Consider the following 57671-nt stretch of genomic DNA (forward strand, 5'->3'; position numbering starts at 1 on the left):
TTTCTGATACGCCCGCAATAAAGGGCGCAAAGGTACGGAAAATTGGCAAGAAGCGCGCCAAGATAATGGTCTTGCCACCATGCTTTTCATAAAATTCGTGAGTCTTCAATAAGGCTCGCTGATCAATCCAGCGTGACTGACTGCTAAACACTCTTTTACCAATCCAGCGACCAATAAAGTAATTGACGGTATTGCCTGCCACTGCAGCAATAAATAATCCAATGCATAAGGTCCAGATATTGAAATGCTCAGTAGCGCAATAAGCCCCGGCAATAAATAGGAGGGAGTCACCTGGTAAGAAAGGAGCAATCACTAAACCTGTTTCAGCAAATACGATTGCAAATAGCAGGCCATAAGCCCAAGGGCCATATTGCGCAATGACTACATCTAAATGACGGTCAATATGCAGAAATAAATCACTGAGTTGTAAAAGGGCATCCATCGACTGGTACTCCAAATATTGGCTTGATGCGGATATTAACAGGCTCTTATAATCAGGCATGCAAACTGAACCCTACATTCAGCACATGCATGTTCCAGGGACTATGCCGATACTTTGTATTGTTGGCCCCACTGGTGCAGGCAAAACTCATCTCGCCATGCTGCTTGCCGAGCATGCTAAATCCATTGGCTTGACCATCGAACTCATCAGCATGGATTCAGCCTTGGTTTATCGCGGTTTAGATATTGGCAGTGCAAAACCTACAAAAACGGAGCGGGCGTCTGTCACCCATCACCTCATTGATATCTTGGAGCCTGCCGAGGTCTACTCGGCTGCACGCTTTGCGAAAGATGCAAAACGCCTCTGTGAAGAGATTCGCAGCAGAGGAAATATTCCTATCGTTGTTGGGGGCACGATGCTGTATTGGCGCGCTTGGGCTTATGGGCTCTCCTCATTGCCGCCAGCCAATCCAGAAATTCGTGCGAGGCTGGATCAGGAAGGTAAGGTAATTGGCTGGCCAGCGATGCACTCCAAACTTGAAGAAGTCGATCCAGAAACGGCAGCGCGCCTAAAGCCCAACGATTCACAACGGGTGCAACGTGCTTTAGAAGTATTTGAGATGACTGGTAAGCCCATGTCTACATTACTGGCTGACTCACCTAGCGAGGACGGCAGAGAGGGTTCAAGCATTCCAGCCTGGATCAATTTAGTCTCTCTTGAGCCTAGTGATCGCGCAAGACTTCATGCCAATCTAGAAAAACGTTTTGATGAAATGCTGACTGCTGGATTTATGGATGAAGTCAAAACCTTGCGAACCAATCCTCACTTGCATGTAGACTTACCAGCAATTCGTTCAGTAGGCTATCGACAAGCATGGGAGTTTTTAGACAATCAAATTGACTTTGATCAGATGCGCTACAAAGCTTTGGCGGCTACTAGGCAGTTGGGTAAACGACAACTCACTTGGTTACGCGCAATCGCAGGCAGAAAAACCTTTGACCCCTTCAAACCAGAAGAACTCAAGGCAGCATTGGATTACTGCAAAAGTACTTTAAAGAAATAAAGCGCTGATCGTTTTAGATCACGATGGTTTGGGGCGCATCTTTAGGACGCTCGACTACTTCACCAACTGTCCACGCTTTTAAGCCTTGTGTACTCAATGATTTGATTGCAGTTTCTACTTGAGCTGGGGAAACAATCACCACCATCCCAATGCCGCAATTAAATACACGAACCATTTCTGCATCGGCAACGCCACCCTTCATTTGCAACCAACGGAAAAGTTCTGGCATCTGCCAGCTATCGCGATGTAATACCGCTTGGGTATTTTCTGGAAGAACACGAGGTACGTTGTCGACTAGACCGCCACCAGTAATATGAGCCATACCCTTGACGTCAATTTCAGAAATCAGTTTTAAGAGGGGCTTTACATAAATCTCGGTTGGAGCCATCACCACATCACCAAGAGGTCGACCGCCTAAATCATCACTGGGTTTTGCGCCTACGCGCTCAATAATTTTGCGTACTAAAGAGTAGCCATTGGAATGGGCACCACTCGAGGCAATAGCCAATACAACATCGCCAGGGACAATCGTGTTGCCAGTAATGATTTTGGATTTTTCCACCGCGCCAACTGCAAACCCAGCCAAGTCATACTCACCTGGTGGATACATACCAGGCATCTCGGCAGTTTCACCACCGATTAGAGCGCAGCCAGATAATTCGCAACCCTTAGCAATGCCGCCAACAACAGTCGCTGCAGTATCGACAGTGAGCTTGCCGCAAGCAAAGTAATCTAAGAAAAAGAGGGGTTCTGCGCCTTGAACCAAAATATCGTTCACGCTCATCGCAACTAAATCTTGACCAATAGTGTCATGGCGATTCCATTCAAAAGCTAAGCGAAGTTTGGTACCCACACCATCCGTGCCGGCCACTAAAACAGGCTCCTTGTAGCGCTTAGGTACCTCAAAAAGAGCGCCGAATCCACCAATTCCTGCCAAAACACCTTCGCGCATGGTTTTCTTAGCCAGCGGCTTAATGCGGTCGACCAAGTCATCCCCAGCGTCAATATCGACACCAGCATCGCGATAAGAAAGGCCTTTTGATGGGGAATTGGTAGATGAAGTCATGTCAGAGTCGGTATATTGGTGAAAAATGTCACTTGGTCAGTAGAATCATTGAATTCTAGAGGATTACTTGTAATGGCTGAAATTTTTACCCCTTTTCTGACTGCCTTTATTCTGGCCTACATCCTAAGGCCTGCTTTTCTATGGCTGGGAAGGCGTCGCCTGCCAAGCTCATTAGCAGCCCTACTGACAGTAGTCTTAGGCTTGGGTGTCCTGATTGCAATTTTGGGCCTCTTTATCGGCCTCCTCAAAACTGAGCTGCCTTTAATTAAGGCGCAATTGCCTGGGTGGATTCAAAACACGCAAGCATGGCTCGGGCCCAAATTGGCTGAATTTCATATTGACCTAGATTGGGGGGCCTTAAAAAAAGCCGCCTCTCAAAAAATTACAACGCATATTAGCGATAACGCCGATGCCCTCATGACCAGTACTTTTGAAACTGTACTCATGTCAGGCAGCTCAGTCATTGCAGGCTTTGTTAATTCTGTTTTGATTATTTTTGTGATGTTCTATTTGCTCATCGACTGGGATCACTTTTTTGGGATTATCAAAAAAATGTTTCCTTTGCGCGCTCAAGAAACTATTCATCACCTTGCAATGCATACAGATGGCTTACTCTCGCAATATTTAAACGGAATGGTAATTGTGATTTCTATCATGTCTGTTTTCTATAGTATTGGTTTAAGCCTGATTGGCATTCAAGGAGCAGTTGCTTTAGGTATCTTCACTGCACTTATGATTGTGATTCCCTATATTGGTATCGCCCTAGGATTTTCTCTCGCCATTTTGTCAGCACTACTGCAATTCGGTCCTCAATACGAAATGATTGCCGTGCTTGCTTTATATGGTCTTGGCCAATTCCTAGAAGGCTTCGTGCTCACGCCCCGTCTGGTAGGTGAGCGCATTGGTCTTCACCCAGTTGCCGTGTTATTTGCCTTACTACTATTTGGAAAACTGTTTGGCTTTTTCGGAGTGCTACTTGCATTACCAATTAGTGCCGTGAGTTTAGTATTGGTTCAGTACCTTTGGTCTGTGTATACACAAAGCTCTTGGTATCGAAAATAATTTCGTAGTAATGAATACGCCCCCACTTCCAAGACAGTTTGCTTTAGATCTCAGTCATACACCCAAAGCCAGTCTCGATAATTACTTGCCTAGCAAAGATCTGGCGCTGCTATCTGCCTTGCAAACTCTTTGCAAAGGCTGGCAAGGGAATAGCATCAATCAAATCAGCAATCCACTGAATCATCGCTGGATTTATTGGTGGGGTCCAGAAGGATCTGGACGCACCCATTTGCTTGAGGCAATGACAAATGCCGCTGAAAATGTCGGTATTGAATCTTTTTTTCTTAATCCTAAAGAGCCTATCTCCTGGGTTCGTCTTGAAGAAAAAATAGGTGCCCTAGCGCAAAGTGATATGCCCTCGGTCATTGCTGTCGATGATGTAGATGCTTTAGATGAGCGCTTAGTGGGCGCCCTGTTTCGCATCCTCAACGGCGTTCAAGCAGGCAAAAATATCCATATCTTCATGGCTGGCAAGGCTGCGCCAGCCAGTTTGGAGTTGCGCGAAGACCTACGGACCCGCCTAGGATGGGGTTTGGTCTTTCAAACACAACTTTTGGATGATGGTGAGAAAATACAAGCCTTAGAGCAAGCCGCTAAGGCGCGTGGATTGGTTTTATCCCCAGACGTATTGCCTTGGTTGTTAAATCGTTTTTATCGCGATATGCCCAATTTAATGGCCTTGATTGATGCTTTGGATGCTTATTCATTAGAAACAAAACGTGCTGTAACCTTGCCGCTCGTGCGCGAGCTTTTACAGCCAAAATAATTTACTTGATATTTAATTTGTGACCCAATTAGCCCTTTTCGACTTAGATAGCACCCTACTCCCTTGCGATAGCGACTATGAGTGGGGACAATTTTTAGCACGCATCGGCGTAGTAGATGGTGATGATTACGCCAAAAAAAATGAGCGCTTTTATCAAGACTATAAAGAAGGCAAGCTCGATATTCATGCATTTCTCCGCTTTTCCTTAAAGCCGCTTTCGGAACATTCCCGCGCTCAACTCAAGGAATGGCATGACGCTTTCATGAAGGAAGTGATCAATGGCCAACTCCGTCAATCAGCAATTGACTTGGTAAAAAGACATCAAGATGCTGGAGATCTATGCTGCGTAATCACCGCTACCAATAGCTTTGTTACCCATCCAATCGTGGCAAGCTTTGGTATCGAACACCTGATTGCGACTGAGCCCGCTACCGTTGGCAATAGTCCTTTGGGGAACTTCACTGGAGAAGTAAAAGGTATACCGAATTTTCGTGAAGGCAAGATTCAAAACCTACATGAATGGCTGGTAGCTCAGGAGCTATCTTTCGACAAAATGCCACGAAGCTATTTCTACTCTGATTCGATCAATGATTTACCCCTATTAGAAGAGGTTAGCAATCCCGTTGCTACCAATCCAGATGAACGTCTGCGTAATGAGGCCAATAAACGCAACTGGCCCATTCTTGAGTTGTTTACATGATCACTAAATTCATCAAACGTATCTTGCGGCGCGATCCTATGGTCAAGCATACGCAAGCGAATCACACTGGAGCGCCAAAACGTATTCCCAAAAAAGCTCATCGTATTGATCCGCATTTACTCTCAAAGAATGCCGTAAAAGTAACGCACACGCTTCAACAAGCTGGGTTTGAGGCTTTCATTGTGGGTGGCGCAGTCCGTGATCTGGCCTTAGGAATTGGCCCAAAAGATTTTGATGTAGCAACCAATGCAACGCCAGATCAAGTGCAAAGACTGTTCCGTAAGGCGCGCCTGATTGGCCGGCGCTTTCAGATTGTGCACGTGACTTTCTTTGGTAAAGGTCATCCTGAGATTATTGAAGTCTCTACCTTTAGAGCTTTACTAGATAACGCCGGCGATCATGTGGCTGAAAGTGGTCGGATATTGCGCGATAACGTCTGGGGCTCACAAGGTGAAGATGCTGCCAGAAGGGATTTCACGATCAACGCAATGTATTACGACCCCTCTAGCGAGACAGTTCTCGACTATCACGGCGGTATGGCAGATATGCAAAAGAAAACTTTGCGCATGATTGGTGATCCCGCAAAACGGTATCGCGAAGACCCAATACGAATGCTCAGAGCCATTCGCTTTGCCGCTAAAACTGGCTTTACCTTAGATACTGCAACGCGTGCGCCAATTGCAGAACTCGGTGATCTTTTACAAGATGTGCCATCAGCCAGACTCTTTGATGAAATTCTCAAATTACTCATGTCGGGATATTCCTGGGCTGCAATTCAGGGCTTAAGAGATGCGGGACTTCATCATGGTTTGCTGCCCCTGCTGGATCATATTTTGGATAGTGGGGAGGGATCTAGGGATGCAAATGATTTTGTGAAGCTCGCATTAGCCAATACTGACCAACGAATTCAATCGGGCAAAAGTGTTTCTGCTGGATTTTTATTTGCCACTTTGCTTTGGCCTGATCTGCTTAAAAACTGGAAAGCCAATATTGCTAAAGGGGTCTCCAATATTGCTGCACTAAATAGCGCCATGGACGATACGATCGCGACACAAAGTAGTGGCATGACGATTCAACGGCGTTTTGAGACTGATATGTGTGAGATTTGGTCCATGCAACCGCGCTTTGAAAAACGGGTGGGGCGCTACCCCTTCCGCCTCATCGAATCTCCTCGCTTTAGGGCTGGGTACGACTTTATGCTTCTACGCTGCGCTACCGGTGAGCAAAACCCCAGTATTGGTCAATGGTGGACGGATTTCATTGCCGCCGATCCGGCCGGACAAGAAGCCCTTATGACTGCTGCTAAGACAGAACTAGGCAGTAGCGCAGGCTCTCCTACTAAGCGACGCCGCCGCAGAAAACCTAAATCTGACTCGCCCCCCGAACCTGAAGCAGCTTAAGCAAACTTAGAGAAATTTCAGTAAAGTAGTTCCATCTCTAGTTTGGAGTCGTATGGCACGAGCTTTTATCGGATTTGGTGGGAATATCGGCGACACACGTCAGCTCATTACTGATGCGATTGTTTGTCTAGCGTTGCGCTCTGAATTACAGATTCTGGCCAAAAGCTGCTTTTATCAAAGCGCACCGTTAGAAGCTAGTGGTGACGACTATATCAATGCAGTGATTGAAATCGAAACGGAACTCACCCCTTACGGCCTACTCCATGTCTGCCAAGTGATTGAAAAAGAGTTTGGCAGAGAGCGCCCCTACTCAAATGCGCCCCGCACACTTGATCTAGATATCTTATCTTTTGAGGGTGTTACTCAAAATGAAACTGAGTTGATATTGCCTCACCCCAGAATGATTGAACGCTCTTTTGTGCTTCTCCCGCTATTGGAAATAGCCCCTGACTTCTTTTTACCAAATCTAGGTGAGCTCAAGAGCTATTTACCCAAAGTAGCTGACCAAAAAATTGAAAAACTACCCTGCAGGAACTGTAATTGTGGGGAAAAAGACGTTTATAGCCCAGCGTCGCATTAATTCATTAAACTCTCGCCATGGGTTACTTACAAGGCGATAAGCCAATCACCATTACCAATCTACTCGCTATGCATGCTGAGCGAGAGAAAATTACTATGCTCACCGCATATGACTCGACCATGTCAGCATTACTCAATCGCTGCGGGGTTGAGACTATCCTGATTGGTGATTCATTAGGCAATGTGATTCAAGGCCACTCCAGCACAACGCCCGTTACCGTTGAGCAAATGGTTTATCACACTGAATGTGTAGCTCGAGCTAATACGCATGCATTTTTGATAGCCGATCTTCCCTTTGCAAGTTATGGCGATCCAGTGCAAGCACTAGATTCAGCAGCAGAACTCATGCGTGCCGGCGCTGATATGGTCAAGCTAGAGGGCGGAGATTGGCAAGTAGATATTATTCAATATCTAGTCGAGCGTAGCGTTCCTGTTTGCGCGCACCTAGGTTTGCTTCCACAATCAGTTCATCTTTTGGGTGGCTACAAAGTGCAAGGTAAGTCTAAGGATGCCGCAAGTCATATGCTTCAACAAGCGCTTGCTTGCGAAGCAGCTGGGGCGCAAATGCTGGTACTTGAAGCCACTCCTTCTTCGCTTGGGGAAAAAATTACCGAAGAACTCCATATTCCGACCATCGGAATTGGTGCAGGGCCAGATTGCTCTGGTCAGGTATTAGTTTTACAAGATATGTTGGGTATCAGCCCAGGCAAACCACCCAAGTTTGTTAAAAACTTTATGGATGGTCACAGCTCGGTCGAAGCTGCTATTAAAGCCTACGTTCGCGAAGTTAAGTCCGGAAAGTTTCCCGGACTAGAGCATGGTTTTGCGGGTTAGTAAGCTTTTAACTAAAGAAGCTCTTTACGCCATCAAACCAGCCCTTTTGCTGTGGGCTGTGTTTATCGCCACCTGATTTCAGACTCTCATCAAACTGTGTCAGCAATTTTTTCTGGTCATCAGTCAATTTCACTGGCGTCTCAACTAAAACGTGTACAAAAAGATCGCCCACTAAAGTGGAGCGCAATCCTTTAATACCTTTGTTACGCAAGCGGAATGTTTTGCCGGTCTGCGTGCCCTCTGGAATTGGAAACTCAACTCGACCCGATAAGGTTGGAACCTCAATCTCACCGCCAATGGTTGCCGTTGCAAATGAAATCGGCATTTGCACATGTAAGTCGCTTCCATCACGCTCAAATACTGGATGCGGCTTAACCCGAACTTCTACGTAGAGATCGCCTGAAGGTCCACCGTTAATACCAGGCTCGCCATTGCCAACGGAGCGCACGCGCATGCCATCATCAATACCCGCTGGAATTTTAATTTCGAGAGTTTTTTGTTCTTTATGCTTACCGCTGCCATGGCAAGTTTTGCAAGGCTTCGGAATGTACTCGCCTGTGCCGCGGCATTTAGGGCAAGTCTGCTGCATGGAGAAGAAACCTTGTTGCACACGCACTTGACCATGGCCATCACAGGTAGAGCATTTTTCTGCTTTTGTGCCAGGCTCAGCACCAGTACCATGACAAGGCTTACAGTTGCTCCAACTTGGCACACGAATTTGTGTTGTGTAACCCTCAGCAGCTTGCTCAAGGGTGATATCCATGTTGTAACGAAGATCGGCACCCTTATAGACCTGCGGACCAGAGTGACGTCCACCACCTTGCCCAAAAATATCCCCAAAGATATCTCCAAAGGCATCGGCAAATCCGCCGCCGCCAAAGCCGCCACCCATTGAAGGGTCAACACCTGCATGACCATACTGGTCATAGGCAGCGCGCTTATTGGGATCGGTGAGTGTTTCGTAGGCCTCTTTGGCTTCTTTAAATTGGGCTTCAGCCGTTTTACTATCAGGGTTGCGATCAGGGTGATACTTCATTGCCATTTTGCGATAGGCTTTTTTAAGCTCTTCATCGCTGGCACCTTTTGCTACGCCCAGTACTTCATAAAAATCGCGTTTACTTTTAGACACAGCCAATTCCTCTCAACAACCTGAATGACACAAGTCGGCTCGAGGCCGACTTGTTATTTAAGTACTTCAAAATTACGTTAATCAATACGTCTTTTTAACATTAAATGACTGGGTTACTTCTTGTCATTAACCTCTTTAAAGTCAGCATCGACGACATCTGCATCTGGCGCTGCACCAGGGGCTCCGCCAGGGGCTGCACCCGCAGAACCGCCGCCAGCTTTTGCTTGTTCAGCAGCCATCACCTTCTCGCCCAGCTTCTGACTTGCTTTACCCAAAGCTTCAGTCTTCGCCTCAATAGCAGCCTTATCGCTGCCCTTAATGGCTTCATCCAACTCTTTAAGGGCTGCTTCAATCGCCTCTTTCTCGGCAGCTTCTAAGCTAGCACCATGCTCTTCTAAGGCCTTCTTAGTCGAGTGAGCCAAGGCATCAGCTGTATTACGAGCTGTTACTAACTCAAGCACTTTCTTATCTTCAGCAGCATTGGCTTCAGCATCTTTCACCATACGTTGAATTTCTTCTTCAGTTAAGCCAGAGTTCGCCTTGATGGTGATCTTGTTCTCTTTGCCAGTAGTTTTGTCTTTTGCAGTGACATGCAAAATTCCGTTGGCATCAATATCAAAAGTCACTTCAATTTGCGGCATACCGCGTTGCGCTGGTGCAATACCTTCAAGATTAAATTCACCGAGCAACTTATTTGCAGCAGCCATTTCACGCTCGCCCTGGAAACACTTAATGGTTACGGCAGGCTGGTTATCTTCCGCAGTGGAATAAACCTGCGAATGCTTAGTAGGAATCGTCGTGTTCTTCGGAATCATCTTAGTCATCACGCCACCCAAGGTTTCGATGCCTAAAGATAATGGGGTCACGTCTAAGAGCAATACGTCTTTACGATCACCAGACAATACCGATCCCTGAATTGCAGCACCAACAGCAACCGCTTCATCAGGGTTAACGTCTTTGCGTGGCTCTTTACCGAAAATTTCTTTTACTTTGTCCTGAACTGCAGGCATACGGGTTTGACCACCAACCAAAATGACATCATCAATATCGGCAGTGCTCACACCAGCATCTTTAATCGCAGTTAAGCAAGGGCCAGCCGTACGGGTGATCAACTCCTCTACCAAGGACTCTAATTTAGCGCGGGTGAGCTTCAAATTTAAATGCTTAGGACCGCTAGCATCAGCTGTCACATAAGGTAAATTGATTTCAGTTTGCTGTGCAGATGACAACTCGATCTTGGCTTTTTCAGCAGCATCTTTTAAGCGCTGTAATGCCAACACGTCTTTACTTAAATCTACACCCTGTTCTTTTTTGAACTCAGCAATGATCCAATCAATGATGCGCTGGTCAAAGTCCTCACCGCCCAAGAAAGTATCACCGTTGGTAGAAAGCACCTCAAATTGCTTCTCACCATCCACGTTCGCAATTTCAATAATGGATACATCAAAGGTACCGCCGCCTAGGTCATATACGGCGATCTTGCGGTCTACCTTGTCTTGCTTGTCTAAACCAAATGCCAATGCAGCAGCAGTAGGCTCATTGATGATGCGCTTGACATCTAAACCGGCAATACGACCAGCATCTTTAGTTGCTTGACGTTGGCTGTCATTAAAGTAAGCTGGAACAGTAATAACAGCTTCAGTCACTTCTTCACCAAGATAGTCCTCAGCAGTCTTTTTCATCTTGCGCAAAATTTCAGCAGACACTTGTTGTGGCGCCATTTTCTTATCGCGTGCCTGTACCCAAGCATCGCCGTTTTCGGCTTGAATAATGGCATAAGGCATTAGACCGATGTCTTTTTGCACCTCAGGATCAGTGAACTTGCGACCCATCAAACGCTTAACAGCGTAAATGGTGTTTTTAGGATTTGTGACTGACTGACGCTTAGCAGGTGCGCCAACCAATACTTCGCCATCTTCAACGTATGCGATGATAGATGGAGTTGTGCGACCGCCTTCTGCGTTCTCAACAACTTTAGGTGCATTGTTTTCAACGACTGAAACGCACGAGTTAGTGGTTCCTAAGTCGATTCCGATAATCTTTCCCATAATTGCTCCAAAAAATTAAGTTACTTTGTTGTACTTCTAATGTGTTTTCGGTAATCACTACCGCTAATATTCCAATACTCACTAAATGGGGTCTAAAAAGGGGAATTCAAGGGCTGAAATAGCAAAAAAGGCAGATTTCTGCCTTTTTCATACTTTTTTAGGGTTTTGACCCCTATTTTTAATTTATTTCGGGGCGCTCACAGTGACTAAAGCCGGTCTAAGCACCCGATCTGCCACGGTATAACCTCGCTGGAGTACTGAAACTACGGTGTTGGCCTCTTGCTCAGAAGGTACTGAAGCAATCGCCTGGTGGTGGTGCGGATCAAATTTATCCCCCACTGCAGGATTAATTTCAGTCATGCGGCCCTTATCAAACGCAGATAAGAGTTGCTTGAGTGTAATTTCTAAACCCTCTTTAAAAGCCTTGGCATCACCAGTGTCCGTACTTAAAGCTGCATACAAGCTATCGGTCACTGGGACCAAATGTTCGGCAAAACTCTCAATCGCGAACTTATGTGCCTTAGCAATATCTTCAACGGCGCGGCGACGAATATTTTCGCCTTCCGCCTTAGCGCGCAAGAAGTTATCTTCGAGCTCGCCAATCTTTTGATTGAGCTCTGCAATCTCTTCCTCTGGGGTTTTGACAACGGCAACTTCAGGAGCTGCTTCAGCCGAGGTCTGCGCTGCTGAATTTTCTTGCTCTGGATTTGGATTTTCTTGTGTCATGGATGCTCATTCACTTTTTCTGTATTTTGCTCTACCTACGCTGCTCTAACTAAGGCCAGTAGTTTTCAATATTGGGACATTTTATTGAATTTCAAGTCTTAGATTTGTCAGCCAACTCTGCCCGCTCAGCGCGCAAAGTCAGCTCCTCTTTAGATTCCGTTCCTAAAGTCCACCCCAGTAAGTGCTGATAGGCTATGTCACGTAGAGCATTAATCCATTTTGGATTGCTATTTAAACAAGGAATATAACGGTAATCATTACCACCATGTTCTAGAAATGTTTCCTTTGCTTCCATTCCAATTTCTTCCAATGTCTCCAGGCAATCCGCCGGAAATCCCGGGCAGAACACATCAACTCGAGAGCAGCCTTCTTTTGCTAACTTCTCAATAGTTGGAGCGGTATAGGGCTTTAACCATTCCGCTTTACCAAAGCGAGACTGGAAAGTGACAATATATTGTCCTGGCTCCAACCCTAAAGACTCTCCAAGCAAGCGACCTGTTTTCAGGCACTCGCAGTGATAAGGATCACCCTGCATTAAATTGCGTTTAGGTAGGCCATGAAAAGACATTACAAAGCGATCGCCTCTTGCAAAATCTGGAGCACCATCTTTGTCCCAGGCGCTTAGCACCTGATCTGCAAGTGCAGCAATATAAGCGGGATTGTCATGGTAATGCTTGACTATACGCAGCTCGGGTTGATTTCTCCAGGTACTCAGAACCCGAAAGACGTCATCAAAGCTAGAAGCAGTAGTGGTGGCTGAATACTGAGGATATAAAGGCAATAGCAATAAACGCTCCATGCCTTGCTCCTTCAAGCTTTCCAAGACCTCTTTGGCAGAAGGCTTGCCATAGCGCATTGCTAAATCGACTAAAACAGTATGCCCCTCATCTGCAAACTTCTCGCCCAGCTCTTTGGCTTGCAAACGAGAGTAGTGCATGAGGGGTGAGCCCAGTTGCGGCAACCAAATCGATGCATATTTTTTTGCTGAGGTACTGCTACGAATCGGCAGAATAATGCCATTCAAAATGAACCACCAAATAAAGCGTGGAATTTCTACGACACGCGGATCTGAGAGAAATTCTTTTAAATAAGCTCTCACTGCTTTTGGCGTTGGCGCAGATGGCGTACCTAAGTTCAACAGCAGTACTGCTGTCTTATTGACTCGTAGGTGTGGGTTCTGATTCAAAATATGTATCTTTAATAATCGATTGTTAGGAGCTCAGCGCCCCTGATAATAACTTGGAGGTGATGTCCACAATTGGAATAACCCGGTCATAAGCCATGCGGGTTGGGCCAATGACACCCAAAGTACCAACGATCTGGCCATCTACGCTATATGGCGCACTAATTACTGCTAAATCTTCATAAGGCAATAGGTCACTCTCGCCACCAATAAAGATTTGAATACCGTCGGCATGACTCGATACGTCAAGCAGCTGCATGAGTACTGATTTTTGCTCTAACATGTCAAACATCTTACGTAGCTTGTCGAGGTTAGAGCTTAAATCACCCACATTCAATAAGCGCCGCTCGCCAGAGAGCACCATGTCACCCTGGCTCATATCGTAGTCAGCAACGCCGCTTTGCAATGCCAAAGCCATCAGACCAGAGATATCTGCTCTTAAATTATCTAGGTCAGATTTGAGGTGCAAGCGCACTTGATCAAAACTTTTTCCAGCAAACTGTGCGTTGATGTAATTACCAGCCTCAATTAATTGACTTGGCGTGTAATCCTGAGTCGTTGGCAAAATTCGATTTTGGACATCCCCTTCTGGAGTCACCATAATCAATAAGATCTTGCCTTCGCCTAAACGTAGAAACTCAATATGCTTAAAAACTTGGGCTCGCTTGGGAGTCATCACTACCCCAGCAAAATGACTTAAGTTCGACAAAATCTGAGCGGCAGAACTCAAAACCCGTTGCGGGGAATCTGGCAAGAGTCCTCTTTCGAGCTCACGGGTAGCAATTTCTTCTAGGGGACGAACCGTCACCATCGTATCTACAAATAAGCGATAGCCTCTAGGGGTCGGAATTCGGCCAGCTGAAGTATGGGGGCTAGTGACTAGCCCCATATCCTCCAAATCAGCCATCACATTACGAATAGTGGCTGCAGAGAGGTCTAAACCTGAAAATCTCGATAGCGTGCGCGAGCCAATAGGCTGGCCCTCCTCGATATATCGCTCGATGAGGGTTTTTAGTAAAGCGCGGGAACGTTCGTCCATGGTGGAGGGGATTTTATGCCTATGGTTTAATCGTTATATGTTAAGCCCATCCCCCAATTCCTCCAAGAAGGCATTTAGCCGGGTGGCGCTCGTCGGCAAATTTCAGGCTGATGGCATTGAAGAACACCTCAAAGACCTTGCCAAACTGGTCTTGGGACTGGGTTGTGAGGTTTTTATTGAGTCTGCCACTGCTGCCCATCATGGCTTAAAAGACTATCCCACTAAGAAACCCCAGGACTTTAGTGGATCAATTGATCTGGTTGTTGTCTTGGGTGGCGATGGAACCATGTTGGGCATTGCCCGTCAATTAGCAGGGAGCAATGTCCCACTCGTAGGAATCAATATGGGTCGTCTTGGCTACATGACAGATATTCCCATTCAGTCTGTGCAAGATATCCTACCCAAAATCATCGCTGGCGAATATGAATCTGATACACGGACATTGCTTGATGCTGTTGTCATTCGTAATGGCAAAGTAATTAATCGCGCATTAGCACTAAATGATGTTGTCGTGAATCGCTCCGCTATTTCAGGAATGGTAGAACTAGCCGTTCGAGTCAATGGCTCTTTTATGTACAACCAACGTTCTGACGGTTTGATTGTTTCTACTCCGACTGGCTCTACTGCTTACGCTTTATCTGCCGGTGGTCCTATTTTGCATCCCCACGTTCCAGGTATTTTGCTTGTTCCAATTGCTCCCCATTCCCTTTCTAATCGGCCGATTGTTCTGCCGCAAGATAGTGTGACGGTGATTGAGGTAGTTAATGGACTTGAAGTCATTGTCAATTTTGATATGCAATCACAAACCAATTTACAAAGCGGCGACACAATTGAAGTGCGTCAATCCGATAAAACCATTGCTCTTTTACACCCTAGCAATCACAGCGACTACAAAACTTTGCGTGAGAAATTGCATTGGAATGAATACCCATCGACTTTCTGATGTCGAGTTCTTTGCTACGCTAATACATGCTTCAAACTATCTCACTTCGCGATTTCGTCATTGTCGATCAGCTTGAGCTGGATTTTTCTGCTGGGTTTACCGTCCTGACTGGTGAAACTGGCGCTGGAAAATCCATTCTGCTTGACGCTCTTAGTCTAGTTTTAGGCGAACGCGCTGATAGCAGCCAAATTCGGGAAGGTAGCAGCCGTGCAGAAATCTCTGCTCTCTTTCAAATTGATCCGGAGCTTATTCAATCTTTTGGGCAATGGTTAGATGGGCAAGGATTTCCGCTTGAAGATCATGGTCAAAGCCTCTTACTCAAAAGAACTATAGAAAGTAATGGCAGGAGTCGCGCCTTCATTAATGGCAGCATTGCTACCGTAACGCAATTGCGTGAGGCAGGTGATCAACTGGTTGATATTCATGGGCAACATGCTCATCAACTACTGCTGAAGGGTGGCGCCCAACGCGAGCTACTAGATCGTCATGCTGGTTTATTACCGCTTGCAACTGAAGTGGCACAGAACTTCAAAACGCTGAATGATTCTCGTCGTCTCTTAGAGCAAGCAGAAAATGCAGGGCAAGATATTGAGCGTGAGCGTGAGCGCTTAGAGTGGCAACTCGAAGAGCTTACCGAGCTATCTCCCCAAGAGAATGAATGGGCCAATATTCAAGGTGAGCATGCGCGACTTGCCAATGGGGCCAAAATCATTGGCGGCTGCCAAGAAGCGATTGAAGTTTTGAGTGATTCAGATAACTCGATTGAATCGAGCCTCTCCAAGGTATGCAGCACTATTGGTGCATTAGCCGAGCATGATCCAGCACTGAACACTATTAGCGAAGCCCTGGAATCCGCACAAATTCAATTAGATGAAGCTATTCATAGCCTTAATCGATACTTACAAAAAGCAGATCTTGACCCAACACGACTGGCCCAAGTTGAAGAGCGCATGCAAGCACTGCACACCGCCGCTCGCAAATATCGTACTGAAGCAGATGCACTACCAGCACTTCTTCTAGATACTGCCGAACGTTTGGATGCTCTAACGGCATCTCAGAATATCGAAGCCTTACGCGAAAAAGTGCAACAAGAAGAAGTTGCTTATCTCAAACTTGCAAAACAGCTCTCAAAAAAACGTGGGGAAGCTGCGGCTGAACTAGGAAAATTAGTCACCGATGCCATGCAGGATCTATCCATGGCTGGGGGGCGATTAGAAATAGCTTTGACGCCACTCAGTGAAGGTGGCTCTCACGGCTTAGAGCAAATCGAATTCTTGGTTGCAGGACATGCTGGCAGCACACCACGCTCATTGGCTAAGGTAGCCTCTGGTGGCGAACTTGCCCGTATTAGCCTAGCAATTAGTGTGATCACTAGCAAAGCCTCATTCACACCTACTTTAATATTTGATGAAGTCGATGCAGGTATTGGTGGGGCCGTTGCAGAAACTGTTGGCAAGCTATTGCACCAATTGGGGCAATCTCATCAAATATTGTGCGTGACGCATCTGCCTCAAGTTGCCGCGCAAGGAAATCACCACCTGAAGGTCAGTAAATCACAGAGTGGTGATAAAACAATCTCACAAGTACAGCCCTTAGCCAGAATAGAACGCGTTGAAGAGGTGGCGCGTATGTTGGGTGGCACAACAATAACAGACACCACACGTCGTCATGCTCGCGAGTTACTAGGGCAAAACTAGGATTTAAGAGCTTTACTCAGCATTGGAAGGGGCTTGAAAGATTTCTAGCCAGAGTGCTTCAACAACAGATCTGGCAGCCCTAAGTTCAGGCTCATTCTCAAGATTACTCCGTGTTTTTTCTGCCCCATCCAAACGCAGGCGATGTTGACGAGATCTTAAGAGACGGTAAGCATTACCAACGGAATCGGCTATTTTTGGATCCATTAAACCTGCTTCTCCAGTAATGCGAAGCAAAGCAATATTGCCTAGATTACCAATCAGTTGTGGATGTTGATATGAATAAGCCAGGACTAAGAACTGCACAATAAATTCAATATCCACCATACCGCCTGAGTCGTGCTTTAAATCAAACTCACCGCTCACATTTGGATGGCCAGCATGCACTTTGCGGCGCATCTCTAAAATTTCAGCGCGTAGCTGATTGATGTTACGTTGCTGACTTAATACCTCCGAGCGCACAAGGTCAAATTCCAAACCTATAACCGGATTGCCGGCAGAAAAACGCGCCCTAGTTAAAGCTTGATGCTCCCAGACCCAAGCGGCGTTATCGCCTTCACGCAACTGATATTTTTTAAATGCTTCAGTATCAGTAACTAAAAATCCAGCTGACCCATTCGGGCGAAGCCGCGTATCAATCTCAAACAAACTACCAGTTGAGGTAAACGCTGTTAACCAGTTAATCATCCTCTTAGCAAGCAGTGCATAAATTTCTTGCGCGGCGTAATCAGACTCCACTGATTGATATAAAAATACTAAATCTAGATCAGAGGCATAACCCAGCTCCTTACCCCCCAACTTTCCATAAGAAATTATTGCAAATGGCGCAAGGAAGTCTTTGGGTAAGCCAAATTTCTGAGCAACGCCCGGCCATACTCGCTCAAAAGTAGTCTGTAGAATGAGATCTGCCAAAGCAGATAAATGGTCGCTTACCTTTTCAATCGCGAGAGGCTCTTTAACACCAATTCCAAGATCAGCTAAAAGCGTAATAAATGTCTCGGTATGGTGGGTCACACGCAGAATATCCATCGCCTGCTCTGAACTATCACCATCGGTCATGACATCATCAAGGCGCATATTCAGATTCGTTTTGACGTCTCGCCAATATTCTTCGGGCTCTTCAATTAAAGCCTTCTCAGTTCCCGAATGCAGTAAGTGATCGAGTAAATGTGGATGCCGCGTCAGATACTGTGCGCCCCATTGAGATACCTTTAGCAAATCCAGCACATTTAAGAGTGCTCTTGGGTATTCTGCCAAGATGGATAAATAAGCGCTACGTCTTGCAATGGCTTCAAGTAAATCAAAAAAACGTAATAAAGTTTGATCGGCATGAGCTTGATTACCGCCGGTGAGCTGCAAACTCTTCGCAGCTTGACGTATCAAATTATCAAAGATGAGTCGACTCTTCTCGGGCAACTGTCTTTGCTTAGGGCTATCAACCCATCCACTCCAGCGCACAAGAGTTTGAGGGAAATAGCTCCCATCTGGCTCCCAAGTGACATCAAGGGGGGCAAGCTTTAGCCGAGAATTGTCATCTAGTAAGAAAGCTTTTTCAAAAAGGCTAGCAACATGATTTTGGTGAAGATCTAATTCGGCCATAAAGGATTTACCGTCCTGACTCAGATCCTCTCCTGCCATTGATATTGCCAAACGCGAGCGGACCAATTCATCATCTGGCAGGTAATGGGTTTGTTGATCATCCCAAACTTGGATGCGATGCTCTAGGCGTCTTAAAAAGATATAAGCCGCCTTCAAGGTATTCACCTCTTCTATGGGCAAGATTCCTCGTTGCCCAATCAGACTAAGAACTTCTAAAGTGGGGCGCACCCTAAAGCGAGGGTCAGTACCGCCTCGCATCAATTGAAACATTTGCGCTAGAAATTCAATTTCTCGAATCCCCCCGCGACCTAATTTAATATCGCGCGAGCGACCCTGATGCCCAGCAGATTTCTTATCAGCTTCACGCTGAATCTGGGCATGCAAATCCCTGATTGAGGCAATCACGCCATAATCCAAATGTCGTCGATAGACAAATGGACGAATGAGTTGGTCCAACTCCTTTGCGCAGTAATCATGCTCCATTGATCCTGGCAATGGGGAGATCAAACGACCTTTAATCCAGGCATAACGCTCCCACTCTCTGCCCTGAACTAAAAGATATTCCTCCAGCATGTCTAAGCTACAGACCAATGGACCAGAGTCCCCATTGGGACGCAGACGCATATCTACCCGAAAGACAAAGCCATTTTCATCATGCTCGGACAAGAGCTTCATCAAGCGCTTACCCATACGAGAAAACCATTCATGGTTTGAAAGGGCTTTAGGTCCACCTTCAGTCTCGCCCTCATGCTCGTACAAGAAAATCAAATCAATATCAGATGAGAGATTGAGCTCAAGACCGCCTAATTTACCCATGCCTACAACCATGAGCGGCATCTCAGCATTATTTGGTTTGCTCCATGGAACCCCAAATCGACTTTTTAAATCTTCACGAATATAGGCAATACAGTCTGCAACTGCCAACTGCGCAAAATGGCTCAAGGCATGTGTCACCTCATCAAGACTCGCCATTCCATTCAGATCCCGAAACGCGATCCAAATCATCAGGCGCTGTCTAGCTAGCCGTAAATTGGCCATAAATTGCGCTTCATCCAGCACCGATTCTTGCTCAGTAATTTCAGGGGTTTTCAGCAAATCCTGGATGCCCTGAAAATCGACCTTTTGCTGCCCACAAGTACTCAGCCAGTCAACCCATTCAGGGCGAGCATTCAGCCAGCGCTGTGCATACGTGGAATGCCGTTGTAGAAACCCAATTTGCCTAGAAAAATCATCCATTCCCCCATCTTAATCCGTAGCCCAAATCCCGTGGCAGAAGCTTGGCGATCAACTGAATGCTGACGGATAATAGGGGCCATGCTGCAAAATATCATTCCGCCTCGCCTCAAGAGCGTGCTTACTAAAGGTCCTCAAGGTTCTGGCGGATCCTGGCTCAAACGTGCCCTCATTCTTTACAGCCTCGTTTTGGCATTATTGTTAGTTGGTCACTTTGGTATTCGCTTCATTATTTGGCCCCAAATTGAGAAATCTAAAGTCTCAGTAGAAAGACTCATTAGCGCTCGTATTGGTGCAGATGTCACCATGGATGATTTAAGAGTCTCCTGGACTGGTATCAGGCCTGATTTTGAAATCGATGGTCTACGCTTTAATGGCCCTGATAACTCGCAACCCTTTTTACAGATTGCAACAATTCGTGGCGAGCTCAGTTGGAATTCCTTCTATCACTTAGCACCCTATTTTCATGAGCTCTACTTTGAAAACGCCCAAATTTATACCCAACGTGATAACAAAGGCATCATCAGCATCGCTGGAATTCCTATTCATGGAAAGTCAAATGATCCTGGGCTAGAAAATTGGCTGCTGTCTCAAGATAAGATTGCTGTTAGCAATGTCAAATTATTTTGGACAGATAAGCTAGATAAAAAACTCACCACCGCTATAGAGATTCAAAATCTAGAGCTGACGAACGGCATTCGCAATCATCAGGCCTCACTCAAAACAATCACACCATGGACTAATGGACCTCTAGAAATCAAGGCTGACTTCGTTCACCACCTTGGCGGTCAAGCTGGAAATTGGCGCGACTGGATTGGAACTATTTCTTGGAATGTAGCGGAACTTAATCTCAGTCAAATTGCAAAAGATTTTTCCCTTCCCCTAAATACTCTGGAAGGAAAGCTTAGTTCTAAGGGAAAATTAAAAATAGATAACGGGCAGCCTGATGGTGGTGAAGCTTATGTAGCAGCAGACAATCTCACTATTCAGCTGGCAAAAAATGAAGACGCTATTGCTTTAGGTAGATTAGAGACTAATCTCACTCAAGAAAATAATAGTGGTTTTATTTCTGTTACTACGAAAACATTTGCTTGGCGAGACCTAGATAGCTCAAAGAATGCGCCATTAGAAAATTTAAGCCCAATGACGTTTAGCTGGAGACCGCCGGGGGCAGATGGCGAGATTAAAGAATTCGGATTTTCTTCGCCTAAAATTCTGGTTGAAGACGTTGCTCTATTCGCATTAAATCTCCCCCTGTCTAAAAAAGTACATCAATGGATTAAAGCGTCTCAGGCCGATGGTGAGCTGCAAAATCTTGATATTCGTTGGTCCGAGAGTAAATCTTCGCTGTCGTCATTAAACATCCCCGGAGGCTTTTTCAAATCAAACAAACTTGATTTCTCTGTTAGCGCCAAGTTAGTTGATCTCAGCTTTGTTGGTATTGACAAAAGTATGCCATCTGTTTCAAACCTCTCTGGATTTATTACCGGCAATCAGAATCAAGGCAGTTTTTCAGTTAATTCCAATGATCTAGAAGTAAATATCAATGACTTATTAGTCGATCCTAAAATTAAACTAGACCGGGCGAATGGGCAGCTGAGCTGGTCTAAGAAAAAAGATAACTGGGTCATCGATGCTAAACAACTTGCTTTAAGCAATCCAGAAATTGACACAACCCTAGATATCAATTACGTCATTGGTGGCCCTAAAAAACCAGATCAAATGATGCTGGATATGAATTTCGCAAGAGCTGACTTAAGAACTGCATACCGATATCTACCCCTTGGGATGGGAAAAGATGCAAGGCTATACCTGAGTAAAGCATTCTCTGCGGGCAGCATACAAAAAGGTAGCCTTCATATCAAAGGCGATCCCAATGGCGTCCCTTACCCCAATAGCACTAATGGAGAGTTCACTTTAAATCTGCCAATCATCGGAGCTACCTTCAGTCCTGTTCCATTGTTACCAAATAACCAAGGGGTCTGGTCTGCATTTAGCAAAGTGAATGGCGTAGTTACAATGCAAAACTCTCGCTTTGCGGTTGATATTTCTCAGGCGAATTACAAAGATGTTGCACTCAACCAATTTCATGCGGAAATTCCGAATGTCAGCGCACAACAATTGGTTTTATCGGTGAATGGTAATGCTCAAGGTAATGCGCCACAGATGTTGGAGTATTTATACGCTTCACCGTTTGGCAAAAAACAAAGCAAGTTAGAAAAAAATCTACGAGTTAGCGGGCCCGTCAATCTTGACATAGGATTAAAGGTTCCCCTATCTATCAATGACGATATTAATGTTGATATCAAGCTAGCTTTACCCGGCAATAAAGCACAGTGGGCCAATTTACCTCCACTCGAAAATCTCAAGGGCAAAATTCGGATTACCGAAATTAATCCCGAATTTGAAGATGTCACCGCCAACTTCTTAGGCGGCTCTCTGAAAATCGGCAGCTCTCCATCGACCCCGGGGAAACAAAACTTTAATATTGCAGGCGATATTACTGCGGGCTTCATCAAGAACTATCTCGTTAATACAATAAAAACTGAGTCCACGCCATTACTTGAGGCAATGAGTGGATCTGCAAAATACGAAGGCACACTCAGCTTTAATAAAACTGGTAGCGAAACGAATCTCAAGTTTGGTTTGCGTGACTGGGCTAGCACTGCACCAGCACCGGCGAAGAAACTGATGGGCACACCAATGGTGGGACAAATTACCCTTAAAACTGCGCCTAATAGTCCATCGGGGGCAAATCGCCTTAGCTGGAATGGCAAACTTGGTGATATATACACAATTCAAGGAGACCTAAATAGTGATGACGAGTTCCGATTTGCGCTAGGCATAGGCGCAGCAGCAAACTTGTCTCAACCCGGGCTTAATCTCAACCTAGCAAGTAATGAACTCAATCTAGATGATTGGCTGGATTTTTTCAGAAAGCAAAAGCAAAAAAATAATTCCTCTAAAGCAGATTATGCGAGTGAAAGTAATATTTCTATTACCGCACAGGTTAAGAAACTCACTTTGCTTGAGCGTAACTGGCAAGACATGAATCTATCTACTAGCAATAAGAATGGCGTCTGGCGGATGCGCATCAACTCACCTCTCGCTGCTGGCCAAGTTCAATATCAGGCACCTAATCAAACCGATGTCAGCGGTCTTATTAGCGGCCATTTAAGTCGCCTCAAGGTTCCAGATGAGACTATCCTGGCGACAGGTACTAAGAGCCCCCCTAAGGAAACTAACAAATCGGCCCAAAACAATAGCGCTAATAAAAGTAAGCTCTCACCTAATGCAATTCCAAGCCTAGACTTAACTATTGATGACTTTAATTGGTCAACTATCTCACTTGGAAAAACCAAGCTCAAAACGAAGACTAGCAACAACCTTCTAACGATTGAGTCTATTCAATTTAATAATCCTCAGGGCAGCTCCACTACCACTGGGCAATGGATTGGGGCAAGTACAAATCAGCAGGAACATAGTAACCTCAATATCGATTTAGATATTAAAGATGCTGGCCTCATTATTGCTAAGTGGGGTTCACAAAAATCCGTTGAGGGTGGGCAAGGTAAACTCACAGCGAATGCAGAGTGGGATGGCTCACCCTTTAATCCAAAATTTGAAACTCTTAGTGGCAAGGTCAATTTAAATCTTGAAAAAGGTCGCTTGCTAGAAGTCGACACTAGCGGCGCTCAAATTCTGGATGTGCTGAGTCTTCAAAGTCTATTTAGGTTTGCTACTCTAGATCTGCAAGGTAGTCTTGGCAATATTGTGAGTAAAGGCACGCCCTTCAACAATATCGATGCAAGCTTTGACATTGCGAGTGGCGTTGCTCAAACTAAGCAATTCACCATGGGCCTAGATCAGGCTAAGGTCACTATGACAGGGCAAATTAATATCCCGAAAAAAAAACAAGATCTGCGTGTCACGATCTTCCCAACTATTGATGCCACTGCTGGCTCCTTAGCGGCTTTTGCTATTAACCCAATTGTTGGATTGGGGGTACTAGTTGGACAGTACCTCATTACTAGTCAAATCAATCGAAATTTACAATCTGATTATTTAGTACAGGGTTCTTGGGATAAGCCAGAGGTTATTCCATTAGATCAAAAAGGTCAGCCAATTGACACTAAAACTTTAAACACGATACGTAGTAAAGACTTATTAAAAGAACAAAGTAAACCGAGCACCAACACTACACCAGCACCAAAACCGCAGGTGCAGTCTTTATGAGCAAATCAAACTCCACTGAACTGAAGATTGCCGGGATTCAAATGGTGTCTAGCGCATCCTTACAAGAGAACCTAGAAACAGCCCGCAGATTGATTAAAGCTGCCGCTCATGATGGTGCGCAGATTGTTGTTCTTCCTGAGTACTTTTGCATCATGGGACTCAAAGACACGGATAAAGTGAATATCCGGGAAAAATTGGGTAATGGTCCAATTCAAGAAGCGCTTGCAGCCTTCGCTAAAGATAATGGTATTTATTTAATTGCGGGAACTATTCCTCTTGAAGCAAAAGATCCTAACAAAGTATTAAATACAACCCTAGTTTTTAGTCCAGATGGGCAGCGGGCTGGACGCTATGACAAGATTCATTTATTTGGCTTTCAGACAAACACAGAGCGCTATCAAGAATCTGAAACCATTGAGGCTGGCGAACAGCCCGGCATTATCAAGATCACTATCAATGGTACTGAATGGACCTTTGGTCTAAGCATCTGCTATGACTTACGTTTCCCAGAACTGTATCGCGCCCTAGGGCAAGTAGATTGCCACATCATTCCCGCTGCGTTTACTTATACAACCGGCAAAGACCATTGGGAAATACTGTTACGAGCTCGCGCTATTGAAAACCAGTGCTACGTCCTAGCTTCAGCGCAAGGCGGTGTGCACCAAAACCAAAGGCGTACCTGGGGTAATACCATGCTGATCGACCCATGGGGTGAGGTTCTAACTACCCTACCAGAAGGTGAGGGGCTTATTTCTGGGGTTTTGAGCAAAGATAAATTAAACGAGGTACGCTCTAAGTTACCTGCACTCGCACACCGTAAGCTTTAAAGAAAGACCTGCCGAATCACATGAATGCACCCGAAGCACTATTTCCAGTCAACTGGACCAAAGCCAAAAAGCAAGCAGACCTTCTTAAATTAGCCAAGTCGATTCTGCTTGAGCCAACTGGACTCTCAGAGCAAGATCTTCACAAAACATTTGGCAGCATGTTTACCCATCGCCTAGATGATGTTGATCTCTACTTCCAACATACTCGCAGCGAAAGCTGGAGTCTTGAAGAAGGTATTGTGAAATCAGGCAGCTTTAATATTGATCAAGGCGTAGGCGTACGCGCTATTTACGGTGATAAAACTGCCTTTGCCTACTCGGATGAAATTAATTTAGAAGCACTGAGCAAGGCCGCTAAAGCGACCCGCGTTATTGGCCCACAGGGAGGCAAGCAGGCGGTTGCTAGCAAACTATTTAATCCAATATCCAACAAGCTGTACTCAGACATGAATCCTTTGGACTCACTACAGCCCAAAGAAAAAATTGCCCTCTTAGAAAGCATTGAGCGCCGCGCAAAAGCCCGTGATCCTCGCATCATCCAGGTGATGGCCAGTCTTGCCGGTGAGTTTGACGTTGTTCTAGTAGTCCGCGCAGATGGTTTACTAGCTGCAGATGTAAGGCCGCTGGTACGCGTTTCAGTCCATGTGATTGCAGAACAAAATGGTCGCCGTGAATCTGGATCTTCAGGTGGTGGTGCACGACACGATTACCATTATTTTGATACTACCCTGATTAATCAATACGTCGATGAAGCGGTTGATGGCGCTTTAGTAAATTTAGAGTCGCGTCCTGCGCCTGCTGGCCCGATGACGGTTGTCATGGGTCCAGGCTGGCCCGGCGTACTCCTCCATGAGGCAGTAGGTCATGGCCTTGAGGGTGACTTCAATCGCAAAGGTTCTTCCGCTTTTGCTGGCCGTATCGGGCAACGCGTAGCCGCTAAGGGAGTCACTGTGGTTGATGATGGCACTCTGTCTGGTCGCAGAGGATCACTCAATATTGATGATGAAGGCACTCCTACTCAATGCACTACTTTGATTGAGGATGGAATTTTAAAAGGCTACATTCAGGACAGCCTCAATGCACGACTCATGAAAATGCCTCTCACCGGTAATGGTCGCCGCGAAAGTTTTGCATCGCTACCAATGCCCCGCATGACCAATACTTATATGCTAGCTGGCAAGGATGATCCTCAAGAAATTGTGGCTAGTATCAAGCGCGGCCTATATGCAGTGAATTTTGGTGGTGGCCAAGTAGACATTACTAGTGGCAAATTTGTGTTCTCAGCCTCGGAAGCTTATTGGGTTGAAAACGGCAAAATTCAGTACCCCGTCAAAGGCGCTACCATTATTGGCAGTGGCCCAGAGTCCCTCAAACAGGTCTCGATGATTGGTAACGACCTTAAATTAGATGGCGGGATTGGGGTTTGTGGCAAGGAGGGGCAAAGCGTCCCGGTCGGGGTTGGACAGCCCACTTTGCGGATCGACAGCCTTACCGTGGGTGGAACTGCCTGATATTACTGAATTACGGCTTAAAATAACCCTATGAGCCAACAAAATACTAATCCTGCTAACTGGTACTCTGCCGTTGATAAGACGTCAGATACCGACGACCAACGCATCGACAAAATTACTGTTCTGGCACCACCAGAGCATCTCATTCGCTTCTTTCCGATTTCAGGAACGCCCACTGAAGTATTGATCAGCAAAACTCGTAAAAAGATTCGCGACATTATTCACGGGAAAGATGATCGCCTACTCGTCATCATTGGGCCCTGCTCGATTCATGATCCACGTGCGGCACTCGAATACTGCCAGCGTCTCTTAACTGAGCGCGATCGCTTCGCTGGCGAATTAGAAATTGTGATGCGCGTCTATTTTGAAAAGCCTCGCACTACTGTTGGCTGGAAAGGTCTGATCAACGACCCGTATCTAGATGAGAGCTATCGTATTGAAGAAGGTCTGCGTCTTGCACGTCAAGTCCTCATGGAAATTAATCGTCTTGGCATGCCAGCAGGTAGTGAATTCCTAGATGTCATCTCCCCACAATATATTGCTGACCTCATTTCTTGGGGCGCAATTGGCGCCCGCACAACCGAAAGCCAAGTGCATCGCGAACTCGCGTCTGGTTTGTCTGCGCCTATTGGATTTAAGAATGGCACTGATGGCAACATCAAGATCGCTACTGATGCTATTCAAGCAGCGGGTCGTCCACACCACTTCTTATCTGTTCATAAGAATGGTCAAGTATCCGTTGTGGAAACTAAAGGCAATCAAGATTGTCACGTCATTTTGCGCGGTGGCAAAGAGCCCAACTATGAAGCGGCACACGTCAAAGCAGCCTGCGCTGAGCTAGCAGCAGCCAAGCTCCCAGCCAGTTTGATGGTTGACCTATCGCATGCTAACTCCAGCAAGAAACATGAGCGCCAAATTGTTGTGGCTGATGATATTGCCCAACAAATTGAGTCTGGTTCACATGAAATTTTTGGCGTAATGGTAGAAAGTCATCTCAATGATGGTGCGCAGAAGTTTACGCCTGGTAAAGATGATCCAAGCAAGCTCGAGTACGGCAAGAGCATTACGGATGCCTGCATTAATTGGGATGATTCTGTGAAAGTACTTGAGCGTTTAGCTGGTGCAGTCAAGAAACGCAGAAGCAAGAAAAAATAATCTTAGTTCTCAACTCAAGCAGAAATCAACGTAATACTAAAAGAGACTAATTTATTTAGTCTCTTTTTTTTCATGCTTCCAAAGCACATCCGTACCGCCAGCTGCGCGATTGAGAATGCGTGAAAGGACGAACAATAAATCAGATAAACGATTGACATATTGACGTGGGGAGTCATACAAAGGCTCTGCCCAGCCTAAGCGCACAATCGAGCGCTCAGCTCTTCTGCAGACGGTACGACATACATGTGCTTGCGCGGCAGCACGAGTACCACCAGGCAGAATGAATTCGGTCAAAGGAGGTAATTCTTTGTTGTACTTCTCTAGCCAAACATCCAGCTGAGCCACATGGTCTGGATTTAAGAGCTTATAGTTAGGGATACAAAGCTCGCCACCCAGATCAAATAAATCATGCTGAACTTGCATGAAAAGCCCTTTTAGCTCAGTAGCAATGCTTTCTGGGAACTCCTCAGTCATCAAAACACCGATCGATGAGTTCAACTCATCGACGTCGCCCATAGCGCAAATCCGTAAATGATCCTTCTCCACGCGACTTCCATCGCCTAATCCGGTCATTCCAGCATCACCCGTTCTAGTAGCGATTTTTGATAGTCGATTTCCCATGAGCTTAATTATAGGTAAATGGCTAAAATGATTCCTATGAATATGGTGACCCCACCCCCCGATATAGCCGCTATCAGCGCACTACAGTCAAAACTGGTCTCAGCCTTGCGTCCGATTCTTCCAGAGCACGCCCTACTTTGGGAGCCTGAAGACACGATTCCCTACGAATGTGATGGTTTGGCTGCCTATAAGCGTATGCCTTTAGCAGTTGCTCTACCAGAAACAGAGGAGCAAGTCGCCAAAATCCTCAAAATCTGCTTTGAGATGCAAATCCCAATAGTTCCTCGAGGATCAGGAACTGGACTATCAGGTGGAGCAATGCCAATCTCCCAAGGCTTAGTGCTCTCCCTTGCAAAGCTCAAGAAAATTCTTAGTATTGACGCATTTACTCGCACTGCAGTGGTTCAGCCGGGAGTTCGCAACTTAGCCATCTCTGAAGCCGTTGCTCACCTGGGTCTTTACTACGCACCAGATCCCTCATCTCAGATTGCCTGCTCCATTGGCGGTAACGTAAATGAAAACTCTGGTGGAGTGCATTGTCTTAAATACGGCCTCACCTTACATAACGTTCTGCGCGTACGTGGCATTTTGATGAACGGTGAGATTGTTGAATTTGGCGGCCTAGCTCCAGATTCTCCTGGTTTAGATTTGCTTGCTATTGTTTTGGGCAGCGAAGGCATGCTAGCAGTAGTCACAGAAGTAACTGTCAAGTTAGTAGCCAAACCAAAACTGGCGCGCGTCATCATGGCAAGTTTTGACGATATTGAAAAAGGTGGTAATGCTGTTGCGGCGATCATCGCTGCCGGCATTATTCCTGCTGGTTTAGAGATGATGGACCAAGCAACCACCCGAGCTGTAGAAGAATTTGTCAATGCAGGCTACGACTTAGAGGCAGCAGCCATTTTGCTTTGTGAATCTGACGGAACTCCAGAAGAGGTTGCTGAAGAGATTGAACGCATGACGAAAGTGCTTGAAGAATCGGGCGCTAGTGGTATTCGGATTTCCAGAGATGAGACTGAACGCTTGAAGTTTTGGAGTGGCCGTAAAAATGCCTTCCCGGCAGCAGGACGAATCGCTGCGGATTACTACTGTATGGATGGGACTATCCCACGTAGACATATTGCCACCCTACTCAAGCGTATTCAGGGTATGGAAAAAAAATATGGCTTAGGTTGCTTGAACGTATTTCATGCAGGTGACGGCAATATGCATCCATTGATTTTGTTTAATGGTGCTGATGAGGAAGAATGGCATCGCGCTGAAGAATTTGGCACTGATATTCTCGAAGCTTGTGTTGAGCTTGGCGGCACAATTACTGGTGAACATGGGGTTGGTCTTGAAAAGATTAACACCATGTGTATTCAGTTTGGTGATGGTGAACGCGAGTCTTTCTGGGGTGTGAAGAGCGCCTTTGATCCAGAAAAGCTTCTTAATCCTGATAAGGGCATCCCAACACTGAGTCGCTGTGCTGAATATGGCCGCATGCGCATTAGCGGAGGCAAACTACCGCATCCAGAATTGGAGCGCTTTTAATGAATGCTGCCAATCCCATTATTGAGACATTTCGTGAACAGATCCAAAATGCAGTAAGCAATAAAACACAACTCTCTATTGAAGGTGGCGGGACCAAGTCTTGGTATGGCAATCCCAATAGTCACATAAAACTCGATACTCGTCCTTACTCTGGAATCTTAGAATATCAGCCAGAAGAATTAGTCATTACGGCTTGTGCAGGCACACCCCTGAAAGAAATTGAAGCTGCGCTCAAAGCAAAAAATCAGATGCTGGCATTTGAGCCACCTCACTTTGGTGAAAAAGCCACTTTTGGCGGCGCCATTGCAGCGGGCTTAGCTGGTCCAAATCGCATTAGCGTTGGCAACTTGCGAGATTTTGTTTTGGGTGCGCGCATTCTTGATGGCAAAGGCCAAGATTTATCTTTTGGCGGACAAGTAATGAAAAACGTAGCCGGCTACGATATCTCTCGCTTATTACCAGGCTCCATGGGAACTCTTTCATTACTCCTAGAGGCATCGGTCAAGGTATTACCAAGACCAGCAGCTACTGCAACACTGCGTTGCCATATCTCTCAAGAGAAAGCATTGCGCACTTTAAATGAGTGGGCCGGTCAACCATTACCAATGTCAGCAAGCTGTTGGATCGGCAATCCTGCTGGCGAAGGTCAATTGACAATTCGTTTAGCAGGTGCAGCAGCAGCAATCAAAGCTGCTATTCCCTTAATGAGCTCTTTGGTAGACGCAAGTGAAGTAGATACTCAATCTGCCGAAGCATTTTGGAATGATTTGCGCGAGCATCAGCTACCATTATTTGAAAATCTCGCTGCTGATCAAACTCTGTATCGCCTAGCATTACCTGCAGCCTGTGGACCACTCACGATTCCCGGAGCAGGTCATGAAATTATTCTAGAGTGGCATGGTCAGCAGCGTTGGATTAAAGCGCCCGGGGATGAAGCTACATTTAATTCAATCAAACAATTAGCAACAAGTCATGGTGGACATGCAACTCGTTTCAGACAGGGCGCAAGCATAAATCCTCAATTCCAACGCTTTACAATGCTGAGTGAGCAAGCGCACTCCAAAGCCCTCGAGCTCGTACAAGAGCGTCTGAGATCTGCATTTGATCCTACTGGCGTATTTGCAACTAAACGTCTTCCATAAGCATATCTATGTACACTCAACTTGCCCCCCAATTTGTAAATACTCCAGAAGGTATTGAAGCAGCCCGTATTTTGGGTAAATGTGTTCACTGTGGTTTTTGTACTGCTACTTGCCCGACTTATCAGATACTGGGTGATGAGCTCGATGGCCCACGTGGTCGCATTTACCTCATTAAGCAAATGGCTGAAGGCTCAGCCCCCACCGAAAAAACTCGCCTGCACTTAGATCGCTGTCTGACTTGTCGCAATTGCGAAAGCACCTGCCCTAGCGGTGTGCAATACGGCAACTTAATTGATATTGGTCGCAAGTGGGCTGAAGACAATACACCTCAGCGCCCTCTTGGTGAGCGCTTAACACGCTGGGCTTTGAGAGAAGGCTTAACTAAGCCAGCATTATTTAATTCAGCTATGGCTTTAGGTCGCTTAGTGCGTCCACTGATGCCAAACGGTATCCAACGCAAAATTCCACAGCAGAAGAGTAAGGCGTTAGATAGCTCTACTGATCCTTCTACAAGGCCAACAACCGTACATGCTCGAAAAATGCTTATTCTGGAAGGCTGTGTTCAACCAGGCATGTTGCCAAACATCAATTCTGCGACTGCACGCGTTTTAGATGCATTGAAGATTCAGCTGATTAGCGCTCCAAATGCCACTTGCTGTGGTGCCTTGCGTTATCACTTAAACGATCAAGCAGGCGGCCTAGAGAATGCCAAGCAAAATATTGATGCTTGGTGGCCTTTAGTTGAAAGCGGTGTTGAGGCAATCATCATGACTGCCTCTGGTTGTGGTGTGATAGTTAAGGATTATGGCCACCTCTTTGCCAATGAACCTGCCTATGCAGCTAGGGCCAAAAAGATCTCCCATCTAACCAAGGACATCTCTGAAATTCTGCCCGATCTGCAAAATGAATTAATCCAACTGATCGGCACAGATCAAAAACCAGGCGTGGTGTATCACCCACCCTGCACTTTGCAGCATGGCCAACAAATTCGGGGCAAAGTGGAAGATTTGCTATCGAGTATCGGCATCGGTGTTCGTTTGTGCGCTGATAGTCATCTATGCTGCGGTTCTGCAGGCACCTATTCAGTTACCCAGCCCGAGCTCTCGGAGCAGTTACGCAAGAATAAGTTAGGTCACTTGAATGCGGCTTGCGAAGAATCTGGTGCAGAAATAATTGTTTCTGGAAATGTGGGTTGTATTACACACCTTCAGCAAGAAGATACGCCAGTACTCCATTGGATCGAGATCGTAGATCAATTGATTCGCAAATCTTCGAAGGCCCAATGAACTCCATTGTTGTTAACCTGATGCAGGTAAGGCAACGCATCGAGCTTGCCTGTTTAGCAGCAAAGCGTGAGCCCGAAGAAATCGAACTCTTAGCAGTCAGTAAGACCTTTCCAACACATGCAATTGAAGAAGCCATGCACGCAGGACAATCTGCTTTTGGTGAAAACTACGTTCAAGAGGGTGTTGAAAAAATTACTCAACTCGCTAAATTGCGCCCTTGGCTAGTTTGGCACTTCATCGGCCCGCTTCAAAGCAATAAGACTAGAGAAGTTGCTGAGCATTTTGATTGGGTGCATAGCGTTGACCGTCTCAAAATTGCAGAACGCCTCTCTGCTCAGCGTGGTGAATTTCCTAACCTAGCTGAATTGCAGCTGTGTGTTCAAGTGAATGTGAGCGATGAAGATAGCAAAAGCGGCGTCCCCCTTTCTGAGGCTGAGGCACTCTGTGAATCTATAGCTCAATTACCCAATATCATTCTCAGAGGTTTAATGGCTATTCCGGCTCCAAGCTTAGATCTGAACGAGCAGCGCAAAGCTTTTGCCCAAGTCCAAGATTGTTTTAAACGTATTCAAGCGTTCCGAGCAATAGACCCTCGGTATCAATTCTTTGATACCCTTTCTATGGGTATGTCTGATGATCTTGAGGCAGCCATTGCCCAAGGCAGTACTATTGTACGTGTAGGCACTGCCATTTTTGGGAAGCGCGATAAGATTAGCAAATGAGTACAAATCAGATCAGCCAAAATAATAGTCATGTGCACATCACCTTTATTGGTGGTGGCAATATGGGTCGCGCCTTGATTAGCGGCTTACTTGCGAATGGATTTAACTCCAATCAAATTTCAGTAGTCGAAGCTAATGCAGTAACTGCCCTACAGCTACATGAAGACTTTGGTGTTCAAGGCATTGGCGCTTTGGAGCAGATTGCTTTTGATTTCTCAAAAAATAATGTTCTTGTCATGGCCATCAAGCCACAGGACTTTAATGTTGTTGCTAAGGGCCTATCTTCAAAACTCAAGCATGCAACGGCACCTGGTCCATTGATTTTGAGTATTGCCGCTGGCATTCGTTTAAAAGATATGAGTCGCTGGCTAGACCATGCCCGCTGTGTCCGCGCTATGCCCAATACTCCCGCATTAATTGGCAAAGGCATTACTGGACTATTTGCCGATGCAACTGTCAATGAATCTGACCGCGAACTAGCCCAGACTATCTGCAATGCAGTTGGTCAAAGCATTTGGGTATCCGAAGAAAAACTCATGGATGCTGTTACAGCAGTTTCTGGTAGTGGTCCTGCTTACGTTTTTGCCTTTTTAGAAGCCATGCAATCAGCTGGTGAGAAATTAGGCCTAGATGCAAAGAGTGCTCGCAAACTAGCTTATGCAACCCTTGAGGGCGCAACGCAACTTGCCCATAACTCTGATGAACATGCTGGCATTCTTCGTGAGCGTGTCACCTCTAAAGGCGGCACTACAGCAGCAGCGCTTGAGGTCATGAAGCAAGAAGGCTGGAATGAGATTCTTGAAAAAGCAATTGATGCTGCCAGTCAGCGCGGCAAAGCAATGGGTGATGAACTGGGTAAGAGCTAATTACCTAAGTAACTCTTAGTTCAGACTGAGGCCCAGCACAATTCCTAGAAATAAAAATCCACCTAACCAGTTGTTATGGCGGAAAGCCGCAAAGCATTCTTCGCGCTTACGGGTAGAGATCAGCTTGAGGTGGTAGATGGCGCAAGCTAAGGCTATAAACCATCCCGCTAAAAAGTAATTACTCAAGTTAGCCAATTGCGCTACCCAAATTTGACTAATAAACAAGATGGCATAACTTACTGCAATTGCCGCAACATCATATTGCCCAAAGGTAATTGCAGAAGTGCGTAGACCTAATCGAAGATCATCTTCCCGATCAACCATGGCATAGGCAGTGTCATAAGCAATGGCCCAAAAAATATTTCCCACAAATAAGATCCAAGCTTCCATAGGAATGTCATTCAAGGTAGCTGCATAAGCCATGGGGATACCAAAACCAAAAGCGATACCGAGAACCGCTTGGGGCATTGCAAAGAAGCGTTTAGTAAAGGGATAAATGAAGGCCACTGCCAATGCAAAAAATGACAATGTCTTGGTATAAGTATTGAGTGACTGAATCAGCAAAAAAGCAAGCAAAGCCAGAGTAGCTGCAACTAGTAGCGCCTCCTTACCCGAAATCTTGCCACTCGTTACGGGGCGTCCTTGCGTTCTCAGCACATGCCGATCAAAGTTGCGATCAGCATAATCATTCATTGCACAACCTGCGCTACGCATCAAGAAAGTGCCCGCCACGAAGATCAATGAGATTTTGAGCTCTGGCACACCACTACTGGCAAGCCATAAAGCCCAAAGGGTTGGCCATAAGAGCAATAAAGTGCCAATTGGCTTATCTAGGCGAATCAGATAAGCATATGAGATAAGGCGATCATTCAAGGACATAAGGTAATTATCATGCCTTTAGAAATTCAGCGCGAGATCCTAGCCAGCGCTCTAAATGGCGCTCCACTAAGTCAGCATGCTCGGCCAGCAATCTTTCGGCAGCTTGTTGAGCTAATTCAATTAACCAAGCATCGCGTTGTAAATCTACAAATCGCAACATGGCATCTCCAGACTGCTTCGCTCCGAGCAGTTCACCGGGGCCGCGCAGGGAAAGGTCCCGCTCTGCGATCACAAAGCCATCGGATACCTCACGTAAAGTTTGCAGGCGCTCTTTTGCTGCCATAGATAAGGGCTCTGCATACATCAAGATACAAACAGAGTCCGCAGAACCACGGCCCACACGCCCACGTAATTGATGAATCTGGGCATAACCAAAGCGCTCTGCATGTTCAATCACCATGAGCGCTGCATTCGGTACATCCACACCCACCTCAATCACTGTAGTAGCTACCAACAATTGAATTTCATTGGCTTTGAAGGCAGCCATCACTGCTGCTTTTTCTTCGGCTTTTAAGCGGCCATGCACTAAGCCTACTTTAAAGTTTGGCAAGGCCTGCGTCAGTTGCTCAAAACTTTCAACGGCAGTTTGTAACTGCAAGGCTTCAGACTCTTCAATCAAAGGGCAAACCCAATAGGCTTGCAATCCTTTGGAGAGCCAACTGTGTAAGCCGCCAATGACCTCGTCACGACGACTAGCCTTCACTACCTTGGTAGTAATGGGTTTTCGACCGGGAGGTAACTCATCAATGACAGATACATCGAGGTCTGCGTAATACGTCATCGCTAAAGTACGTGGAATTGGCGTTGCTGACATCATCAGTTGATGACAGTAAAACAATTCAGATCCCAGTCTTTGCTGAATTTCTAAACGCTGCCTCACACCAAAACGATGTTGTTCATCAATAACTGCTAATCCTAATTTGGAAAAACTCACACTCTCCTGAATCAGGGCGTGGGTACCAATAATCAGCTGAGCATGACCACTCTCAATCATTTCTTGGGCCAGTTTTTTTTCTTTTGCTTTCAAACTACCTGACAGCCAAGCAATACGAACACCCAATGGTTCAAACCACTCTTTCATTTTTAAGTAATGCTGCTCAGCCAAGATTTCTGTGGGAGCCATGACTGCAGCCTGATAACCATGATCTATAACACGTGCTGCCGCCAGGGCTGCAACTACCGTCTTACCACTACCCACATCACCCTGTAATAGACGATTCATGGGGAATGATTTTTCTAGATCATGGCCAATCTCAGACCAAACACGAGCTTGCGCAGTAGTTAAAGTAAATGGCAGCGCTTTCAGTAAGTGCGCCTCAAGACTTTTATCTTTTGACGGTTTTACGAAACTCGGAGCATGCCGCTCTCTTCGAATGGCATGAGCACGTTTCAAGGAAATCTGCTGCGCCAGTAATTCTTCGAACTGCACACGGCGCCATGCAGGATCGGTACGCTCTAATAACGCTTGAGTATCAGCATCGGCAGGTGGCTGATGTAAATAGGTGATAGCAGCTTGTAGACTTGGCCAATCATTGCTGGGAAGCAGTTCTGTCATTAACTTTTTGGGTAAGAACTCAGCCAAGCTATCTTGCAAAGTAGGATGGCGTAATGCTTGCGCAACTGCTTTACGAATGACTGTTTGCGAAACACCAGCACTAGCTGGATAGACTGGAGTCAAACTCATTGGTAAAGGGGTATCTGCTGCTAAAGCTTTAACAGTGGGGTGGACCATTTCTGGCCCCTGAAATCCTTCGCGCACCTCGCCACGAACTCGTATATGCGCTCCCACCGCCATTTGCTTTTGCTGGCTGGGATAGAAATTGAGGAAGCGGAGCTGCAAAGTCTCGGTCTCATCTTCAATGGTGACCAACATCTGCCTTCTCGGTCTAAATAGGACCTGATTCCGGATTACGACCCCTTGGGTCTGGGCCGCGCCAAATCTGCCCCGACTGAGAGCCTCCTCAATTGTGAATAGCTCGGTTTCATCTTCATAGCGAGATGGAAGATGCAAAGCAAGGGCCATAGGGCTGTCTAAACCCATTTTTTGGAGTGTGCTTGGCGCTTGTTTAGTAGTCATCGTTAAAATCTAATACCTGATGGTAATGCTATGCAACTTTCTGACTTCAATTACGAACTTCCTGCCGATCTAATTGCCCAACACCCTTTGGCAAATAGAACCGATAGCCGCCTCCTCGAGGTCAAGGCTGAGAGGGGAAATCACGCCCAGCTAATAGATCGTCAGTTTAAGGACATCCTAAGCATTATCAAGCCAGGTGATTTATTGGTGTTCAATGACACCAAGGTAATCCCAGCCCGTCTCCATGGCAAAAAAGAGACAGGTGGAATTATCGAGCTACTCATCGAACGAATTACTGGAGATATGCAAGCTTGGGTTCAAATTAGGGCATCCAAGGTTCCTAAGACTGGCTCGATTGTTCATATACACAACCAATCTGGAGAAACTTTCCCAGTGGAAATGATTGGATATGATGGCCGCTTTTACGAAGTACGCTTCCCAGAAAATATATTTGAGTTGCTCGAGCGCTTCGGTGAGTTGCCACTCCCACCTTATATTGAACATCAACCCGATAGTGAGGACGCACAGCGCTACCAAACTGTAGTAGCAAAAAATCCAGGCGCTGTGGCAGCACCTACCGCAGGACTTCACTTTGATGAAAAAATTTTGCAGCAATTAAAAGACTTAGGGGCGCATGTAGCATCAATCACACTTCATGTCGGGGCAGGAACCTTTACCCCAGTTCGCGAAGAAGATCTCACAAAACACAAAATGCATCATGAGTGGTTCTCTATTCCACAAGAAACTTTGCAAGCGATTGAGAAAACCAAACAACAAGGTGGGAGAATTATCGCCGTCGGCACCACCAGCCTGAGGGCTCTGGAGAGCCAGGCCCTGAACCAGAAAAGCAGCGGCGAGACCAACCTCTTTATCACCCCAGGCTTTGAGTTCAAAACAGTGGATTGTTTGTTGACAAACTTTCATCTGCCAAAATCTACCCTATTGATGTTGGTGAGTGCTTTTGCAGGCATGGGCAATATTCGCGCCGCTTACCAACATGCCATTGATCAAAAGTATCGTTTCTTTAGTTACGGAGATGCGATGTTTCTAAGCCGACTTGAGAATCTAAATTCATGACCAAACCTGTTCACTTTAATATTTTGGCGCGCGACTCGCAAAGCCCTGCTCGCCTTGGTCAGCTTGATCTTCCACACGGCAGCGTGCAAACACCAATCTTTATGCCAGTCGGAACTTACGGTACTGTGAAGGCAATGACGCCACGCGATCTTAATGAAGCAAAAGCGCAGATTATTTTAGGCAACACTTTTCATCTTTGGTTGCGCCCTGGTTTAGATGTGATCAAAAAACATGGTGGACTACATCGCTTCATGGCTTGGGACAAACCCATACTGACTGATTCTGGCGGCTTTCAGGTATTTAGTTTGGGAGCACTCCGCAAAATCTCTGAAGAAGGTGTGACTTTTGCATCACCGATTAATGGTGACAAACTTTTTATGTCGCCAGAAGTGTCCATGGAAATCCAGGCGGTATTGAACAGTGATATCGCCATGCAATTTGATGAATGCACTCCTTATGAAATCAAAGGCCAACCTACTTCAGAAAAAACTGCTCGTGCATCCCTCGAGATGTCGCTTCGCTGGGGTGATCGTTCACTCAAGCGCTTTCGGGAACTCAACACTGGCAACGGTCTATTTGGCATCGTTCAGGGTGGCATGTTTGAGAATCTCAGAGAATTTTCTTTAGATGCGGTCAGCCAACAGGGCTTTGATGGCATTGCCATTGGAGGCTTATCGGTTGGCGAGCCCAAACCAGAGTTTGAGCGTATTTTGAATTTCACGGCCCCTAAGTTACCAGAGCATATGCCGCACTACCTCATGGGAGTAGGCACCCCTGAAGATCTGATGTTGGGCGTCAGCCTGGGCATTGACATGTTTGATTGCGTAATGCCTACTCGCAATGCTCGCAATGGATGGCTGTTCACCCGCTTTGGTGATCTCAAATTGCGGAATTCTGGGTACAAAGACGATGATCGGCCGCTAGACCCTAGCTGTGTCTGCTATACCTGCCAAAATTTCACCAGGTCCTACTTAAATCACCTCCAAAAGGCGAATGAGATCCTCGGATCCCAGCTCAATACCATCCACAACCTGTCTTACTACCTCCAGCTCATGACTGAAGTGCGAGAGGCCTTGAGTAAAGACCGCTTTAGTGCCTATCGTGAGGAATTTCACCAGAATCGCCAGCGTGGTGTTGAGCCTGGGCAGGATTAATAGCCCTACGGAGGCCTATACCCCTCCGAATCACCTCCAAAGCCCCACACAGTTTAGAATTGCGGGTTTACGGCTTTACTTAAAAGTCTAAAAGTGAAGCGGTTTTCAAATAGTCTTTAACGGAGGTTTTATATGTGGATTAGTAACGCTTTTGCCCAAGCTCCAGCTGCGGGTCCAGATTCTGGTGGCTTGATGAGCTTCCTACCATTGGTTTTGATGTTTGCAGTGTTGTACTTCATCATGATTCGCCCACAAATGAAGCGTCAAAAAGAAACTAAAGCCATGCTTGAAGCTTTAGCAGTTGGCGATGAAGTGGTTACAGTAGGCGGCATCATGGGCAAAGTAACTGCGTTAAAAGACGCAGTAGTTACTGTTGAAATTTCCGCCGGCACTGAAGTCCAATTACAAAAAGGTGCCATCACTAATGTATTGCCAAAAGGCACATTAAAGTCTGCTTAATACGCTTGTTTAAAAGTATCTCGATATGAATCGCTACCCTCTCTGGAAATATCTAGTAATCGCCTTTGCCTTAATGATCGGCGGGCTATATTCATTACCCAATTTCTATGGTGAGGCTCCAGCGGTTCAGATCTCTTCCGCCAAACCAACCATTAAGGTTGATTTGGCGACACAAGCTCGCGTTGAAAAGATTTTGTCTGATGCCGATATCAGTAACACTGGGATTTTCTTTGAGAATGCTACAAATGTAGGCTCCATCAAAATTCGCTTCAACAATACAGACATCCAACTGCGCGCTCGCGATCTCCTGCAGCAAAAAATCAATCTTGATCAAAATGATCCTAATTTCACAGTTGCACTAAATCTCTTATCCAATACTCCAGGTTGGTTAAGTGCGATCAATGCTCTACCAATGCCTTTGGGTCTTGACTTGCGAGGTGGCGTGTATTTCCTCCTACAGGTAGACATGAAAGGCGCAGTACAAAAGAAGGTAACTTCTTTAGCAACCGATATTCGCAGTCAATTGCGTGATAAGAATATTCGTCATCAGGGTATTGAACGTGGTGCTGATAGCATCACCATTAATTTTGGCAGTACTACTGATGCTGATGCTGCTCGTACAGTTTTACTCTCCGCTCAACCGGATCTCATTTGGCAAGTAAAACCTGCTGGTCTGTCGCCAAAGTTAGTTGGTGAATTTAAGCCAACGGCATTAAAAGAGGTGCAAGATAGCGCGGTTAAACAAAACATCATCACCTTAAATAAACGCGTGAATGAGTTGGCTGTTAAAGAGCCTGTCATTCAACAACAAGGTGCTGAGCGCATCGTGGTGCAGTTACCAGGCGTTCAAGATACTGCTCGTGCCAAAGATATTATTGGTCGCACAGCAACACTAGAATCCCGTCTAGCAGATCCATCGGTCTCTACCATCGGTCTTGGTGAAACCCCACCTCCAGGCACGGATACCTTCCGCTTTGGAGAAAACCGCTTAGGCGTCTTTAAGAAGTCAGTCATTTTCAGCGGCGATCGCATTACTGACGCGAGTGCTGGCTTTGATCAAAATCAACGTCCTGCTGTAAATATCTCTCTTGATGCTGCTGGTGGTCGGGTGATGCAAGAGGTCACTCGCGAGAACTTGGGCAAGCCAATGGGCATGATTCTCTTTGAAAAAGGAAAAGGGGAAGTTCTCACCATTGCCACCATACAAGGCGAATTTGGCTCAAAGTTCCAGATTACAGGTCAGCCAACTACTGCAAGCGCAAATGACTTAGCGCTTTTGCTTCGTGCCGGCTCTCTCGCCGCACCAATGGAAATCATTGAAGAGCGTACGATTGGACCAAGCCTGGGTGCAGAAAATATTGAAAAGGGATTTAAATCTCTCTTAATCGGCTTTGGCGCAATTGCTATTTTTATGATCGGTTACTACTTGCTGTTTGGCACATTCTCAGTCATTGCGTTGGCAGTGAACTTGCTCCTACTGATCTCTGTGCTGTCGATGCTGCAAGCCACCCTTACTTTGCCAGGCATCGCTGCGATGGCCCTAGCACTCGGCATGGCGATTGACTCAAACGTTTTAATTAATGAACGTATTCGTGAAGAATTACGTAGTGGAGCCGCACCACAAACTGCCATTGCCGTTGGCTTTGATAAAGCATGGGCAACTATTTTGGATTCCAACGTGACTACCTTAATTGCGGGTCTAGCCCTCTTAGCATTTGGCTCCGGTCCCATTAAAGGCTTTGCGGTGGTTCACTGCTTAGGTATTTTAACTTCCATGTTCTCAGCCGTCTTCTTCTCACGCGGTCTTGTTAATCTCTGGTATGGCAGACACAAGAAGGTTCAAAAACTTGCTATCGGCCAAGTTTGGCGCCCACAGGAGAAATAAGCCATGGAATTTTTCCGGATTAAAAAAGATATCCCCTTCATGCGCCATGCATTGGTGCTCAATGCGATTTCTTTAATTACTTTTTTAGCGGCTGTCTTCTTCTTATGGCAGAACGGCCTTCACCTCTCGATTGAATTTACTGGTGGCACCGTTATGGAGGTGAGCTACCCTCAAACCGCTCCACTAGACTCTATTCGCGCCAAGGTTGAGAAGTTAGGCTATACAGATACGCAAATACAGAACTTTGGTAGCTCACGTGACATCATGATTCGCCTGCCCTTACAAAAAGATACCGAAGGCAAACTCATTTCCTCTGCAGACCAAAGTGCGGCTGTAATGCAAGCGCTTGAGCCAGTAAGTACTGGCGCTAAATTGCAGCGTGTAGAGTTCGTTGGCCCTCAAGTGGGTGAAGAACTGGCTTTGGATGGCTTGAAGGCCTTAATCTTTGTGATTATTGGTATTGTGATTTACCTCTCCTTCCGCTTTGAGTGGAAGTTTGCCCTAGCTGGAATCATCGCCAACTTACATGACATCGTGATCATCTTAGGTTTCTTCGCTTTCTTCCAATGGGAGTTCTCACTCTCTGTCTTAGCAGCAGTACTTGCCGTTCTGGGTTACTCCGTCAATGAATCTGTGGTGATCTTTGACCGTATTCGTGAAAACTTTCGCAAATATCGCAAGATGGACACCCGCGAGATTATCGATAATGCAATTACCAGCACAATCAGCCGCACTGTGATTACTCACGGCAGTACTGAGATGATGGTTCTAGCGATGCTTATCTTTGGTGGCCCAACCCTGTTTTACTTTGCCCTAGCGCTGACCATTGGTATTTTGTTTGGTATTTACTCTTCAGTATTCGTAGCAGCGGCCTTAGCGATGTGGCTTGGAGTAACACGCGAAGATTTAGCGAAGGGCGATAAAAAACCGGATGACAATGCCCGAAATGATGACCCTAATTTTGGGGCACAGGTTTAAGTATTCTGACTTAAGGCAAAGAAAAGGTTTTTTGATCAAGGGCAGCCAATATTCGCCCAGTTGCGCCTTGATGTTCAATTGAGTAAGTTTTTGCGGCATCACTCATCTTGCTAAGCTCAGCAGGATTCAAGAGCAAAGCCTTCAGGGCCTCCATCAAAGCGATTGAATCACCCAGCGATAAATCGCCTTCGATACGCTTAGTGGCGCCGGCTTGAATGGCGTCTAGGGAAGCTTGCTGAAAGTTATAGGTGTAAGCGCCCAACAAAACTGGGCAGCCAGCTGCGCAAGCCTCTATCAAGTTTTGACCACCAAACGGCAAGAGGCTGCCACCCATCACCACTAAATCAGTAGCACTGTAATACATTGGCATTTCACCCATAGAGTCACCCAAAACGACATCCAAGCCACTGCAATCTCTTGGAGTGCCGGGCCACTCACTGCGACGACAAAACTTCAAGCCAGCCGAATGAATGGCATCAGCAACTTCTGTAAATCTTTCGGGGTGACGGGGCACTAAGCAGAGTAATGGTGTGGTCTCGAAAGTATTGCTCAATAACAAATCCTTCCAAGCCTTCAAAATGATGGCCTCTTCACCATTACGCGTGCTGGCCGCACAAACCATCAAGCGCTGTTGAGCATGTAACTCCTGTTGCCATAGCCTGCCTTGATGCACTAGCTGTTCATCGAGAGCTACATCAAACTTGAGATTACCAACGATGCAGATATTTTTAATACCAAGACTGCGGTAACGCTGTGCGTCAAAATCCGTCTGCGCCAAGATGCCTGCAAAGGCCTGAAATAATGAGCGGCCTGCTTTACCAAATCGGCTTACACGACGAGCACTTCTTTCTGAAAGACGCGCATTGACTAGAAACAAAGGTAAGCCAAGTTCTGCACAACGGAAAACAACTGTTGGCCATGCTTCAGTTTCCATAAAGAGGCCACGCTTCGGCTTAAAGGTATTCAGAAAATGTTCAACTGACCAGCACAGGTCATAAGGTAAATACACTTGCCTTATCTGGCCAGAGGTAATTTGCTTAGCAAATAATTGTTTGCCTGTACGACGACCATTCAAAGTCATATGCGTGAGCAAAATAGTTTCGCCCCGTGCAAGATAAGCTTCAACTAATGGCTGGGCGGCGCGCGTCTCACCAACGGATACTGCATGAATCCAAATAGACCCTTGAGTAATCGGTTTGTCATATCCAAAACCGAGGCGCTCTGGGATATGGTGCAGGTATGCAAAAGTATGGCGAGCGCGCCATACTAGGCGTACAAACGCGAATGGCAACAAGAGATGCCATAGCAATTGATAAACAGCAAACCAGACTAGGGGGCGTGCCCCATACTCTGCATTAGAGTTCACACTCACTTTTTGAGACGTTCGGTCAATTCAACCGCCTTGCCTAAATAAGAAGAGGGCGTCATTTCAAGCAAACGTGATTTAGCATCTTCTGGAATCTTCAAGCCACGGATGAAGTTTTGTAAATCCGCCTGATTAATTCCTTTGCCACGAGTTAATTCTTTCAACTGCTCGTAAGGATTCTCAATACCGTAGCGACGCATAACGGTTTGTACTGGCTCAGCCAATACCTCCCAACACGAATCTAAATCTGCAGCAATCGCGGCATGATTTACTTCTAACTTACCAAGGCCCCGTAAAGCGCTGTCATAAGCTAATACGCTATGACCAAATGCTGGGCCCAAATTACGCAAGACTGTTGAATCAGTGAGATCGCGCTGCCAACGAGAGATTGGTAACTTTTCTGCAAGGTGGCGGAGCAATGCATTTGCAACCCCTAGGTTACCTTCCGAGTTCTCAAAATCAATCGGGTTCACTTTATGTGGCATTGTCGATGAACCAATCTCACCAGCTTTAGTGCGCTGCTTAAAATAGCCCACAGAAATATAAGCCCAGAAATCTCGATCCATATCCAATAGGATGGTGTTGGCACGAGCAATCGCATCGAACAACTGCGCCATACCATCATGCGGCTCAATCTGAATGGTGTAAGGATTGAAAGTTAAACCAAGGCGTGTCTCAACTACATTCTTGGAGAAGTTTTCCCAATCAAAATCTGGGTATGCAGATAAATGCGCATTGTAATTACCCACTGCGCCATTCATCTTGCCCAGCAATGGAACCGCAGCAATTGAATCAATTGCACGCTCTAAACGTTTTGCGATGTTGGCAATTTCTTTACCAAGCGTGCTTGGTGAAGCAGGCTGACCATGTGTACGCGATAGCAAGGGTACCTTGGCATTTTCAAGCGCAAGCTCGGTTAATACAGAAAGTACTTTTCGTAGTTGCGGTAAGAGCACTTCATCACGCGCACCGCGCAACATCAAACCATGCGAAGTATTGTTGATATCTTCAGAAGTACAAGCAAAGTGAATGAATTCACTGGCTTTTAAGAGATCGGGGCGCGCTGCTACTTTTTCTTTTAAGAAATACTCAACTGCTTTGACATCATGATTAGTGACAGCTTCGATGTCTTTAATGCGCTGGGCATCTGCATCGGAAAAATTTTGTGGCAGTGAAAGTAAGAAAGCTTCATCGGCTGAATTAATTTTTGGTACATCAGGAAGACCAGCAGCTGCCAAGGCCAGTAACCAATGAATTTCCACAAACACCCGCTGGCGCATAAAAGCTGCTTCAGAAAGCCAAGGACGTAGAGCATCAAGCTTGCTGGCATAACGGCCATCCAAGGGGGAAAGGGCATTGAGGGTAGAAAGCGGCTGACTCACGAATATGGCCTTTGCAATGAAAACGTCGATAAAAGCCCATTTTAATGCGTTCCGAGCTCAAGCACGCCCCTATCAGGATGGCTATACTGTGCCCTATGAAAATAATCGGATCCCTTACCAGCCCCTATGTTCGTAAAGTACGCATCGTTTTTTCAGAGAAAAAGGTCGATGTTGACCTTGAATTGGAGAACGTTTGGGCGGCAGACACAAAAATAGCCATTTCTAACCCCTTAGGCAAGGTTCCCTGCCTCATTCTCGACGATGGCGAGGCAATCTACGACTCGCGCGTCATCGCTGAATATGCTGATGCCTTAAGCCCAGTGAGCAGGCTCATTCCGGCTGATAGCCGTGAGCGCGCAAGCGTGAAAACCTGGGAAGCTCTGGCCGACGGAATCATGGATGCCGGTATTTTGGCCCGTCTCGAGCGCACTTGGCGCCCAGCAGAACAACAGAGCACAGCTTGGGTTGATCGCCAAATGGGCAAGATTCAAAATTCTCTGCGTCAAATGTCAGAGGTCTTGGGTGAAAATGCCTGGTGTCACGGCAACCAAATCACGCTTGCTGATATTGCAACAGGTTGTGCACTTGGTTGGTTGCTACTTCGTTTCCCAGATGTGAAATGGCAAGCGCAATATCCAAACTTAGATCGCCTCTACCAAAAGCTATTACAGCGACCCTCTTTTGCTGAAACTGAACCGCCAGCAGCGTAAATCAGTTTTCAAGTGCTTATTGGGATTAGGCGGAAATAATTCCGCCGCCCAAACAAATATCGCCGTCATATAAAACAGCAGATTGTCCTGGCGTTACTGCCCATTGTGCTTCTAGAAAACTCAAACTGAAATTCAAAGGTACGTCACTTGTATTTAATACACATGCTGAATCAGCTTGGCGATAACGCGTCTTAGCAGAGTAGTTTCCAGCGCTAGGCGCAGATCCTGCAATCCAACTGGCATCGATAGCCTCTAGCCTATTAGCCAAGAGCCAAGGATGTTCATGACCCTGAGCTACATATAGAGTGTTATTTGCCATATCCTTACGCGCCACATACCAAGCGTCACCATTACCATCTTGACTACCGCCCAAACCAATCCCTTTACGCTGCCCTAAGGTGAAAAAAGCCAAGCCTATATGCTCTCCAACAATCTTGCCATCAGGGGTTTTAATTGGCCCGGGTGTACGCGGCAAATAACGGTTTAAGAATTCTCGAAATGGGCGCTCGCCAATAAAACAAATTCCGGTGCTATCTTTTTTGCGTGCATTGTGTAAACCAATTTTTTCAGCAATGGTGCGCACTTCTGTTTTCGGAATATCCCCTAATGGAAATAAAACATTTGCTAATTGTTGTTGCGTTAAGCGATGCAAAAAATAACTTTGGTCTTTGCTCGCATCAACAGCTTTTAATAATTGAACTTTGCCGGCCTCATGGCGCACTCTGGAATAGTGCCCCGTAGCAATAGCATCAGCACCCAAACTCATGGCATGGTCTAAAAAAGCTTTGAATTTAATTTCAGCGTTACAGAGAACATCAGGATTGGGAGTTCGCCCAGCAGCGTATTCACGCAAAAACTCAGCAAATACCCGTTCACGGTATTCGGCAGCAAAATTGACTGCCTCGACATCGATTCCAATCATATCGGCCACTGAGACGACATCAAGCCAATCCTGGCGGGCAGAGCAATATTCTTCGCTATCGTCGTCTTCCCAATTTTTCATAAACAGGCCGATAACCTCATAACCCTGCTCTTTGAGCATCCAGGCTGCCACGGACGAATCTACCCCTCCAGACATGCCAATAACGACTTTCTTAGGCTTTTTAGGGGGGGATACGGGAGAATTAGGCCGGCTCATCAAAAAAATGCGAAAATACTTTGTAGACAGATAAACCCCATTGTAGAAGTCTCAACCAGACTTCGCATGATTTTAGGCAAAACCATAGCCGGCAGACCTGGGGACTCAGTAAATAGGTAAAACCTAGCCTGTTTATCTATAAAATAGACTTTTAAAAATTTTGCTTTTGGAGACATGCCATGCGCATAGGAGTGCCGCTGGAAACAAGGCCTGAGGAAACTCGAGTAGCCGCAACACCAGAAACCGTAAAAAAACTGATCAGCCAAGGTCATTCCGTCGTCATTCAAAAAGACGCTGGTGTGCAAGCTAGTCAGCCAGACTCTGCATATGAAGCAGTAGGCGCCACTATTGGTAGCGCTACTGATGCATTTGGAGCAGAGATTATTTTGAAGGTGCGCGCTCCTGAGGCTGCTGAACTCAAACAGATTAAATCTGGTAGCGTATTAATTGGCATGCTTGATCCGTTTGATAACGACAATATTGCTGCAATGGCTGCGCAAGGTGTAACCGCATTTTCATTAGAAGCTGCGCCACGAACTACGCGGGCCCAGAGCATGGACGTCTTATCTTCACAAGCAAATATTGCTGGTTACAAGTCCGTCATGATTGCTGCTAATGAATATCAACGTTTCATGCCAATGCTCATGACGGCTGCAGGTACTGTGAAAGCTGCACGAGTATTAATTTTGGGAGCTGGTGTTGCTGGCTTACAAGCTATCGCAACCGCTAAACGTTTAGGTGCCGTGATTGAGGCATCAGATGTACGTCCTGCAGCTAAAGAACAAATTGAATCTTTGGGCGCTAAGTTTGTTGATGTTCCTTATGAAACAGATGAAGAGCGTGAGATTGCTAAAGGCGTTGGTGGCTATGCCCGCCCTATGCCAGAAGCTTGGATGAAACGTCAAGCAGCCTTGGTTGCTGAACGTGCCCAGCAAGCTGACATTGTGATTACTACTGCCTTGATTCCAGGACGTAAGCCGCCAGTTCTCTTACATAGTGATACCGTTGCCAAGATGAAACCAGGCTCTATCGTGATTGATATTGCTGCTGGTCGTGGTGATAACGGTTCTGGCAACTGCCCACTCACACAAGCTGACAAAATTGTTCAAGTCAATGGTGTCAAGATTGTTGGTTACACCAATCTTGCAAGTATGGTTGCAGCAGATGCATCAGCACTCTACGCACGTAACTTAATCGACTTCATGAAATTGATTGTTGATAAAGATGCGAAACTCGTGATCCCTGCTGATGACGATATCGTGACCGCCTGCTTAATGTGTCGTGATGGTCAAGCCGTCCGTAAAAACTAATATCAGAAATTTAGACTAAGGAAATATCATGGATCTCGCTGCCTTTCAAAGCATCCTCACAGTCCAAAACATCACTGTGTTTGTGTTGGCTATTTTTGTTGGCTACCACGTAGTTTGGAACGTTACCCCTGCATTGCACACTCCATTAATGGCTGTTACTAACGCTATCTCTGGAATCATCATTGTTGGCGCACTTCTACAAACTGAAGTTATCGGTGGCGATGAAATCACCCTCACCAGCATCATTGGTGCGGTTGCAGTATTCCTGGCTTCCATCAATATTTTTGGTGGCTTTATGGTCACTCGTCGCATGCTGGAGATGTTCAAGAAGAAAGCTCCTAAAGCGGATGCGGCTGGAACTAAATAAAACTAGAACAAGATCTACATAGAGATTTAAAGAGACCAAATAATGTTAAACATAACTGCAATTTCCTATCTCATTTCATCGGTGTTGTTTATCCTCGCCTTGCGTGGACTTTCCTCACCAACTACCTCACGCCAAGGTAACACTTTCGGCATGGTTGGCATGCTACTTGCTGTCATTACGACTTTCCTGATTCCTGACTTTAAGCCAGTCTTTTCTCTGATCATTGCTGCAATTGTTGGTGGCGCAATTATCGGTGTAATTGCTGCTAAACGAGTACAAATGACCAAGATGCCTGAGCTCGTGGCCTTGATGCACTCATTTGTAGGTTTGTCGGCTGTATTGATTGCCATTGCTGCCGTATTTAATCCTGCGCAAGACCATACTGGCGCGCAAAAGATTGAACTCTTTATTGGCGCATTTATTGGTGCGATTACCTTTACTGCTTCTGTGATTGCTTTCGGTAAGCTATCAGGCAAGGTCAGTGGTAAGCCAGTCACTTTCTCTGGCCAGCACTTGCTCAACTTGATCTTAGCGATTTCAATGGTTGGCGCAGGCGTTGCTTATTACATGGGTGACAGCCACGCAGCCTTCTTAGCTATGTGCGCAATTGCCTTGGTATTGGGTGTGACTTTGATCATCCCAATCGGCGGTGCTGATATGCCGGTGGTGGTATCTATGCTCAATAGCTATTCTGGTTGGGCAGCGGCAGGTATTGGCTTTACCTTGAACAACCCTGTATTGATTATTGCTGGCGCTTGCGTAGGGTCTTCAGGTGCAATTCTCTCTTACATCATGTGTAAGGCAATGAACCGCTCTATCGTTGCAGTATTGCTCGGTGGCTTCGGTGCTGAGGCTGTTGCAGGCGGTGACGATGATGGTGGCCCAAAGAACTACAAAACAGGATCGCCAGAAGATGCGGCTTTCTTGATGACCAACGCAGACACCGTCATCATTGTTCCGGGTTATGGTCTGGCAGTTGCCCGTGCTCAGCATGCTCTGAAAGAGTTAACTGAAAAATTGACTCATCATGGCGTCACTGTGAAATATGCAATTCACCCAGTTGCAGGTCGCATGCCTGGCCACATGAACGTACTCTTAGCTGAAGCTGAAGTTCCATATGACCAAGTGTTTGAGATGGAAGACATCAATAGCGACTTTGGTCAAGCCGATGTAGTGTTGGTGCTTGGCGCAAACGACGTAGTAAACCCAGCAGCGCGTACACCAGGCAGCCCAATTTTTGGTATGCCTATCTTGGAAGCATTTAAAGCAAAAACCATCATCGTCAACAAGCGATCAATGGCCGCTGGTTATGCTGGCCTTGATAATGAACTCTTTTACATGGATAAAACCATGATGGTCTTCGGTGATGCGAAGAAAGTAGTTGAAGATATGGTCAAGGCTGTAGATTAAAAAGAATTTAGTCATCCAAACCGCCTTCGGGCGGTTTTTTATTGCGCTAAGATATGCCCAAAGAAATCTCAATATACCGAGGCAATATGTACAACAAACAACTATTACTTACCTCTATTTTCTGCATCTGCAACATGTTGTATGCTGGTTTAGCTAATGCTCAAGCCAACTACCCTAATCGCACCATTCAAACAATCATGCCTTTGCAAGCTGGCAGTGGCGTTGATATCTTGATGCGCCCCATTACCCAAAAAATGAGCGAGAACTTAGGTCAAGCAATCACGATAGAAAATATTCCCGGAGGCGCAGGGCTCATTGGAACCGCGAAGGTTGCACAGAGCTCTGCAGATGGATATACCTTAGGCGCATTTAATGACAGCATCCTAACCATGTTGCCTAATCTTTATAAAAAGATTGATTACGATCCTGTCCAAAGTTTTACACCAATCTCTGAAGTGGCTGCTATTACATTTGTGATGGTTGCAAATCCCTCTTTCCCTGGTAATACTGCTGCAGACTTGGTTCGTATTGCCAAAGAAAAACCTGGCAAGATTGACTATGCCTCCGGGGGCAACGGATCCCCACAACATATCGGCATGGAAATTTTTCGCCAATATACCGGCGCTCCAATTGTCCACATTCCCTATCGCGGTGCTGCTGCCGCTGTTACGGATGTCATGGCGGGTCAAGTGCCAGTCATGATTAGTGCTCTATCAGTTGTACTCCCGCATATTCGGGCTGGTAAGCTAAAAGTACTAGGGGTTGCAAGTAAAACACGTTCGCCGCTCCTCCCCAATACGCCAACGATTAGTGAGAGTGTTAAAGGTTATGAGTTCTCAACTTGGGGCGCACTCTTGGCGCCTAAAGGCACGTCTCCAGCCATCATTGAAAAACTGACCGAGTCTTTAGCGACCGCTCTCAAGGATCAAAAGCTACGTGAGCAACTGATACAACAAGGATTTGAATTTGTACCGCTTGGTCCAGATCATCTAAAAGAAATGATTGCACAAGGTCTAGTAAAAATGAAGAAGGTCATCAAGGATGGCGGGATTCAGCCGGATTAGAACCCGCCCTATCAATCACTGATTTAATAATAAAAAACGCCTGGTCTTTTGAACCAGGCGTTTTAATTTCTACAGCGAGAAGCTGGAGAGGTGAGGCAATTACATCATGCCGCCCATACCACCCATTCCACCCATACCGCCCATATCGGGCATACCACCACCAGCTGAGTCATCTTTTGGTGCTTCACAGATTGCGCAATCGGTAGTCAATAACAAGGCTGCAACAGAAGCTGCATTTACCAATGCAGTTTTAGTTACTTTAGTTGGGTCAATCACACCTTGAGCTACGAGGTCGCCATATTCGCCAGTAGCAGCGTTGTAACCGTTATTACCCTTGCTAGCCAATACCGCATTCACAACAACGCTTGCTTCGTCACCAGCATTGGAAACGATGATACGCAGTGGCTCTTCCATAGCACGCAACACGATACTGATACCAGCATCTTGATCTGCGTTATCACCTTTTAAGCCCTTGATACCTTGCATAGCGCGTATTAAAGCTACGCCACCGCCAGGAACAATACCTTCTTCAACTGCAGCACGAGTTGCGTGCAATGCGTCATCGACACGGGCCTTCTTCTCCTTCATCTCAACTTCGGTAGCAGCACCTACACGAATCACTGCAACACCGCCGGCCAACTTGGCAACGCGCTCTTGCAATTTTTCTTTATCGTAGTCGCTAGTTGCTTCGTCGATCTGAACACGAATGTTCTTCACGCGCGCTTCGATTGCTTTGGCATCGCCAGCACCGTCGATGATGATGGTGTTTTCTTTGCCAATTTCAATACGCTTCGCTTGACCTAAGTGCTCAAGAGTAGTTTTCTCAAGAGTGAGGCCAATTTCTTCAGCAATCACTGTACCGCCAGTCAAAATGGCAATGTCTTCCAACATTGCTTTACGACGGTCGCCAAAGCCTGGAGCCTTAACAGCACAGGTCTTGATAATGCCGCGAATGTTGTTCACAACCAAGGTTGCCAAGGCTTCGCCTTCAACATCTTCAGCAATGATCAGCAAAGGACGGCCAGACTTAGCAACTTGCTCGAGTACTGGGAGCAAATCACGAATGTTGCTTACTTTTTTATCGAACAAGAGAACGTATGGGCTTTCCAATACGGCAACTTGCTTTTCAGGTTGATTGATGAAGTATGGAGAAAGGTAACCGCGATCAAACTGCATACCCTCAACCACTTCAAGCTCATCTTCTAAAGACTTACCATCTTCAACAGTAATCACGCCTTCTTTACCTACTTTTTCCATTGCTTCAGCAATACGCTGACCAATGCTGTGATCACTATTAGCTGAAATCGAACCAACTTGAGCGATTTCTTTAGTGGTTGTACAGGGCTTGCTGATTTTTGCGAGCTCTGTAATAGCAGCTGTAACAGCTTTATCAATACCGCGTTTCAGATCCATCGGGTTGTGGCCTGAAACAACATATTTCATACCTTCGCGCACGATAGACTGAGCCAATACAGTAGCAGTAGTTGTACCGTCACCAGCGATATCAGCGGTTTTGGAAGCAACTTCCTTCACCATCTGTGCACCCATGTTCTGTAACTTGTCTTTGAGTTCGATTTCTTTTGCAACGGATACACCATCTTTAGTCACAGTTGGACCGCCGAATGAGCGCTCTATTACAACGTTACGGCCTTTTGGTCCCAAGGTAGTTTTTACTGCGTTCGCGAGAATGTTCACGCCTTCTACCATTTTGGTACGGGCGCTATCTCCAAATACAACGTCTTTTGCTGCCATGATTAAATTCCTCTCTTAGATACTGAAATTACTTCTGCACAACAGCCATGATGTCTTCTTCGCGCATGACGAGAAGCTCATCGCCGTCGACCTTGACCGTTTGACCTGCATATTTACCAAATAACACGCGATCGCCTACTTTGACATCCGGTGCATTTAATTTGCCGCTGTCATCGCGCTTGCCTGGGCCTACTGCCAAAATTTCGCCTTGATCTGGCTTTTCTGCAGCAGCATCAGGAATGATGATTCCGGAAGCAGTTTTTGATTCTTGATCTAAACGCTTGATGATTACGCGATCATGTAAGGGACGCAAATTCATCTCTTCTCCTATGTTAGTAAGTGTTAACTAATTAAATTTCTATATAAATCAAAGCTTTATAATCTCTTCACACGAAGACTAAGGTCGATTTACTTAAAAATCAGCCATTTTTAGCACTCATGTGTTGGGAGTGCTGATTATATAGGTCTGATCCCCGAGATTTCAATGGTTAGTCTTAAATATCTTTTAATAAAGGCTGGTCAATTTGCCTTATAAGAAAGCTTCATTTAGTCAAAACTCGGCCCTTTTAGCCGCTAAATTGATAGTCTAAAAAATCATAACCCTTTGTTTTTTATTAATTTTTTGGCATTTCGTTTTGTAATTTCGCCATACCAAGTGCTTCGCCTTTACTAGCTGCAATGATTTGCTCTTGCCACAAGAGTTGGCGTCCCAGATATGCCAAACCATCTGTTTTGAACTTTTGCAGCTTCATGAGTTTTTCAATAATGCATTGCGATAGATGCACCTCCTTAATCAGCACTAAATCGTATTGATCGATTTCCCTTAAGGCTGATTTTTGTGACAAATACCAAATCTGCATCCAATTGCGAATCTGCTCTTTCCAACTGGAAAAATGGGCTCGATAGTACAGTCCAGCACCAACGATATCCACAATCTTCATCAATTGCTCGGACTCTTTTACCCAGTAAGGGTGAAGCACTTTCTTTTGCGGCGTATACAGAGATTCTAATTGAGGATGCTCTTTAAACCAGATCTGCACATACTCAAAGAGGGAACTAAAGTGCGCGCAGATTTCTTGGACATCCGTAAGCTGCTCAGACTCATAATCTCTGACCATCGATTCATACTGGCTCCATGCATAGTGCGCTTGTTCAGTTTGTTTTGGGCCAATGCGAAAACTCATATTCAATAAGTAATCTGGCGCGAAGTCGATATATTGCTCAGGGACATTAAGCATAGCGGCCATCATCGAGACGTCTAACTGCCCAAATATTTCATCATTTTTTGTGCGAATCTTATCTTCCATGCGGCTGCGACGCCAGAAGCTATCCACAAACTGCATGGCTAAATCTTCTTCGATTGCACCCTCAGGATTGAGATCCCTAAAGACGGCTTTAATTAAATCTTTATAGGCCTTCTCATCCTCATAGGGCAACACCTTGCTTTTCGCATGGCGGCTATGCCTGAGGGCGTTAAAGCGGGATCGATTTTTTCCAGCATCAGACTTGGGGCCTGTTTGCCCCTGAAATTTACTAACAGAGGATTTACGGCTAGCGCTAGTAGCGCTTTGAGTGGTTGGCATTTTTAAAGCTCCTTCCCCGTACATGGATTGGGGAACTGTTTTCGTAGGTCTTGGCCCATGCAGCCAAGTATTTAACTAATAGAGATACAAAATACTGTATATCTAAACAGTATTGTAAAAGAAATAAAAAAGTTTGGCAGCTTTAGAAGGGAAATTTGTAGAGCTATTTTTTCAGCTGCCAACGAACGCCAGCACCCTCATCGGGCGAGCCAATAAATTCGATGCCAGCCTCTTCCAAAACCTTTTGTACTGCATCCAAAGTTTTCACTTGGCCGGATGGAATGCCATCTGAGGACTCCATACGAACTACGGTTGTGTAAGCAACACCGGATAACTCAGCCAATCTTGTTGCAGTCATCCCAATAAGCGCCCTGGCTGCTTTGATTTGCCCACTTGTAATCACAATAAATTCTTACTATAATAGGATATATTGTTCTAATAAAAGAACTTAATATTGTTTATAAAGGATAAAAAATGCTTATTAATCAACATTTTAGCGTAGATCGTAGTAAATATATAGGCGGTTCTGATATTGGGGCCATCTTAGGCTTATCTCGCTTTAAAACCCCATTGGAGGTCTGGATGGAAAAGACCGGTAAAGAAACCAAGAAGGTAGATTCCCTGCCCCTTCGTTTTGGGTCTTATGCAGAAGAGTTTGTAGCATCGGAGTATTCGCGCGCCACTGGCTTTGAGTTACTTCACGATGAATCAATCTATCTTCATCCGCAGCACTCTTTTATGTCGGCGCACATTGATCGATTTGTTTTGGAAGATGAAGAAGGTCTACCCCCAACCAGAATCCTCGAATGCAAAACAGCTAACCCCTTTAGTTTTAGTGACTGGGGTGAAGTAGGCTCTGATCAAGTGCCCATGAGTTATCTGTGTCAATGCGTTTGGTATATGGCTATTACTGGGATAGATAAAACAGACCTAGCAGTGCTCTTTGGCAATAGTGATTTTAGGATCTATGAGATTGCTAGGGATCAAGCGCTCGAAGAATTGGTGATTGCAAAAGCCATTACTTTTTGGGATGAGCATGTTTTAAAAGATATCCCACCTCCAGCAATTAGCGAAAAAGACTGCCAAAGCCTCTTTAGTAAAGGAGATCCAGCAAAGTCTGCAGAAGCTAAACAGGAAACGCTAGAGCTCACTAAACGATTTCAGTTACTCAATAGCGAGATCAATTTTCTAGAAGAAGAGATCTCTTCTATTAAGCAAACCATCATGAGTCAAATGGGCGAAGCAGAACTACTCACTTATCAAGGAAAAACATTGGCGACCTGGAAGGCGCCAAAGCCCTCTTTTAGATTAGATAGCAATCGATTTGAGTTTGAGCATCCTGATCTGGCTAGCAGCTACAAGATCCCAGTGCAAAACAGTCGGCGCTTGGTGATTAAAGAACACAAAAACAATGAAGGAGATGCATGATGAAACGCACCACTGGTAAACGTACCCATACTCTGAAAAGTATTTTAGAAAGGCAACAAGTCGCAACTGCCGCAGCTAAAGTAAATAGTGATGGCTGCATATCTATGGCCGATACCACCACTCTGTTTGATATTCAAGAAGATCTGATTGAAGGCGCTGAGGAATGTCTAAATCCAATTAGCCATACCAAGGTAGTGAGCTTTAATACTAAAACCAGTGATCAAGTAGCCAGGTCATCCATGAGTAAATCCATTGAACTTTTTCATGATCTGATTGATAAAGAGCTCATCAGAGCAGCAGCTGGGTTAGGTGCTGATGAAGCAGAACTCCAGGCTTGGGTAGATCTGCAAATCGAAGTTCCAGCAAAGACTATCTTGACCCTTTTGCGAATGATGCAAAGTCTGCATTTAGATCCCCTATGTGAAGAGATTGGCTTTACCCAATATGACGATGGGCATTGGCAAATCTTTATCACGATTGAAGGATGCTCCAAGTTACTAAACCAACACCCTCAATTTAATGGCTTAGTCTTTAATCAAGCAGATACCTTAGTAGAGGGTGTGCCAGAGTGGGTTGAGTGCTCAATTTATAGACGCGACCGTATCATGCCCATTACAGTAAGAGAGTACTTAATAGAGGTGCGCAGTGAAAAGGAGATTTGGCAAAAGATGCCTAGAAGGATGCTAAGGCACCGGGCACTTCAGCAGTGTGTGCGCCTAGCAATGGGTTAGCCCTAGTAATCATTTGAGGCTAAAGGATTTAATTAGGGTAATGAATTATGAGAGCAGAAGCCCATGATAGACCCATATAAACAGGGGGTCTACGGGTGGTCAGTGTCGGTGTGTAAGCAAATGTGTAAGAAAATTCATGGATTTAAGGAAAGTTGCTTATAAAAATCCAAACAATATGTTTTAGACCTTAAGCTTTAACTGGCATTTCTCAATCATTGCCCTTGAAAGCTGATCATTAAATTTATCCACAATAGCCTGATATAAAGTCTTTGCCTTTTCATAATTAGCTTGGGTGTAATGCTCAAAAGCATCAGTAGTAAGTTCGCATAGTTCTTGCTCAGCCTCGGTTGCCATCGTTTCTGCATCTCCATCACGTATACCGACCAGCTCATAAATAAGCAATTCAGACTTACGGCCTTTAACTAAAATCTGGTCTATAGGCCTAACACAAAGACGCTCGCCAGCCTCTTTAAATAAAGAATGGCTTACACAGATGCTGGTGCCAAATTCTTTGTTCATACCCTCTAAGCGAGAAGCGATATTGACACCATCCCCCATTACTGTGTAACTTAATCTTTCAGATGAGCCAATGTTACCTACAAGAACAGCATCAGAATGAATTCCAATGCGCGCCGTTAATGGCGGCTTCTTATCAGCTATCAACTTGGCATTAAGTCCAAGCATCCTTCTTTGCGCCTTCACAGCGGCAACACAAGCATGATAGGCATGATTTTGATTTAGCAAAGGGGCACCCCAAAAGGCCATCACTGAATCACCAATAAACTTGTCGACTGTACCACCCTCTTCTTTAATGGCATAAGTCATCAACTCAAGATAAGATGAAACTCTTAATAAAAGCTCACGAGAGGGAGTGATCTCCGAGAGCGAAGAAAAATCCTTTAGATCTGAGAATAAGATTGTCAAATATCTACTCTCTCCACCTAACTCAATATCCTTACCTGAATTGAGTAAATCATTCACTAAATCTCTGGGTACATAGGAAGTAAAGGCAGCAATCGTCGACTTTAATCTTTTAATTGCTTTCGATAGGGTGCTGATTTCATAAATACTAGATTTAACTAGAGTAGTATTCTCGCTCTTGAAAGCTAGGATATTTTGGATTTCAATAGTGAGACTCTCTAGGGGCCTAGAAATTAATTTGGACAAATAAAACGTGAGAAATACGATACCCATGAATGCCAGCACACCAAATAAAATTAGGTTTTGATTGATCCTATTTAGTTCGCCCATGAAATCACCAATAGGCACAATAGTCATAACACTCCAAGGCTTTATATAGTCTGCAGGAAAGGAGCTGAAAATTGCAAGATAAGGCTCTTGTTTATCGCCAAAAAATAGTTCGATTTGCTTTAACTTGCTGGAATCATGCATTTCCATTGCCAGTGATGCGGCAGAGTTTTCTAATTCCAATACTTTTCTGGGAACTAAAACATCTTTTTTCTTTATAAAGCCGGAATTAACATCTGGGTGAACAACAATATCGCCACCTGCATTA

The 57671-nt window shown here is 45.6% G+C and carries 50 protein-coding genes (2 of these 50 running past the window's edge); 30 read left to right on the forward strand and 20 right to left on the reverse strand.

What is annotated here, in order from left to right; translation table 11 throughout:
- Window positions 1–442: the 5' portion of a VTT domain-containing protein gene (locus tag ICN31_RS07325; protein WP_216260084.1), read on the reverse strand. 200 nt of this gene lie to the left of the window's left edge; the window shows 442 of its 642 coding nt (coding positions 1–442); its start codon is at window positions 440–442; the stop codon falls past the left edge of the window.
- A gap of 58 nt (window positions 443–500) precedes the next feature.
- Between ICN31_RS07325 and miaA the strand changes: the two genes are divergently transcribed.
- Entirely contained in the window at window positions 501–1505 is a 1005-nt protein-coding gene (gene miaA / locus ICN31_RS07330; RefSeq protein WP_216260085.1) for a tRNA (adenosine(37)-N6)-dimethylallyltransferase MiaA, read from the forward strand.
- 13 nt (window positions 1506–1518) lie between these two features.
- Here miaA and purM read toward each other — a convergent pair whose 3' ends face one another.
- Entirely contained in the window at window positions 1519–2571 is a 1053-nt protein-coding gene (gene purM / locus ICN31_RS07335; RefSeq protein WP_216260086.1) for a phosphoribosylformylglycinamidine cyclo-ligase, read from the reverse strand.
- Between the two features lie 72 nt (window positions 2572–2643).
- Here purM and ICN31_RS07340 point away from each other — a divergent pair, with 72 nt between their 5' ends.
- Genes ICN31_RS07340 through panB form a run of 6 tightly spaced genes read left to right on the forward strand, consistent with a single transcriptional unit; the run spans window position 2644 to window position 7912 of the window.
- Window positions 2644–3633 carry an AI-2E family transporter gene (locus tag ICN31_RS07340; RefSeq protein WP_216260087.1) on the forward strand — a complete coding sequence of 330 codons (990 nt, stop codon included), beginning with the start codon at window positions 2644–2646 and terminating at the stop codon, window positions 3631–3633.
- Window positions 3634–3643: 10 nt separating this feature from the next.
- Window positions 3644–4399, forward strand: coding sequence for a DnaA regulatory inactivator Hda (gene hda, locus ICN31_RS07345; RefSeq protein WP_216260088.1), 756 nt, complete (start codon window positions 3644–3646; stop codon window positions 4397–4399).
- A 19-nt stretch (window positions 4400–4418) separates the two neighbouring features.
- Complete coding sequence (locus ICN31_RS07350; protein ID WP_088525278.1) at window positions 4419–5099, forward strand: HAD family phosphatase; 681 nt, start codon at window positions 4419–4421, stop codon at window positions 5097–5099.
- A complete protein-coding gene (gene pcnB, locus ICN31_RS07355; RefSeq protein WP_088525279.1) occupies window positions 5096–6499 on the forward strand; it encodes a polynucleotide adenylyltransferase PcnB in 1404 nt (467 codons plus the stop codon). The genes ICN31_RS07350 and pcnB overlap by 4 nt, the downstream gene beginning before the upstream one ends.
- Before the next feature lie 52 nt (window positions 6500–6551).
- Entirely contained in the window at window positions 6552–7079 is a 528-nt protein-coding gene (folK, locus tag ICN31_RS07360) for a 2-amino-4-hydroxy-6-hydroxymethyldihydropteridine diphosphokinase (protein ID WP_088525280.1), read from the forward strand.
- 17 nt (window positions 7080–7096) lie between these two features.
- Window positions 7097–7912: a 3-methyl-2-oxobutanoate hydroxymethyltransferase gene (gene panB / locus ICN31_RS07365; protein ID WP_216260089.1), complete on the forward strand. Its 816-nt coding sequence runs from the start codon at window positions 7097–7099 to the stop codon at window positions 7910–7912.
- 7 nt (window positions 7913–7919) lie between these two features.
- Here the strand turns inward: panB and dnaJ are convergent, their stop codons facing one another.
- From dnaJ to hrcA, 5 genes are all read right to left on the reverse strand, one after another.
- The gene (dnaJ, locus tag ICN31_RS07370) at window positions 7920–9041 is read right to left on the reverse strand and encodes a molecular chaperone DnaJ (RefSeq protein WP_088525282.1); all 1122 of its coding nucleotides are present in this window, start codon (window positions 9039–9041) and stop codon (window positions 7920–7922) included.
- A 113-nt stretch (window positions 9042–9154) separates the two neighbouring features.
- On the reverse strand, window positions 9155–11089 hold the full coding sequence (gene dnaK / locus ICN31_RS07375) for a molecular chaperone DnaK (protein WP_088525283.1): 1935 nt from the start codon (window positions 11087–11089) through the stop codon (window positions 9155–9157).
- A gap of 183 nt (window positions 11090–11272) precedes the next feature.
- Window positions 11273–11815 carry a nucleotide exchange factor GrpE gene (gene grpE / locus ICN31_RS07380; protein ID WP_088525284.1) on the reverse strand — a complete coding sequence of 181 codons (543 nt, stop codon included), beginning with the start codon at window positions 11813–11815 and terminating at the stop codon, window positions 11273–11275.
- Between the two features lie 91 nt (window positions 11816–11906).
- A complete protein-coding gene (gene hemH, locus ICN31_RS07385; protein WP_088525285.1) occupies window positions 11907–13001 on the reverse strand; it encodes a ferrochelatase in 1095 nt (364 codons plus the stop codon).
- Window positions 13002–13026: 25 nt separating this feature from the next.
- Entirely contained in the window at window positions 13027–14037 is a 1011-nt protein-coding gene (gene hrcA, locus ICN31_RS07390; RefSeq protein ID WP_088525286.1) for a heat-inducible transcriptional repressor HrcA, read from the reverse strand.
- A gap of 37 nt (window positions 14038–14074) precedes the next feature.
- Here hrcA and ICN31_RS07395 point away from each other — a divergent pair, with 37 nt between their 5' ends.
- Both ICN31_RS07395 and recN read left to right on the forward strand, forming a co-directional pair.
- On the forward strand, window positions 14075–14980 hold the full coding sequence (locus ICN31_RS07395; RefSeq protein WP_216260090.1) for an NAD kinase: 906 nt from the start codon (window positions 14075–14077) through the stop codon (window positions 14978–14980).
- 26 nt (window positions 14981–15006) lie between these two features.
- Window positions 15007–16677 (forward strand): DNA repair protein RecN, encoded by a 1671-nt coding sequence (gene recN / locus ICN31_RS07400; protein ID WP_216260091.1) that lies wholly within the window; start codon window positions 15007–15009, stop codon window positions 16675–16677.
- Window positions 16678–16689: 12 nt separating this feature from the next.
- On the opposite strand, the gene glnE is transcribed toward recN, so the two are convergent.
- Together glnE and ICN31_RS07410 are read right to left on the reverse strand one after the other, a co-directional pair.
- Entirely contained in the window at window positions 16690–19509 is a 2820-nt protein-coding gene (gene glnE, locus ICN31_RS07405; RefSeq protein ID WP_216260092.1) for a bifunctional [glutamate--ammonia ligase]-adenylyl-L-tyrosine phosphorylase/[glutamate--ammonia-ligase] adenylyltransferase, read from the reverse strand.
- Window positions 19443–19589: a hypothetical protein gene (locus tag ICN31_RS07410; RefSeq protein ID WP_216260892.1), complete on the reverse strand. Its 147-nt coding sequence runs from the start codon at window positions 19587–19589 to the stop codon at window positions 19443–19445. The genes glnE and ICN31_RS07410 overlap by 67 nt, the downstream gene beginning before the upstream one ends.
- On the opposite strand from ICN31_RS07410, the gene ICN31_RS07415 reads away from it, so the two are divergent.
- Genes ICN31_RS07415 through ICN31_RS07430 form a run of 4 tightly spaced genes read left to right on the forward strand, consistent with a single transcriptional unit; the run spans window position 19588 to window position 27235 of the window.
- Complete coding sequence (locus ICN31_RS07415) at window positions 19588–23742, forward strand: YhdP family protein (RefSeq protein WP_216260093.1); 4155 nt, start codon at window positions 19588–19590, stop codon at window positions 23740–23742. The genes ICN31_RS07410 and ICN31_RS07415 overlap by 2 nt on opposite strands.
- On the forward strand, window positions 23739–24569 hold the full coding sequence (locus ICN31_RS07420) for a carbon-nitrogen hydrolase family protein (protein WP_216260094.1): 831 nt from the start codon (window positions 23739–23741) through the stop codon (window positions 24567–24569). The genes ICN31_RS07415 and ICN31_RS07420 overlap by 4 nt, the downstream gene beginning before the upstream one ends.
- A 20-nt stretch (window positions 24570–24589) precedes the next feature.
- Entirely contained in the window at window positions 24590–26080 is a 1491-nt protein-coding gene (gene tldD, locus ICN31_RS07425; protein ID WP_255530934.1) for a metalloprotease TldD, read from the forward strand.
- A gap of 30 nt (window positions 26081–26110) precedes the next feature.
- Complete coding sequence (locus ICN31_RS07430; RefSeq protein WP_088525289.1) at window positions 26111–27235, forward strand: 3-deoxy-7-phosphoheptulonate synthase; 1125 nt, start codon at window positions 26111–26113, stop codon at window positions 27233–27235.
- A gap of 51 nt (window positions 27236–27286) precedes the next feature.
- Here the strand turns inward: ICN31_RS07430 and ICN31_RS07435 are convergent, their stop codons facing one another.
- A complete protein-coding gene (locus ICN31_RS07435) occupies window positions 27287–27856 on the reverse strand; it encodes a cob(I)yrinic acid a,c-diamide adenosyltransferase (protein ID WP_088525290.1) in 570 nt (189 codons plus the stop codon).
- 42 nt (window positions 27857–27898) lie between these two features.
- On the opposite strand from ICN31_RS07435, the gene ICN31_RS07440 reads away from it, so the two are divergent.
- From ICN31_RS07440 to proC, 5 genes are read left to right on the forward strand one after another with little or no spacing between them, the layout of a single operon-like run.
- Window positions 27899–29389, forward strand: a complete 1491-nt coding sequence (locus ICN31_RS07440) for an FAD-linked oxidase C-terminal domain-containing protein (protein WP_088525867.1) — start codon at window positions 27899–27901, stop codon at window positions 29387–29389.
- Entirely contained in the window at window positions 29389–30531 is a 1143-nt protein-coding gene (glcE, locus tag ICN31_RS07445) for a glycolate oxidase subunit GlcE (RefSeq protein ID WP_216260095.1), read from the forward strand. Before ICN31_RS07440 ends, glcE begins: the two co-directional genes overlap by 1 nt.
- Before the next feature lie 8 nt (window positions 30532–30539).
- Window positions 30540–31817, forward strand: a complete 1278-nt coding sequence (gene glcF, locus ICN31_RS07450) for a glycolate oxidase subunit GlcF (RefSeq protein WP_216260096.1) — start codon at window positions 30540–30542, stop codon at window positions 31815–31817.
- Entirely contained in the window at window positions 31814–32539 is a 726-nt protein-coding gene (locus tag ICN31_RS07455) for a YggS family pyridoxal phosphate-dependent enzyme (RefSeq protein WP_216260097.1), read from the forward strand. Before glcF ends, ICN31_RS07455 begins: the two co-directional genes overlap by 4 nt.
- Entirely contained in the window at window positions 32536–33405 is an 870-nt protein-coding gene (proC, locus tag ICN31_RS07460) for a pyrroline-5-carboxylate reductase (RefSeq protein ID WP_216260098.1), read from the forward strand. The genes ICN31_RS07455 and proC overlap by 4 nt, the downstream gene beginning before the upstream one ends.
- 15 nt (window positions 33406–33420) lie before the next feature.
- Here the strand turns inward: proC and ubiA are convergent, their stop codons facing one another.
- Both ubiA and recG read right to left on the reverse strand, forming a co-directional pair.
- Entirely contained in the window at window positions 33421–34284 is an 864-nt protein-coding gene (gene ubiA / locus ICN31_RS07465; protein WP_216260099.1) for a 4-hydroxybenzoate octaprenyltransferase, read from the reverse strand.
- Between the two features lie 10 nt (window positions 34285–34294).
- Window positions 34295–36361, reverse strand: a complete 2067-nt coding sequence (gene recG / locus ICN31_RS07470; RefSeq protein WP_216260101.1) for an ATP-dependent DNA helicase RecG — start codon at window positions 36359–36361, stop codon at window positions 34295–34297.
- A gap of 30 nt (window positions 36362–36391) precedes the next feature.
- On the opposite strand from recG, the gene queA reads away from it, so the two are divergent.
- The 5 genes from queA (at window position 36392) to secF (ending at window position 41914) form a co-directional block, all read left to right on the forward strand.
- Window positions 36392–37438 (forward strand): tRNA preQ1(34) S-adenosylmethionine ribosyltransferase-isomerase QueA, encoded by a 1047-nt coding sequence (gene queA / locus ICN31_RS07475; RefSeq protein WP_216260103.1) that lies wholly within the window; start codon window positions 36392–36394, stop codon window positions 37436–37438.
- Entirely contained in the window at window positions 37435–38592 is a 1158-nt protein-coding gene (gene tgt, locus ICN31_RS07480) for a tRNA guanosine(34) transglycosylase Tgt (protein ID WP_216260105.1), read from the forward strand. The genes queA and tgt overlap by 4 nt, the downstream gene beginning before the upstream one ends.
- 132 nt (window positions 38593–38724) lie before the next feature.
- Entirely contained in the window at window positions 38725–39051 is a 327-nt protein-coding gene (gene yajC / locus ICN31_RS07485) for a preprotein translocase subunit YajC (protein WP_087909480.1), read from the forward strand.
- A gap of 25 nt (window positions 39052–39076) precedes the next feature.
- Entirely contained in the window at window positions 39077–40936 is a 1860-nt protein-coding gene (gene secD, locus ICN31_RS07490; RefSeq protein WP_216260106.1) for a protein translocase subunit SecD, read from the forward strand.
- Between the two features lie 3 nt (window positions 40937–40939).
- Window positions 40940–41914 carry a protein translocase subunit SecF gene (gene secF, locus ICN31_RS07495; protein ID WP_216260108.1) on the forward strand — a complete coding sequence of 325 codons (975 nt, stop codon included), beginning with the start codon at window positions 40940–40942 and terminating at the stop codon, window positions 41912–41914.
- Between the two features lie 10 nt (window positions 41915–41924).
- Here the strand turns inward: secF and ICN31_RS07500 are convergent, their stop codons facing one another.
- Window positions 41925–43280 (reverse strand): 3-deoxy-D-manno-octulosonic acid transferase, encoded by a 1356-nt coding sequence (locus ICN31_RS07500; RefSeq protein ID WP_370624290.1) that lies wholly within the window; start codon window positions 43278–43280, stop codon window positions 41925–41927.
- A 2-nt stretch (window positions 43281–43282) separates the two neighbouring features.
- Window positions 43283–44662, reverse strand: a complete 1380-nt coding sequence (gene purB, locus ICN31_RS07505; protein ID WP_216260119.1) for an adenylosuccinate lyase — start codon at window positions 44660–44662, stop codon at window positions 43283–43285.
- 95 nt (window positions 44663–44757) lie between these two features.
- Between purB and ICN31_RS07510 the strand changes: the two genes are divergently transcribed.
- Entirely contained in the window at window positions 44758–45372 is a 615-nt protein-coding gene (locus ICN31_RS07510) for a glutathione S-transferase (RefSeq protein WP_216260121.1), read from the forward strand.
- 25 nt (window positions 45373–45397) lie between these two features.
- On the opposite strand, the gene mnmA is transcribed toward ICN31_RS07510, so the two are convergent.
- Complete coding sequence (gene mnmA / locus ICN31_RS07515) at window positions 45398–46510, reverse strand: tRNA 2-thiouridine(34) synthase MnmA (RefSeq protein WP_216260123.1); 1113 nt, start codon at window positions 46508–46510, stop codon at window positions 45398–45400.
- 179 nt (window positions 46511–46689) lie between these two features.
- Between mnmA and ICN31_RS07520 the strand changes: the two genes are divergently transcribed.
- Genes ICN31_RS07520 through ICN31_RS07535 form a run of 4 tightly spaced genes read left to right on the forward strand, consistent with a single transcriptional unit; the run spans window position 46690 to window position 50661 of the window.
- Entirely contained in the window at window positions 46690–47820 is a 1131-nt protein-coding gene (locus ICN31_RS07520; RefSeq protein WP_216260133.1) for a Re/Si-specific NAD(P)(+) transhydrogenase subunit alpha, read from the forward strand.
- Between the two features lie 28 nt (window positions 47821–47848).
- On the forward strand, window positions 47849–48187 hold the full coding sequence (locus ICN31_RS07525; protein WP_011903634.1) for a proton-translocating transhydrogenase family protein: 339 nt from the start codon (window positions 47849–47851) through the stop codon (window positions 48185–48187).
- A 42-nt stretch (window positions 48188–48229) separates the two neighbouring features.
- Window positions 48230–49597 (forward strand): NAD(P)(+) transhydrogenase (Re/Si-specific) subunit beta, encoded by a 1368-nt coding sequence (locus ICN31_RS07530; RefSeq protein WP_216260135.1) that lies wholly within the window; start codon window positions 48230–48232, stop codon window positions 49595–49597.
- A 53-nt stretch (window positions 49598–49650) separates the two neighbouring features.
- A complete protein-coding gene (locus ICN31_RS07535) occupies window positions 49651–50661 on the forward strand; it encodes a tripartite tricarboxylate transporter substrate binding protein (RefSeq protein WP_216260138.1) in 1011 nt (336 codons plus the stop codon).
- A gap of 99 nt (window positions 50662–50760) precedes the next feature.
- Here the strand turns inward: ICN31_RS07535 and groL are convergent, their stop codons facing one another.
- The 4 genes from groL to ICN31_RS07555 form a co-directional block, all read right to left on the reverse strand.
- Window positions 50761–52413: a chaperonin GroEL gene (gene groL / locus ICN31_RS07540; protein ID WP_216260147.1), complete on the reverse strand. Its 1653-nt coding sequence runs from the start codon at window positions 52411–52413 to the stop codon at window positions 50761–50763.
- A gap of 28 nt (window positions 52414–52441) precedes the next feature.
- On the reverse strand, window positions 52442–52732 hold the full coding sequence (locus ICN31_RS07545; RefSeq protein WP_088525309.1) for a co-chaperone GroES: 291 nt from the start codon (window positions 52730–52732) through the stop codon (window positions 52442–52444).
- A 295-nt stretch (window positions 52733–53027) separates the two neighbouring features.
- Entirely contained in the window at window positions 53028–53996 is a 969-nt protein-coding gene (locus tag ICN31_RS07550) for a hypothetical protein (protein ID WP_216260152.1), read from the reverse strand.
- Window positions 53997–54159: 163 nt separating this feature from the next.
- Entirely contained in the window at window positions 54160–54399 is a 240-nt protein-coding gene (locus tag ICN31_RS07555) for a helix-turn-helix domain-containing protein (protein ID WP_370624292.1), read from the reverse strand.
- Window positions 54400–54470: 71 nt separating this feature from the next.
- On the opposite strand from ICN31_RS07555, the gene ICN31_RS07560 reads away from it, so the two are divergent.
- Both ICN31_RS07560 and ICN31_RS07565 read left to right on the forward strand, forming a co-directional pair.
- Entirely contained in the window at window positions 54471–55424 is a 954-nt protein-coding gene (locus ICN31_RS07560) for a YqaJ viral recombinase family protein (RefSeq protein ID WP_216260154.1), read from the forward strand.
- Window positions 55421–56155: a recombinase RecT gene (locus ICN31_RS07565; protein WP_216260155.1), complete on the forward strand. Its 735-nt coding sequence runs from the start codon at window positions 55421–55423 to the stop codon at window positions 56153–56155. Before ICN31_RS07560 ends, ICN31_RS07565 begins: the two co-directional genes overlap by 4 nt.
- 180 nt (window positions 56156–56335) lie before the next feature.
- Here ICN31_RS07565 and ICN31_RS07570 read toward each other — a convergent pair whose 3' ends face one another.
- A protein-coding gene (locus tag ICN31_RS07570; protein ID WP_216260156.1) for an adenylate/guanylate cyclase domain-containing protein crosses the window boundary here: on the reverse strand, window positions 56336–57671 show its 3' portion. 794 nt of this gene lie beyond the right edge of the window; only the last 1336 of its 2130 coding nucleotides appear in the window; its start codon lies beyond the right edge, outside the window; its stop codon occupies window positions 56336–56338.

This window comes from Polynucleobacter sp. UB-Piko-W3, from assembly GCF_018881635.1.
Classification (GTDB): domain Bacteria; phylum Pseudomonadota; class Gammaproteobacteria; order Burkholderiales; family Burkholderiaceae; genus Polynucleobacter.

Coding starts and splice junctions, on each gene's coding strand:
- miaA (WP_216260085.1), top strand. CDS start 501: ATGCAAACTGAACCCTACATTCAGCACATGCATGTTCCAGGGACTATG.
- purM (WP_216260086.1), bottom strand. CDS start 2,571: ATGACTTCATCTACCAATTCCCCATCAAAAGGCCTTTCTTATCGCGAT.
- ICN31_RS07340 (WP_216260087.1), top strand. CDS start 2,644: ATGGCTGAAATTTTTACCCCTTTTCTGACTGCCTTTATTCTGGCCTAC.
- hda (WP_216260088.1), top strand. CDS start 3,644: ATGAATACGCCCCCACTTCCAAGACAGTTTGCTTTAGATCTCAGTCAT.
- pcnB (WP_088525279.1), top strand. CDS start 5,096: ATGATCACTAAATTCATCAAACGTATCTTGCGGCGCGATCCTATGGTC.
- folK (WP_088525280.1), top strand. CDS start 6,552: ATGGCACGAGCTTTTATCGGATTTGGTGGGAATATCGGCGACACACGT.
- panB (WP_216260089.1), top strand. CDS start 7,097: ATGGGTTACTTACAAGGCGATAAGCCAATCACCATTACCAATCTACTC.
- dnaK (WP_088525283.1), bottom strand. CDS start 11,089: ATGGGAAAGATTATCGGAATCGACTTAGGAACCACTAACTCGTGCGTT.
- grpE (WP_088525284.1), bottom strand. CDS start 11,815: ATGACACAAGAAAATCCAAATCCAGAGCAAGAAAATTCAGCAGCGCAG.
- hrcA (WP_088525286.1), bottom strand. CDS start 14,037: ATGGACGAACGTTCCCGCGCTTTACTAAAAACCCTCATCGAGCGATAT.
- ICN31_RS07395 (WP_216260090.1), top strand. CDS start 14,075: ATGTTAAGCCCATCCCCCAATTCCTCCAAGAAGGCATTTAGCCGGGTG.
- recN (WP_216260091.1), top strand. CDS start 15,007: ATGCTTCAAACTATCTCACTTCGCGATTTCGTCATTGTCGATCAGCTT.
- glnE (WP_216260092.1), bottom strand. CDS start 19,509: ATGGATGATTTTTCTAGGCAAATTGGGTTTCTACAACGGCATTCCACG.
- ICN31_RS07415 (WP_216260093.1), top strand. CDS start 19,588: ATGCTGCAAAATATCATTCCGCCTCGCCTCAAGAGCGTGCTTACTAAA.
- ICN31_RS07410 (WP_216260892.1), bottom strand. CDS start 19,589: ATGGCCCCTATTATCCGTCAGCATTCAGTTGATCGCCAAGCTTCTGCC.
- ICN31_RS07420 (WP_216260094.1), top strand. CDS start 23,739: ATGAGCAAATCAAACTCCACTGAACTGAAGATTGCCGGGATTCAAATG.
- tldD (WP_255530934.1), top strand. CDS start 24,590: ATGAATGCACCCGAAGCACTATTTCCAGTCAACTGGACCAAAGCCAAA.
- ICN31_RS07430 (WP_088525289.1), top strand. CDS start 26,111: ATGAGCCAACAAAATACTAATCCTGCTAACTGGTACTCTGCCGTTGAT.
- ICN31_RS07435 (WP_088525290.1), bottom strand. CDS start 27,856: ATGGGAAATCGACTATCAAAAATCGCTACTAGAACGGGTGATGCTGGA.
- ICN31_RS07440 (WP_088525867.1), top strand. CDS start 27,899: ATGGTGACCCCACCCCCCGATATAGCCGCTATCAGCGCACTACAGTCA.
- glcE (WP_216260095.1), top strand. CDS start 29,389: ATGAATGCTGCCAATCCCATTATTGAGACATTTCGTGAACAGATCCAA.
- glcF (WP_216260096.1), top strand. CDS start 30,540: ATGTACACTCAACTTGCCCCCCAATTTGTAAATACTCCAGAAGGTATT.
- ICN31_RS07455 (WP_216260097.1), top strand. CDS start 31,814: ATGAACTCCATTGTTGTTAACCTGATGCAGGTAAGGCAACGCATCGAG.
- proC (WP_216260098.1), top strand. CDS start 32,536: ATGAGTACAAATCAGATCAGCCAAAATAATAGTCATGTGCACATCACC.
- ubiA (WP_216260099.1), bottom strand. CDS start 34,284: ATGTCCTTGAATGATCGCCTTATCTCATATGCTTATCTGATTCGCCTA.
- recG (WP_216260101.1), bottom strand. CDS start 36,361: ATGACTACTAAACAAGCGCCAAGCACACTCCAAAAAATGGGTTTAGAC.
- queA (WP_216260103.1), top strand. CDS start 36,392: ATGCAACTTTCTGACTTCAATTACGAACTTCCTGCCGATCTAATTGCC.
- tgt (WP_216260105.1), top strand. CDS start 37,435: ATGACCAAACCTGTTCACTTTAATATTTTGGCGCGCGACTCGCAAAGC.
- yajC (WP_087909480.1), top strand. CDS start 38,725: ATGTGGATTAGTAACGCTTTTGCCCAAGCTCCAGCTGCGGGTCCAGAT.
- secD (WP_216260106.1), top strand. CDS start 39,077: ATGAATCGCTACCCTCTCTGGAAATATCTAGTAATCGCCTTTGCCTTA.
- secF (WP_216260108.1), top strand. CDS start 40,940: ATGGAATTTTTCCGGATTAAAAAAGATATCCCCTTCATGCGCCATGCA.
- ICN31_RS07510 (WP_216260121.1), top strand. CDS start 44,758: ATGAAAATAATCGGATCCCTTACCAGCCCCTATGTTCGTAAAGTACGC.
- mnmA (WP_216260123.1), bottom strand. CDS start 46,510: ATGAGCCGGCCTAATTCTCCCGTATCCCCCCCTAAAAAGCCTAAGAAA.
- ICN31_RS07520 (WP_216260133.1), top strand. CDS start 46,690: ATGCGCATAGGAGTGCCGCTGGAAACAAGGCCTGAGGAAACTCGAGTA.
- ICN31_RS07525 (WP_011903634.1), top strand. CDS start 47,849: ATGGATCTCGCTGCCTTTCAAAGCATCCTCACAGTCCAAAACATCACT.
- ICN31_RS07530 (WP_216260135.1), top strand. CDS start 48,230: ATGTTAAACATAACTGCAATTTCCTATCTCATTTCATCGGTGTTGTTT.
- ICN31_RS07535 (WP_216260138.1), top strand. CDS start 49,651: ATGCCCAAAGAAATCTCAATATACCGAGGCAATATGTACAACAAACAA.
- groL (WP_216260147.1), bottom strand. CDS start 52,413: ATGGCAGCAAAAGACGTTGTATTTGGAGATAGCGCCCGTACCAAAATG.
- ICN31_RS07545 (WP_088525309.1), bottom strand. CDS start 52,732: ATGAATTTGCGTCCCTTACATGATCGCGTAATCATCAAGCGTTTAGAT.
- ICN31_RS07550 (WP_216260152.1), bottom strand. CDS start 53,996: ATGCCAACCACTCAAAGCGCTACTAGCGCTAGCCGTAAATCCTCTGTT.
- ICN31_RS07560 (WP_216260154.1), top strand. CDS start 54,471: ATGCTTATTAATCAACATTTTAGCGTAGATCGTAGTAAATATATAGGC.
- ICN31_RS07565 (WP_216260155.1), top strand. CDS start 55,421: ATGATGAAACGCACCACTGGTAAACGTACCCATACTCTGAAAAGTATT.